At 64.3% G+C, this 57,671-nt stretch carries 48 protein-coding genes, 1 tRNA gene and 1 other RNA gene (1 of these 50 running past the window's edge); 38 read left to right on the top strand and 12 right to left on the bottom strand.

The window, feature by feature from the left end; translation table 11 throughout:
* From leuC to PCE31107_RS11335, 19 genes are all read left to right on the top strand, one after another.
* On the top strand, window positions 1–883 hold the 3' portion of the coding sequence (leuC, locus tag PCE31107_RS11425; RefSeq protein WP_150608548.1) for a 3-isopropylmalate dehydratase large subunit. 527 nt of this gene lie to the left of the window's left edge; only the last 883 of its 1,410 coding nucleotides appear in the window; its start codon lies off the left edge, out of view; its stop codon occupies window positions 881–883.
* Window positions 884–938: 55 nt separating this feature from the next.
* On the top strand, window positions 939–1,067 hold the full coding sequence (locus PCE31107_RS11420) for an entericidin A/B family lipoprotein (RefSeq protein ID WP_130025613.1): 129 nt from the start codon (window positions 939–941) through the stop codon (window positions 1,065–1,067).
* Window positions 1,068–1,188: 121 nt separating this feature from the next.
* Complete coding sequence (gene leuD / locus PCE31107_RS11415) at window positions 1,189–1,839, top strand: 3-isopropylmalate dehydratase small subunit (protein ID WP_130025614.1); 651 nt, start codon at window positions 1,189–1,191, stop codon at window positions 1,837–1,839.
* Between the two features lie 24 nt (window positions 1,840–1,863).
* On the top strand, window positions 1,864–2,931 hold the full coding sequence (gene leuB / locus PCE31107_RS11410; protein WP_017233063.1) for a 3-isopropylmalate dehydrogenase: 1,068 nt from the start codon (window positions 1,864–1,866) through the stop codon (window positions 2,929–2,931).
* A 60-nt stretch (window positions 2,932–2,991) separates the two neighbouring features.
* Entirely contained in the window at window positions 2,992–4,122 is a 1,131-nt protein-coding gene (asd, locus tag PCE31107_RS11405; RefSeq protein WP_150608546.1) for an aspartate-semialdehyde dehydrogenase, read from the top strand.
* Window positions 4,123–4,247: 125 nt separating this feature from the next.
* Window positions 4,248–7,283 (top strand): motility hub landmark protein FimV, encoded by a 3,036-nt coding sequence (locus tag PCE31107_RS11400; protein ID WP_150608544.1) that lies wholly within the window; start codon window positions 4,248–4,250, stop codon window positions 7,281–7,283.
* Window positions 7,284–7,380: 97 nt separating this feature from the next.
* Complete coding sequence (truA, locus tag PCE31107_RS11395; RefSeq protein ID WP_150608542.1) at window positions 7,381–8,181, top strand: tRNA pseudouridine(38-40) synthase TruA; 801 nt, start codon at window positions 7,381–7,383, stop codon at window positions 8,179–8,181.
* Window positions 8,178–8,834: a phosphoribosylanthranilate isomerase gene (locus tag PCE31107_RS11390; protein ID WP_130025617.1), complete on the top strand. Its 657-nt coding sequence runs from the start codon at window positions 8,178–8,180 to the stop codon at window positions 8,832–8,834. Before truA ends, PCE31107_RS11390 begins: the two co-directional genes overlap by 4 nt.
* Before the next feature lie 58 nt (window positions 8,835–8,892).
* Window positions 8,893–10,095 carry a tryptophan synthase subunit beta gene (gene trpB / locus PCE31107_RS11385; RefSeq protein WP_130025618.1) on the top strand — a complete coding sequence of 401 codons (1,203 nt, stop codon included), beginning with the start codon at window positions 8,893–8,895 and terminating at the stop codon, window positions 10,093–10,095.
* Between the two features lie 162 nt (window positions 10,096–10,257).
* Window positions 10,258–11,130, top strand: a complete 873-nt coding sequence (locus tag PCE31107_RS11380; protein WP_150551542.1) for a DNA-methyltransferase — start codon at window positions 10,258–10,260, stop codon at window positions 11,128–11,130.
* Window positions 11,084–11,908: a tryptophan synthase subunit alpha gene (gene trpA, locus PCE31107_RS11375; protein ID WP_150608540.1), complete on the top strand. Its 825-nt coding sequence runs from the start codon at window positions 11,084–11,086 to the stop codon at window positions 11,906–11,908. The genes PCE31107_RS11380 and trpA overlap by 47 nt, the downstream gene beginning before the upstream one ends.
* Before the next feature lie 129 nt (window positions 11,909–12,037).
* Window positions 12,038–12,913 (top strand): acetyl-CoA carboxylase, carboxyltransferase subunit beta, encoded by an 876-nt coding sequence (gene accD, locus PCE31107_RS11370; RefSeq protein ID WP_017234685.1) that lies wholly within the window; start codon window positions 12,038–12,040, stop codon window positions 12,911–12,913.
* A 189-nt stretch (window positions 12,914–13,102) separates the two neighbouring features.
* Window positions 13,103–14,401 (top strand): bifunctional tetrahydrofolate synthase/dihydrofolate synthase, encoded by a 1,299-nt coding sequence (gene folC, locus PCE31107_RS11365; RefSeq protein ID WP_130025620.1) that lies wholly within the window; start codon window positions 13,103–13,105, stop codon window positions 14,399–14,401.
* Window positions 14,402–14,446: 45 nt separating this feature from the next.
* Complete coding sequence (locus PCE31107_RS11360; protein WP_246181807.1) at window positions 14,447–15,460, top strand: SPOR domain-containing protein; 1,014 nt, start codon at window positions 14,447–14,449, stop codon at window positions 15,458–15,460.
* Window position 15,461: 1 nt separating this feature from the next.
* Window positions 15,462–16,364: a CvpA family protein gene (locus PCE31107_RS23515; RefSeq protein ID WP_240756231.1), complete on the top strand. Its 903-nt coding sequence runs from the start codon at window positions 15,462–15,464 to the stop codon at window positions 16,362–16,364.
* A gap of 55 nt (window positions 16,365–16,419) precedes the next feature.
* Window positions 16,420–17,940 (top strand): amidophosphoribosyltransferase, encoded by a 1,521-nt coding sequence (gene purF / locus PCE31107_RS11350; RefSeq protein ID WP_150608538.1) that lies wholly within the window; start codon window positions 16,420–16,422, stop codon window positions 17,938–17,940.
* A 226-nt stretch (window positions 17,941–18,166) separates the two neighbouring features.
* Window positions 18,167–19,354: an O-succinylhomoserine sulfhydrylase gene (locus tag PCE31107_RS11345; RefSeq protein ID WP_130025622.1), complete on the top strand. Its 1,188-nt coding sequence runs from the start codon at window positions 18,167–18,169 to the stop codon at window positions 19,352–19,354.
* 14 nt (window positions 19,355–19,368) lie between these two features.
* A complete protein-coding gene (hisC, locus tag PCE31107_RS11340) occupies window positions 19,369–20,439 on the top strand; it encodes a histidinol-phosphate transaminase (protein WP_130025623.1) in 1,071 nt (356 codons plus the stop codon).
* A gap of 237 nt (window positions 20,440–20,676) precedes the next feature.
* Complete coding sequence (locus PCE31107_RS11335) at window positions 20,677–22,110, top strand: NAD-dependent succinate-semialdehyde dehydrogenase (protein WP_150608536.1); 1,434 nt, start codon at window positions 20,677–20,679, stop codon at window positions 22,108–22,110.
* Between the two features lie 66 nt (window positions 22,111–22,176).
* Here the strand turns inward: PCE31107_RS11335 and PCE31107_RS11330 are convergent, their stop codons facing one another.
* The gene (locus PCE31107_RS11330) at window positions 22,177–23,841 is read right to left on the bottom strand and encodes a phosphoethanolamine transferase (protein WP_150608534.1); all 1,665 of its coding nucleotides are present in this window, start codon (window positions 23,839–23,841) and stop codon (window positions 22,177–22,179) included.
* Window positions 23,842–24,069: 228 nt separating this feature from the next.
* Window positions 24,070–24,846: an AraC family transcriptional regulator gene (locus tag PCE31107_RS11325; RefSeq protein WP_150608532.1), complete on the bottom strand. Its 777-nt coding sequence runs from the start codon at window positions 24,844–24,846 to the stop codon at window positions 24,070–24,072.
* A gap of 217 nt (window positions 24,847–25,063) precedes the next feature.
* Here PCE31107_RS11325 and gltX point away from each other — a divergent pair, with 217 nt between their 5' ends.
* The gene (gene gltX / locus PCE31107_RS11320) at window positions 25,064–26,458 is read left to right on the top strand and encodes a glutamate--tRNA ligase (RefSeq protein ID WP_130027792.1); all 1,395 of its coding nucleotides are present in this window, start codon (window positions 25,064–25,066) and stop codon (window positions 26,456–26,458) included.
* A gap of 125 nt (window positions 26,459–26,583) precedes the next feature.
* Here gltX and PCE31107_RS11315 read toward each other — a convergent pair whose 3' ends face one another.
* Window positions 26,584–27,450, bottom strand: coding sequence for an inositol monophosphatase family protein (locus PCE31107_RS11315; RefSeq protein ID WP_130025627.1), 867 nt, complete (start codon window positions 27,448–27,450; stop codon window positions 26,584–26,586).
* Between the two features lie 430 nt (window positions 27,451–27,880).
* Between PCE31107_RS11315 and PCE31107_RS11310 the strand changes: the two genes are divergently transcribed.
* Complete coding sequence (locus PCE31107_RS11310; protein WP_174966638.1) at window positions 27,881–28,699, top strand: RNA methyltransferase; 819 nt, start codon at window positions 27,881–27,883, stop codon at window positions 28,697–28,699.
* Between the two features lie 139 nt (window positions 28,700–28,838).
* Window positions 28,839–29,618 carry a serine O-acetyltransferase gene (gene cysE, locus PCE31107_RS11305; protein WP_150608530.1) on the top strand — a complete coding sequence of 260 codons (780 nt, stop codon included), beginning with the start codon at window positions 28,839–28,841 and terminating at the stop codon, window positions 29,616–29,618.
* Between the two features lie 102 nt (window positions 29,619–29,720).
* Here the strand turns inward: cysE and PCE31107_RS11300 are convergent, their stop codons facing one another.
* From PCE31107_RS11300 to PCE31107_RS11285, 4 genes are all read right to left on the bottom strand, one after another.
* Complete coding sequence (locus PCE31107_RS11300; RefSeq protein ID WP_246181805.1) at window positions 29,721–30,575, bottom strand: UDP-2,3-diacylglucosamine diphosphatase; 855 nt, start codon at window positions 30,573–30,575, stop codon at window positions 29,721–29,723.
* 28 nt (window positions 30,576–30,603) lie between these two features.
* Window positions 30,604–31,098 (bottom strand): peptidylprolyl isomerase, encoded by a 495-nt coding sequence (locus tag PCE31107_RS11295; protein ID WP_017234700.1) that lies wholly within the window; start codon window positions 31,096–31,098, stop codon window positions 30,604–30,606.
* A gap of 44 nt (window positions 31,099–31,142) precedes the next feature.
* A complete protein-coding gene (locus PCE31107_RS11290) occupies window positions 31,143–31,721 on the bottom strand; it encodes a peptidylprolyl isomerase (RefSeq protein WP_425494727.1) in 579 nt (192 codons plus the stop codon).
* A 71-nt stretch (window positions 31,722–31,792) separates the two neighbouring features.
* Window positions 31,793–32,497, bottom strand: coding sequence for a tetratricopeptide repeat protein (locus PCE31107_RS11285; RefSeq protein WP_240756234.1), 705 nt, complete (start codon window positions 32,495–32,497; stop codon window positions 31,793–31,795).
* Between the two features lie 270 nt (window positions 32,498–32,767).
* Here PCE31107_RS11285 and cysS point away from each other — a divergent pair, with 270 nt between their 5' ends.
* The 8 genes from cysS (at window position 32,768) to PCE31107_RS11245 (ending at window position 41,698) form a co-directional block, all read left to right on the top strand.
* Complete coding sequence (gene cysS, locus PCE31107_RS11280; RefSeq protein ID WP_150608526.1) at window positions 32,768–34,171, top strand: cysteine--tRNA ligase; 1,404 nt, start codon at window positions 32,768–32,770, stop codon at window positions 34,169–34,171.
* 156 nt (window positions 34,172–34,327) lie between these two features.
* Entirely contained in the window at window positions 34,328–35,389 is a 1,062-nt protein-coding gene (locus tag PCE31107_RS11275; protein WP_370363952.1) for a DNA-3-methyladenine glycosylase family protein, read from the top strand.
* A 155-nt stretch (window positions 35,390–35,544) separates the two neighbouring features.
* Window positions 35,545–36,513: an acetyl-CoA carboxylase carboxyltransferase subunit alpha gene (locus tag PCE31107_RS11270; RefSeq protein ID WP_130025633.1), complete on the top strand. Its 969-nt coding sequence runs from the start codon at window positions 35,545–35,547 to the stop codon at window positions 36,511–36,513.
* Window positions 36,482–38,104: a tRNA lysidine(34) synthetase TilS gene (gene tilS, locus PCE31107_RS11265; RefSeq protein WP_150608524.1), complete on the top strand. Its 1,623-nt coding sequence runs from the start codon at window positions 36,482–36,484 to the stop codon at window positions 38,102–38,104. The genes PCE31107_RS11270 and tilS overlap by 32 nt, the downstream gene beginning before the upstream one ends.
* Before the next feature lie 197 nt (window positions 38,105–38,301).
* Complete coding sequence (locus PCE31107_RS11260) at window positions 38,302–39,552, top strand: aspartate kinase (RefSeq protein ID WP_130025635.1); 1,251 nt, start codon at window positions 38,302–38,304, stop codon at window positions 39,550–39,552.
* A 223-nt stretch (window positions 39,553–39,775) separates the two neighbouring features.
* Window positions 39,776–39,869, top strand: a tRNA-Ser gene (locus PCE31107_RS11255).
* 121 nt (window positions 39,870–39,990) lie between these two features.
* Window positions 39,991–40,332 carry an FKBP-type peptidyl-prolyl cis-trans isomerase gene (locus PCE31107_RS11250; RefSeq protein ID WP_130025636.1) on the top strand — a complete coding sequence of 114 codons (342 nt, stop codon included), beginning with the start codon at window positions 39,991–39,993 and terminating at the stop codon, window positions 40,330–40,332.
* 148 nt (window positions 40,333–40,480) lie between these two features.
* Window positions 40,481–41,698, top strand: coding sequence for an MFS transporter (locus tag PCE31107_RS11245; RefSeq protein ID WP_130025637.1), 1,218 nt, complete (start codon window positions 40,481–40,483; stop codon window positions 41,696–41,698).
* A gap of 60 nt (window positions 41,699–41,758) precedes the next feature.
* Here the strand turns inward: PCE31107_RS11245 and PCE31107_RS11240 are convergent, their stop codons facing one another.
* On the bottom strand, window positions 41,759–42,649 hold the full coding sequence (locus tag PCE31107_RS11240) for an aspartyl/asparaginyl beta-hydroxylase domain-containing protein (protein ID WP_246181804.1): 891 nt from the start codon (window positions 42,647–42,649) through the stop codon (window positions 41,759–41,761).
* 275 nt (window positions 42,650–42,924) lie between these two features.
* Here PCE31107_RS11240 and PCE31107_RS11235 point away from each other — a divergent pair, with 275 nt between their 5' ends.
* The 5 genes from PCE31107_RS11235 (at window position 42,925) to PCE31107_RS11215 (ending at window position 49,696) form a co-directional block, all read left to right on the top strand.
* Window positions 42,925–44,892 (top strand): extracellular solute-binding protein, encoded by a 1,968-nt coding sequence (locus PCE31107_RS11235; protein ID WP_150608522.1) that lies wholly within the window; start codon window positions 42,925–42,927, stop codon window positions 44,890–44,892.
* 41 nt (window positions 44,893–44,933) lie between these two features.
* Window positions 44,934–45,989: a microcin C ABC transporter permease YejB gene (locus PCE31107_RS11230; RefSeq protein ID WP_130025638.1), complete on the top strand. Its 1,056-nt coding sequence runs from the start codon at window positions 44,934–44,936 to the stop codon at window positions 45,987–45,989.
* A gap of 1 nt (window position 45,990) precedes the next feature.
* Entirely contained in the window at window positions 45,991–47,085 is a 1,095-nt protein-coding gene (locus PCE31107_RS11225) for an ABC transporter permease (protein ID WP_130025639.1), read from the top strand.
* A complete protein-coding gene (locus PCE31107_RS11220; protein WP_150608520.1) occupies window positions 47,082–48,698 on the top strand; it encodes an ABC transporter ATP-binding protein in 1,617 nt (538 codons plus the stop codon). Before PCE31107_RS11225 ends, PCE31107_RS11220 begins: the two co-directional genes overlap by 4 nt.
* A gap of 290 nt (window positions 48,699–48,988) precedes the next feature.
* On the top strand, window positions 48,989–49,696 hold the full coding sequence (locus PCE31107_RS11215; protein ID WP_130025641.1) for a C40 family peptidase: 708 nt from the start codon (window positions 48,989–48,991) through the stop codon (window positions 49,694–49,696).
* A 139-nt stretch (window positions 49,697–49,835) separates the two neighbouring features.
* On the opposite strand, the gene PCE31107_RS11210 is transcribed toward PCE31107_RS11215, so the two are convergent.
* The gene (locus tag PCE31107_RS11210; protein WP_150608518.1) at window positions 49,836–50,786 is read right to left on the bottom strand and encodes a patatin-like phospholipase family protein; all 951 of its coding nucleotides are present in this window, start codon (window positions 50,784–50,786) and stop codon (window positions 49,836–49,838) included.
* A gap of 603 nt (window positions 50,787–51,389) precedes the next feature.
* On the opposite strand from PCE31107_RS11210, the gene PCE31107_RS11205 reads away from it, so the two are divergent.
* Window positions 51,390–52,445 (top strand): extracellular solute-binding protein, encoded by a 1,056-nt coding sequence (locus PCE31107_RS11205; protein WP_150608516.1) that lies wholly within the window; start codon window positions 51,390–51,392, stop codon window positions 52,443–52,445.
* A gap of 200 nt (window positions 52,446–52,645) precedes the next feature.
* On the opposite strand, the gene PCE31107_RS11200 is transcribed toward PCE31107_RS11205, so the two are convergent.
* From PCE31107_RS11200 to trxA, 3 genes are all read right to left on the bottom strand, one after another.
* On the bottom strand, window positions 52,646–53,647 hold the full coding sequence (locus PCE31107_RS11200) for a tetratricopeptide repeat protein (RefSeq protein WP_150608514.1): 1,002 nt from the start codon (window positions 53,645–53,647) through the stop codon (window positions 52,646–52,648).
* A 172-nt stretch (window positions 53,648–53,819) separates the two neighbouring features.
* Window positions 53,820–55,082, bottom strand: coding sequence for a transcription termination factor Rho (rho, locus tag PCE31107_RS11195; protein WP_026132103.1), 1,263 nt, complete (start codon window positions 55,080–55,082; stop codon window positions 53,820–53,822).
* A gap of 193 nt (window positions 55,083–55,275) precedes the next feature.
* On the bottom strand, window positions 55,276–55,602 hold the full coding sequence (gene trxA / locus PCE31107_RS11190; protein ID WP_010807316.1) for a thioredoxin TrxA: 327 nt from the start codon (window positions 55,600–55,602) through the stop codon (window positions 55,276–55,278).
* Between the two features lie 292 nt (window positions 55,603–55,894).
* Between trxA and ffs the strand changes: the two genes are divergently transcribed.
* Both ffs and dnaX read left to right on the top strand, forming a co-directional pair.
* Window positions 55,895–55,993, top strand: an RNA gene (gene ffs / locus PCE31107_RS11185) — signal recognition particle sRNA small type.
* Window positions 55,994–56,315: 322 nt separating this feature from the next.
* Window positions 56,316–57,671 (top strand): DNA polymerase III subunit gamma/tau (gene dnaX / locus PCE31107_RS11180; protein ID WP_150608512.1); only part of this gene is annotated, 1,356 nt, incomplete at its 3' end.

Below are 57,671 nucleotides of genomic sequence, written 5' to 3'. Positions count from 1 at the left end.
CGGTTGTTCCGCCAAGGACATCGTGCTGGCCGTCATCGGCAAGATCGGCACGGCCGGCGGCACGGGCTTCACGATCGAATTCGCCGGCTCGGCGATCCGCTCGCTCACGATGGAAGGCCGAATGACCGTGTGCAACATGGCCATCGAGGCCGGTGCGCGTGCCGGTCTGGTGGCGGTGGACGACACGACGATCCAGTACGTGAAGGGCCGTCCGTTTGCGCCCGCGGGCGTGGAATTCCAGCAGGCCGAAGCCTACTGGCGTACGTTCCACACCGATCCGGGCGCCGCGTTCGACCATGTGGTCGAGATCGACGCGAACACGTTGCGCCCGCAAGTGAGCTGGGGCACGTCGCCGGAGATGGTCGTGAGTATCGAAGACCGTGTGCCGGATCCCGAGAAGGAAAAGGACCCGGTCAAGCGCAGTGCCATGGAGCGCGCGCTCGAGTACATGGCGCTGACGCCGAACACGCCGATGGCCAGTGTCAACGTCGACAAGGTGTTCATTGGCTCGTGCACCAACTCGCGTATCGAAGATATCCGCGCGGCGGCTTACGTCGTGAAGAAGCTCGGCCGCCGTGTGGCGCCGAACGTGCGTCTGGCGATGGTCGTGCCGGGGTCGGGGCTGGTAAAGCATCAGGCCGAGCAGGAAGGGCTGGATCAGGTCTTCAAGGCCGCCGGCTTCGAATGGCGCGAGCCGGGCTGCTCGATGTGTCTGGCGATGAACGCCGACCGTCTGGAGCCGGGCGAGCGTTGCGCCTCGACCTCGAATCGTAACTTCGAAGGGCGTCAGGGCGCGGGCGGGCGTACGCACCTCGTGAGTCCGGCGATGGCCGCGGCCGCCGCCATCGAAGGCCATTTCGTCGACGTGCGTCGTCTGGTCTGACGCACTCGCATCGATATAACCGTCGTTTGACATCGACTTTGACAGAGAAAAAACCATGAAGAAACTGTGGATGCTGATCGGTGCGGTGCTGGTGCTGGGCGTGTCGGGCTGCAACACGATGGCGGGCCTTGGCAAGGATACGCAAGCCGCTGGCTCGGCCCTCGAAAACGCCGCGAAGAAGTGATGCGACGGTGCGCATCGCGCGGGCAATCGCCGCGCGTGCGCACCGATGAAATTTCCGGTTTTGACGGCCAGGGCGCTTCGCAACCGGCCGCAGCCGAACTGTTTTGATCAGGTGGTTCGTGATGGAAAAATTTACCGTCCATACGGGGTTGGTGGCGCCGCTGGATCGCGAAAACGTCGATACCGACGCGATCATCCCCAAGCAATTCCTGAAGTCGATCAAGCGCACGGGCTTCGGCCAGAACCTGTTCGACGAGTGGCGTTATCTCGATGTCGGCCAGCCGGGCCAGGATTGCAGCGGGCGTCCGCTCAACCCGAACTTCGTGCTCAACCAGCCGCGTTATCAGGGCGCCACGGTGCTGCTCGCACGCAAGAACTTCGGCTGCGGCAGCTCGCGTGAGCACGCCCCGTGGGCGTTGCAGCAGTTCGGCTTCCGCGCGGTCATCGCGCCGAGCTTCGCCGACATCTTCTTCAACAACTGCTACAAGAACGGGCTGTTGCCTATCGCGTTGTCGGAGATGCAGGTCGATCATCTGTTCAACGAGACTGCCGCGTTCAACGGCTTTCAGGTGACCATCGATCTGGACAAGCAAGCGGTGATGACGCCCGACGGTCGCGCTTACGAGTTCGACATCGCGCCGTTCCGCAAGTACTGCATGTTGAACGGTTTCGACGACATTGGCCTGACGCTGCGTCACGCCGACAAGATTCGCGCCTACGAGGCCGAGCGGCTCGCCAAGCAGCCGTGGCTCGCAACGCGCCTGCCGGGCTGAGGCCCGCGCACTCAAGGAGATCGCATGAAAATTGCAGTGTTGCCGGGTGACGGCATTGGTCCGGAAATCGTGACGGAAGCGGTCAATGTGCTTAACGCACTTGGCGAGACGTTTGAACTGGAAGAAGCGCCCGTGGGCGGCGCGGGCTACGAGGCGGCGGGTCATCCGCTGCCGGACGCCACGCTCAAGCTCGCCAAGGAAGCGGATGCCATTCTGTTCGGCGCCGTGGGCGACTGGAAATACGATTCGCTCGAGCGCGCACTGCGTCCCGAGCAGGCGATTCTGGGGCTGCGCAAGCATCTGCAGCTGTTCGCCAACTTCCGTCCGGCCATCCTGTACAAGGAACTGGCCGACGCATCGAGCCTGAAGCCGGAAATCGTGGCAGGGCTCGATATCCTGATCATTCGCGAGCTGAACGGCGACATCTACTTCGGCCAGCCGAAGGGCTTCCGCCAGTCGCCGGACGGCGCTTTCGAAGGCGCGCGCGAAGGTTTTGATACCATGCGGTATAGCGTGCCGGAAGTGGAGCGCATCGCGCACGTGGCGTTTCAGGCCGCGGCCAAGCGCGACAAGCGTTTGTGCTCGGTGGACAAGGCCAACGTGCTCGAGACGTCGCAACTGTGGCGCGACACCATGATCGAGGTCGCCAAGCAGTATCCGGAGGTCGAACTCTCGCATATGTACGTCGACAATGCCGCGATGCAACTGGTCAAGGCGCCGAAGAATTTCGACGTCGTGGTGACCGGCAACATGTTCGGCGATATTCTGTCGGACGAGGCCGCGATGCTCACGGGGTCGATCGGCATGCTGCCGTCGGCGTCGCTGGATGCCAATAACAAGGGGCTGTACGAGCCGTCGCACGGTTCGGCGCCCGATATCGCCGGCAAGGGTGTCGCCAATCCGTTGGCTACGATCCTGTCGGCGGCCATGATGCTGCGTTACACGCTGGGCCGCGCGGAACAGGCTGATCGCGTGGAAAATGCAGTGAAGAAGGTGCTGGCGCAAGGTCTGCGCACGCCGGACATCTGGCAGGAAGGCGCGACCAAGGTCGGTACGCGCGAGATGGGTGCGGCAGTGGTTGCCGCGCTATAACGTTGACGGGGCGTCGTGAGACGCCCCTCGGCGCAATTGCAACGATAAGAGAGTGGATAAATGAAAACCGTAGGTCTGGTAGGTTGGCGGGGCATGGTCGGTTCGGTTCTGATGCAGCGCATGCAACAGGAGAACGACTTCGCCTTGATCGAGCCGGTGTTTTTCAGCACCAGCAACGCGGGCGGAAAAGCCCCGTCGATGGCGAAGAACGAGACTTCGCTGAAAGACGCCAATGATGTCAACGAGCTGAAGAAGTGCGACATCATCATTACCTGCCAGGGCGGTGATTACACGACCGAGATCTTCCCGAAGCTGCGCGCGGCGGGCTGGAGCGGCTATTGGATCGACGCGGCCTCGACGCTGCGCATGAAGGACGATGCGATCATCGTTCTCGATCCGGTCAACCTCGACGTGATCAAGCACTCGCTCAGCAAGGGCACCAAGAACTTCGTTGGCGGCAACTGCACGGTGAGCTGCATGCTGATGGGGCTGGGCGGTCTGTTCCAGCACGGTCTGGTCGACTGGCTCACGTCGATGACGTATCAGGCGGCATCGGGCGGCGGCGCGCAGCACATGCGCGAGCTGCTCACGCAGTTCGGCAGCATCAACGCCGAAGTCAAGTCGCTGCTGGACGATCCGCACTCGGCCATTCTCGAAATCGACCGCAAGGTGCTCGCAAAGCAGCACGCGCTCACGGCCGACGAGACCCAGCAGTTTGGCGTGCCGCTGGGCGGCAACCTGATTCCCTGGATCGACAAGGATCTGGGCAACGGTCAGTCGAAGGAAGAATGGAAGGGCGGCGCCGAGACCAACAAGATCCTGGGGCTGGGCGACGGTTTCCCGAACACCCGCGCCATTCCGGTGGACGGTCTGTGCGTGCGCATCGGCGCGATGCGCTGCCACAGCCAGGCGCTGACCATCAAGTTGACCAAGGATGTGCCGTTAGACGAGCTGACGGACATCATCGGCCAGGCCAATGACTGGGTGAAGGTCGTGCCGAACACGCGCGAGGCGTCGATGACCGATTTGACGCCTGCGGCCGTGACCGGCACGATGACGATTCCGGTCGGTCGCCTGCGCAAGATGTCGATGGGGCCGGAGTATCTGTCGGCGTTTACCGTCGGCGATCAACTGTTGTGGGGCGCGGCGGAACCGTTGCGCCGCATGCTGCGAATCCTGCTCGACGCTTGAGCGTCGCAGCGCATCGGTAAGGCGTGAAGAACGGCGGCCCGCGAGGCCGCCGTCCGCGCTTTGGGAGGCACCCCTTGTAGCCGGGGCGGCCAGTGACAAACGACTGACAGGCCTGACAAGACACAGTGCGGAAATACTCGATCGGCAAGCGTGCAAACTCGTCCCGTAATGCGTTCCGCCTGAGCGCGGCAGCGGCCGTCTTGTGGAGCCTCGGGCTGCTCAACGCCGGTGCGGCGGAGTTCGGCCCGCAGCAGGTGCGCTCGGGCCCGGGCCAGCCGTTGCGTGCTGTCATCGTGCTGGGCAACGTGTCGCAGGCGGAAGCCGACGGATTGTCGGTGAAGCTCGCGCCGCGCGACGCGTTCAAGCAGGCCGGTCTGCGCTACGACCCCACGCTCGAGAAGCTTTCCGTCTCGGTCTCGCCAACGGCGGGGCGCGCGCCCGGTTACAGCGGCACGTATCTCGTGCATGTCGATTCGGCCGAGCCGATCAGTACGTCGTTCCTCGACCTGTTGCTGGTGCTCGAATGGCGCACCGGCCGTCAGTCCAATGCCGTGACGCTGTCCGCCATCCCGGAAGCGAGCGCGACCCAGGCCCAGGCCGTCGTGCCCGCAGCGGCGGCGAGTCAGGCCCCGCCCGCGGCGTCTCCCGCGTCCACCGCGCCCGCCTTGTCCACCTCCGCGTCCGCAACCTCTGCCCAGCCGGGCAAGGCGTCTGCCGTCGGCGTCGGGGGCGAGCGCAAGGTGGGGCATGGCGAATCGCTGTCGTCGATTGCCCGTGAATTCACGGGCGGCGAAGGCGGGGTGACGCTGGCGCAGATGATGAGCGCGCTGTTCGAGGCAAACCGCTCCGCGTTCATCGGCAACGATCCGAATCGACTGCGTCAGGGGGCGACGCTCACGCGTCCGTCCGACGCGCAGGTGCAAGGCATTCCTCCCGCGCAAGCCCGCAAGTTCGTGTCGGCGGCACGGGAACAGTTCGACGCGTATCGCGCGCGGCTGGCCGAATCGACGGCGCAGCAGGCAGCACCGGCCGGTGGCCGCAGTGCACAGGGCGCGATCGAAGCGGGCAAGGCACCGCAAGCTGCCACGCCCGCGACACGCGATGAATTGAAGCTGTCGCGACCCGGTAAGGGAGGGGCGGGCGGCACGGCCGGTCGAACCGGCGGCAGCGAAGAAGCACAAATCGCCCAGGGCAAGGCGCAGGCCGAGGCTCAGGGCAGGGTGAACGAGTTGCAGAAGAACGTTGCAGATCTCCAGAAGTTGTTGGCGATGAAGAATCAAGCCGTCGCCAACCTGGAGCAGCAGGCCGCCACCGCTTCGGGGGCGACTGCGCAGGAAAAGACGGCGAAACCGGCCGGCGGCACGACGACGGCTGCGGCGGCAGCGGCCAAGACGGCAACGAATTCCGCCAACGGCAATGGCACTAACGAAACCGACGCCGGTGTGCGCGCTGACAGTGCGGCTGCGACGGGCGTCGCTGCTTCGGGGGCTGCCGTGACCGAGGCCGCGGTGGCTGCCTCCGCCGCATCGGCGAGCACGGCGGCATCGGAGGCGGCGGCTGCGGTGGCGGTCCCCGCAAGCGACGTCGTCGCGACGACGTCGGCCAGTGCCGCGGTTGCGCCAGCGAAGCCGGCGCCGAATGGCGCGATGAATTGGCGTGCCGTGAGCCAGAATCCTTACGTGCTGCCGGGCGCTGGCGCGCTGGTGGTGCTGCTCGGCCTGTGGGCACTGTTGCGCCGCCGTCGCGCGGCGGCACCGGTGGGGCAGCCCGGGCCGTATGACGACGGGCGTGATATGCCTGACGACCACGAGGGCCACGATGTGCCGCATGACGGTGCACCTGGCGCCACGCAGGCGTCGGACGGCGTGGCGGTGGCGGCTGCGGGTGCCGCAGGCGCCGCGGCACTGTACGCGGCCAATCAAGCGCAAGCCGAAGCGCGGCAGCCAGCGGCCGACGATGCCTGGTCGGCATCGGACGAGGGCGTTGCCGCCGTCCACGCGATTCAGCACGAGTCTGCGGTGGACGAAGCCGGTGGACCCGATGCGTGGAACGCTGAGCCAGTGGCCCTGAACGACGAGTCCGTCGACGAGCATGACGAAGGTCGCGATGTGTTGCCGGTGTCGTCGGCCTCCGTGGCATCGTCTGAAGCGGTGGCTGAGCCGTTCGTGGGCGATGCGACGGCCCCTTCGCAGGAAACACCAGCCGAAGCCGCCAGCGAGCCGGAAATCGATTGGGGCGCTGCGTTTGCCGAGGAAGCCGGCAAGGCGGCCGGGGACTCCCACGAAGCGCCCGCCGCTCATGACGACTCGGCGGCTGCCACCTTGTCGGCGCTCGAAGCGCTGGGTGCCGCCGCCGCTGTCGGCGGTGCTGCCGCCACGTCGGTGTCTGCGCCTGAGTCAAACATTTCCGCGCCGGCCGAGCCCGTCGACGCTTCGCTCGACGGCAGCGTAGCCGGCATGCTGGGCGATCTGGATCTGGCGATCCCGGGACAGGCGGCGCATGTAGGCACGATTTCGAGCGATGCCTTGCCGTCGCTCTCGAAGGGAATGGGTTCGGTGCAGTTCAAGATGGCGCCGATGGACGATCCGCTGCGCTCGCATGCGAGCGCGGACGAGGAGGCATTCGACGAGCCGGATGGCGAACTGAGCGATGCAGACTTCGACGCCGCGATGCAGCAGGCCAGTCACTCGCCCGTCGCGTCGCGCAGCTATACGGACACCGCGCACGAGGCACCCTCGCTCAAGCCGTTGTCGTTCGATCTATCGGACTTTAGCCTCGATCTCAAGGGCGACGACGCGCAGGCGAGCCCGGCGTTCGTGAGCGCGCCGACGCTGGCAACCGATATCGGAACGGAAGCCCTGATCGAGCACGAGGTGCTGCATGCCCCGGCGCCGGAAACGCCGTATGCGGCCGAACCTGCGGCGCCGCAAGTGCCGCAATCGGTTGCGCCGGTGCCCGCCGTGCCGGCGTCACCCGTCGCCGCGGCGTCCGTCGAGCCGGGCGTCCCGGATGAATACCATACGAAGCTGGAGCTGGCCACTGCGTATCAGACCATCGGTGACGACGAAGGCGCACGCGAACTGCTCGAAGAGGTGATTGCCGGTGGCGACGCCGCGCAGCAGTCCGTCGCCCGCACACGGCTCGCCGAGCTTGGCAAGTGACGCCGGGAAGTTGACGCCACGACAGGCTGACGAACCCACCACAGATTGACCGTAGTTTGGGGCGCTCGTAGGTTGAGCGCCCATTTTTCTTTTTCATATGCGAATCGCACTGGGCATCCATTACGACGGCACGGCGTTCTCCGGCTGGCAATCGCAGCCGCATGGCAACACCGTGCAACAGACGCTCGAAGCCGCGTTGCGGGAATTCGGCGGCGTTGCGCTGCCCACGACCGTCGCGGGCCGCACCGATACCGGTGTGCACGGCATCGGTCAGGTGGCCCATTTCGACACCGACCTGGACCGCGCCATGTTCTCGTGGGTGCGCGGCGTCAACGCGTTTCTGCCCAAGTCGGTCGCGGTGCAATGGGCGCAGGCGATGCCGGACGATTTCCACGCCCGCTTTACCGCCTTCGAGCGCACGTATTTCTATGTGCTGTACGTGCATCCCGTGCGCTCACCCTTGCTCGACGGCCGATGCGGCTGGTTGCACACGCCGCTCGATCTCGAAGCGATGCGTGCCGCGAGCCAGGTGCTGGTCGGCGAGCACGACTTCTCGGCGTTCCGCTCGTCCGAGTGTCAGGCCAAGACGCCGGTGAAACATCTGTACGCCATCGACATCGAGCGGCATGGGCACTTCTTTGTGTTCCGCTTTCGGGCGAGCGCGTTCCTGCATCACATGGTGCGCAACATCATGGGCTGTCTGGTCGCCGTGGGCCGCGGGCGTCAGCCGGCCAGTTGGATGACGGATGTGCTCGCGAGTCTCGACCGTCGTCAGGCCGCCCCGACGTTCATGCCGGACGGGCTGTATCTGGCGCGGGTGGGGTATCCTGAGCGTTTCGCGGTCCCCGAGCCCAACTGGGCTGCGTGGCCGTTCCCGATGCCGTGGGCAAGTTCATGAAATCCCGTACTCGAATCAAGATCTGCGGCCTGTCGCAGCCGGCCGACATCGATCACGCGGTGGCGCTGGGCGTCGACGCCATCGGCCTCGTCTTCTACCCGCCGAGCCCGCGCTACGTGGATCTGGCGCGCGCGGCCGAGCTGGCCCGCCGGGTGCCGCCGTACGTGAGTCTGGTCGGCCTGTTCGTGAACGCGACGGCCGATGAGATCGCCCGGACGGTCGAGGCCGTGCCGCTCACCGCGCTGCAGTTCCATGGCGACGAAACGCCGGCGCAGTGCGCGGTGTTGGCGGCCGCGGCGGGCAACCGTCCGTACATGCGCGCCATGCGTATCGGCCCGGAAACGAAAGACAGCGGCGATTTGCTACAATTCGCCAATGCATACACCGCCGCGCAAGGCATCTTGCTCGATGCCCTGGTCGAGGGCTACGGCGGTGGGGGAAAGGTTTTCGATTGGTCACTTATTCCAAAAGACATCGCGCGTCGGGCCGTTTTGAGTGGTGGCTTGAGCGCACACAACGTTGCTGAAGCCATCGGCCGGGTGACGCCTTACGCCGTCGACGTGTCGAGCGGTGTGGAGGCGTCGCGTGGCGTGAAGGATCACGCCCGCATGACGGCGTTCGTGCACGCAGTGCGTGCCGCCGACGCCGAATGAGCAACCCGCCGGCGCGCCCCGCCTGGGCCGCGCACCGGTACTGCGAAGAGTGACAACCATGTACGATTTTCCTGACGCCCGCGGCCATTTCGGTCCGTACGGCGGTGTCTTTGTGGCCGAGACGCTGATTCACGCCCTCGACGAGTTGCGCGAGGCCTATGCGAAGTACCAGCACGATCCGGCCTTCCTCGAAGAATTCCATTACGAACTGAAGCACTACGTCGGCCGTCCGTCGCCGATCTATCACGCCAAGCGCTGGAGCCAGGAACTGGGCGGCGCGCAGGTGTACCTCAAGCGCGAAGACCTGAACCATACCGGCGCGCACAAGGTGAACAACGTGATCGGGCAGGCGTTGCTGGCGCGTCGCATGGGCAAGCGCCGCGTGATTGCGGAGACCGGCGCCGGCCAGCACGGCGTGGCGACGGCCACCATTGCCGCGCGCTTCGGCATGGAGTGTGTGGTCTACATGGGCTCGGAAGACGTCAAGCGTCAGGCGGCCAACGTCTACCGTATGCAACTGCTGGGCGCGACCGTGGTGCCGGTGGAATCGGGTTCGAAGACCCTCAAGGACGCGCTCAACGAAGCCATGCGCGACTGGGTGACCAATGTCGAGAGCACGTTCTACATCATCGGCACGGTGGCCGGGCCGCATCCGTACCCGATGCTCGTGCGCGATTTCCAGAGCGTGATCGGCGAAGAGTGCAAGGTGCAGATGCCCGAGCTGGCCGGCCGTCAGCCGGATTATGTGCTCGCCTGCGTCGGTGGCGGCTCGAACGCCATGGGTATTTTCTACCCGTATATCGACGTTCCGGACGTCAAGCTGGTGGGTGTGGAAGCGGCGGGCGACGGTATCGAGACCGGCCGCCATGCGGCGTCGATCATCGGTGGCACGCCCGGTGTGCTCCATGGCAACCGCACCTATCTGCTGCAGGACGCCAATGGTCAGATCACCGAGACGCATTCGATCTCGGCAGGGCTGGACTACCCGGGGGTGGGCCCGGAGCACGCGTGGCTGCATGACATCAAGCGTGCTGAGTACGTGGGCGTGACCGATACCGAGGCGCTGCGCGCGTTTCATGACTGCTGCCGGATCGAAGGCATCATTCCGGCGCTGGAGTCGAGTCACGCGCTGGCTTACGCGTGCAAGTTGGCGCCGACGCTGCCGAGCGATCAGATCGTGCTGGTCAATCTCTCGGGGCGCGGCGACAAGGACATGCACACCGTGATGGCACTGCCCAGGCCGGCGCCCAGCGGGGCATAAGCAGCATTCGCGACATTGGCGACATCGGCGGCGTCGCGAGACGCCATCGATGACAGATCCTAAAATCCTCAGATTCCAAGATCCATCAAGGACACCAGAACCAGCATGACCGATCTGACTGATCGCAAGGCGCCACTTGACGTTCTCGGGGCCGAGCGCCCCATGGACGCCACCGAAGCCGCCGCCGCGCGTCTCGAGGCCAGGGAAGCGGCCGGCGAGCTGCGTGCGCGTTGGGCGCCGGGCGACATCACCTTGCGTCATGCCGACTTCCTGGAGCACTTGCACGAACTCGACGACGGTAGTGTCGACCTGATCCTTGCCGATCCGCCTTACGGGCTCGGCAAGGATTATGGCAACGACTCCGACAAGCGCTCCGGCGAGGATTTCCTCGGCTGGACGTATGGCTGGCTCGAAGCGGCCATACCGAAGCTCGCGCCGCGCGGCTCGCTGTACCTGTTCTGTACGTGGCAGTATGCCCCCGAGCTGTTCGTGTTCCTGAAGCGGCGCATGCTGATGATCAACGAGATCATCTGGGATCGCCGCGTGCCCAGCATGGGCGGCAGCACCCGGCGGTTCTCGTCGGTGCACGACAACATCGGCTTTTTCGCGGTTTCGAAGGACTACTACTTCGATCTCGATGCGGTGCGGGTGCCGTACGACGCTGCGACGAAGAAGGCGCGCTCGCGCCGTATCTTCGAGGGCAGCAAGTGGCTGGAACTGGGTTACAACCCGAAGGATCTGTGGTCGATCTCGCGATTGCACCGGCAAGACCCCGAACGCGTCGATCATCCGACGCAGAAACCGCTGCATATCATCGAGCGCATGGTGCTGGCCAGTTGCCCGCCCGGCGGTCTCGTGCTCGACCCGTTCATGGGCAGCGGCACGACGGCCGTGGCATGCGCGTTGCACGGCCGGCGTTTCGTCGGCTTCGAGCTGAACGCGCATTACCACGCGCTCGCCCACCAAAGACTTCAGAGACTTTCCGATCATGTCCCGCATTCAAGCGACGTTCCAAGCCTTGCAAGCGCAGGGTAAAAAAGGCCTCATCCCGTTCATCACCGCCGGCGATCCCGAGCCGGGCTGGACGGTCAAGCTGATGCATGCGCTGGCCGACAACGGAGCCGACGTCATCGAACTCGGCGTGCCGTTCTCCGACCCGATGGCCGACGGCCCGGTGATTCAACGCGCCTCCGAGCGTGCGCTGGCCCGCGGCGTGAGCCTGGCGGAGGTGCTCGGCTACGTGGCAGTGTTCCGTCAGACCAACGACCGCACGCCGGTCGTGCTGATGGGCTATGCCAATCCGATCGAGGCGATGGGTCTCGACACCTTCGCCGAGCGGGCGGCCAAGGCCGGCGTCGACGGCGTGCTGGTCGTCGACTATCCGCCCGAGGAGGCCGAGACCTATGCCGGGGCGGTGCGTGCGCATGGCATCGATCCGATCTTCCTGCTCGCACCGACCTCGACCGAAGCGCGGATTGCCGCTGTGGCGCGGCAGGCCAGCGGTTATCTCTATTACGTCTCGCTCAAGGGCGTGACGGGGGCGGCGAGCCTGGATCTGGAAAGCGTGGCGGCGAAGATACCTGAAATCAAGGCCGTCGCACCCCTGCCCGTGGGGGTGGGCTTCGGTATTCGCGACGCCGCGACAGCGCGCGTCATCGCGAGCGTGGCCGACGCCGTGGTCATCGGCAGCGCCATCGTTCAGCGCCTGGAAAACACGCCGCGTGATCTGGAAGGCCATAACGCGGTAAAATCGCTCGCTGAATTCATCGGCGGTATTCGCCAGGCGCTCGACGAGGGCGCCAAATCGGCGTAGATTTGCGGCGTTTGTTCGCGGGGTCGATTCGTCGAACCGCCCGGTGAAACGCTGAATTGACACGGCCGTGTTGCACGGTCGCCAGAAACGCCCGCCCCGCCTGGCGCGGGCGTTTGCCAAGGAGAAACTATGAGCTGGCTCGATAAGCTGCTGCCCCCGAAGATCAAGCAAACCGATCCGACGCAGCGCAACAAGAGCATCCCGGAAGGGCTGTGGATCAAGTGCCCGTCGTGTGAGGCGGTGCTGTATCGCAACGACGTGGAAGCGAATCTGCACGTTTGCCCGAAGTGCGATCACCACATGCGTATCGGCGCCCGTGCGCGTCTCGACGCGCTGCTCGATCCGGAAGGCCGTTACGAACTGGGCCAGGAGATCGTGCCGGTCGACGCGCTGAAGTTCAAGGACAGCCGCAAGTATCCGGACCGCATCAAGGAAGCGATGGACGACACCGGCGAGACCGATGCAATGGTGGTCATGGGCGGCGCGATCCATACGCTGCCGGTCGTGGTCGCCTGCTTCGAGTTCGCATTCATGGGCGGCTCGATGGGGTCGGTGGTCGGCGAGCGCTTCGTGCGCGGCGCGCAGAACGCGCTGGAACAGGGCGTGCCGTTCGTCTGCGTGACCGCTTCGGGCGGTGCGCGCATGCAGGAAAGCCTGCTCTCGCTCATGCAGATGGCCAAGACCACGGCCATGCTCACCAAGCTGGCCAATGCCAAGCTGCCGTTCATTTCCGTGCTGACCGATCCGACGATGGGCGGTGTGTCGGCGAGTTTCGCCTTCCTCGGCGATGTGGTGATCGCAGAACCCAAGGCGCTGATCGGCTTTGCCGGTCCGCGTGTGATCGAGCAGACCGTGCGTGAAAAACTGCCGGAAGGCTTCCAGCGTTCGGAGTTCCTGCTGCAAAAGGGCGCGATCGACATGATCGTCGACCGTCGCAAGATGCGTGAGGAGATTGCTCGCCTGATCGCCCTGATGCAATGCCAGCCGGCGGACGCCGTCGCCTGAGCACGGAAAATTCACGAGCGCGACGGCGTCGCGCGCGCTGCTGCGGTGCCCCAAAGGGCGGTGCAACGGCGTAGAATGTCGCAACGCCACGCCGTGCCGCTCATGCGGCGCTTGAACGCATCACTCAGCAGGATAGAAAGCGCGGACGTTACGTGACGTCCGCGTTTTTGTTTTCCTGCCCGACCATCCATGCCGACCTACTCCACTCTCGACGCCTGGCTCGCCCATCTGGAAACCGCTCACCCTGTGGGCATCGATATGGGCCTCACGCGCATTGGTCGCGTGAAAGAGGCGCTCGGACTGCAATTCCCTTGCCCCGTCTTCACGGTGGGCGGGACCAACGGCAAGGGATCGACCTGCGCGATCATCGAAGCCATTCTGCTCTCGGCGGGTTATCGCGTGGGCTGTCACACGTCGCCGCATCTGATTTCGTTCAACGAACGCGCCCGCCTGAATGGCGAGAACGTCGACGACGCCACGCTGCTGAAGCATTTCGAGGCGGTCGAGTCCGCGCGCACGAGCTTCGAAACGCCGGTCTCGCTCACGTATTTCGAGTTCACCACGCTGGCGATCATGCACTTGTTCGCCACCGCCGGGCTCGATGCCGTGATTCTGGAAGTCGGCCTGGGCGGGCGTCTCGATGCGGTGAACATCATCGACCCCGACTGTGCGGTCGTTACCAGCATCGACATCGATCACGCCCAGTACCTCGGCGACACCCGCGAGGCGATTGCCATCGAGAAGGCGGGCATCTTCCGTGCGGGAAAACCGGCGATCTGTGGCGATCCCGTGCCGCCAGCCTCGCTGCTGGCCGAGGCGGAGCGCATCGGCGCGGACCTGTGGCTGTTCGGTCGCGATTTCAACTATCAGGGCGACAAGCAGCAGTGGAGCTATGGCGGACGCCAGATGCGCCGCCCGTCGCTTGCGTATCCAGCCTTGCGGGGCGCGAACCAGTTGCTCAACGCGTCGGCGGCGCTGGCCGCGCTCGAATCGATGCGCGACACGCTCCCGGTGTCGGCGCAGGACATTCGGCTGGGGCTCTCTTCGGTCGAGTTGCCGGGGCGGTTCCAGGTGCTGCCGGGGCGTCCGGCCGTGGTGCTCGATGTGGCGCACAACCCGCACGCCGCTGCCGCGCTTGGCCACAATCTCGACGGCATGGGCTACTTTCCATACACATACGCCGTGTTCGGGGCGATGGCCGACAAGGATATCGAGGGGGTGCTGCGGCATCTCGTCGACAAGGTCGATCACTGGCGTCTGTGCGCGCTGCCGACTGAACGTGCCGCGAGTCCACAGAAGCTGGAAGCGAGTCTGCGGGCGGTGGGGTTCGCGCCGGATGCCGATCATTCGGTCGAGACCTTTGAATCTCCCGAGAAAGCTTATGCCGCCGCGCTCGAGCAGTGCGGCGAGAATGATAGAATCGTGGTTTTTGGATCGTTCTTTACGGTGTCCGGCGTCATGTCGCACCGCAAATTACAGCGCCATTAAGGCATGACGGGACGTTGGCCGTGACAATTGCTTACGAGAAATGTCATGCGCTGTGCGCCCCCGATGCGCGATCATCATCCGTCCAACGACGCGAGTTACGACCAGAGCCAAGGGCCTATGGGATTGTTTTCCTTCCGCAAGAAAGACGCCGAAGCCGTTCCCCCCAAGCGCGGTAGCCGCCGGAGCGGCCGAACCGGCGCCCGTGCGGCGGGAGGGGGTGAATACGGCGAGCACGAGCAACTCGACCCGCTGCTGCCCGAGAAGCAACGCGCGCGCCGCCGTCTGGTGGGGGCATTGGCGCTGGTGCTCGCGGCCGTCATCATTCTGCCGATGGTGCTGGCCCCGGAGCCGAAACCGTCGGCTGACAACATCGCGATCCAGATCCCCGGAAAAGACACCAACTCGCCGCCCGTGCGTGTGAAGCCGAAGGCGGTCACGCCGCCGACCGACGCGTCGCTCGACAAGGGCGAAGTCGCGCTCGACAGCAACGCACTGGGAGGCGCGAGTGCCGCCAAGCCGGCGGTCTCGACGCCTGCCCCGGCACCGACGGCCGTGCCGCCGTCCGCCGCGATGGCTCCCTCGCCAAGCACGGTGCCGGAACCGGCCGTGGCGCAAGCGAAGCCCGACGTCAAGAAGCCCGAGCCGCACGCGGAGGTGAAGCCGGCCGCGAAGCCGGAGTCGCACGACACGGCCAAGGCGCAAGCCAAGGCGCCGCCGAACAACAACGTCGCCGATCCGATTGCGCAGTTCGCCCAGAACAACACGACGGCCAAATCCGCGAAATCGGCGGATAGTCACGACAGTGGACAGAAGCCGGCGGCATCGGGCGGCAAGTACCAGGTGCGCATTGGCGCATTTTCGACGCAGGACCGGGCGCAGGCCTGGCTCGTCAAACTGAAGCTCGTGAATGTGCCGAGCTACATGGTGAAGAGCAAGGTGGGTGGCCGTGAGCTTTACCTGCTGCGCGCAGGACCGTTCGCCGATCGCGCGAGTGCGGAGGCGGCGAGCAAGAAGATTCGCGACGCCGGACTGACGGCGCAGGTCGCCGAGGCAGGCTGAGTTGAGCGATCCGGTGCATGGCGGTCTGCTGACCGTGGTGGATTACGCGGCCATTGCCATCCTGCTCGGCTCGATGCTGTTGGGAATGTTGCGCGGCCTGGTGCGCGAGTTGTTCAATCTGGTGGGCTGGGTCGTGGCGTTCTTCGTGGCCCGCGCCTTCGGTCCGTCGGTCGCGCATTGGTTGCCCGCCGATCTGCCGGGCGGCGAGATGACGCAAGGTGCCATCGGCTTCCTGCTGGTGCTGGTCGCGGTAGTGTTCGGCGCCGGTATCGTCAGCGCGCTCGTCGGGCGCATGACCGATCTGATCGGGTTGCGTCCGGCCGATCGCGGATTGGGCATGGTGTTCGGCATCGTGCGCGGCATGTTGCTCTTGATGTTGTTGATGGTCGCCGCCAAGTTAACGTCATTGCCGCAACAACCGGTGTGGCAGCAGTCGCTGGTGCGTCCGTGGGTCGAGGTGGGGTTGTCGCGGCTCATGCCGTACCTGCCCGAGCCGGTGCAGCACTACCTGCACAATCCCGAGGCGGCGGTGCCGAGCGTCAATCCGCTGGGAACGCCGATTCCGTTGCCGCAGTTGGCGCCGTATCGTGGCACGCCGGATGCGGGCGGGCAGGGGGCGCAGGGTTCGACGCGCCATTCGGACGGTGAGCGAGCCAAGGGGACGTCCGGGGCTGCCGAGAGCTCGGGGACGTCAGCCCCAATGGGCGGTGGCGCCGTTCGCGGCGATAGCGGCGGTAGCAGCAGCGGTAGCCTCGGCACGGGGCTGACGGGCGATGGTCTGAGCGGCCAAGGCGCGCTCGGTCAATCGCAGGGGTGGGGCATGCGTGTCGGTGGGGCGGGTGGGGCAGGCGGGGCGGGCGGATCGGTCACGCCGTCGACCGGCCTGCACAAGGTTTCCGAATGACGGATAATACGGTCCGTTAGTTGCAGATTTCGATGTTTTTTGAAGGATTCATGCCATGTGTGGCATCGTCGGTGTAGTTTCCAAATCCCCGGTCAACCAGTTCATCTACGATAGTCTGCTGCTGCTGCAGCACCGCGGCCAGGATGCCGCCGGTATCGCGACGACGGATGGCCAGTCCTTCTACATGCACAAGGGCAACGGCATGGTGCGCGACGTGTTCCGCACGCGCAACATGCGCGACTTGCCGGGCAACGTCGGTATCGGCCAGGTGCGCTACCCGACGGCCGGTTCGTCGAGCGCCGCACAAGCCCAGCCGTTCTACGTGAATGCACCCTACGGCATCGTGCTCGCCCACAACGGCAACCTGACGAACTGGGAACAGCTCAAGGACGAGATGTTCCGTGTCGACCGCCGCCACATCAACACCACGTCCGATTCCGAAGTGCTGCTCAACGTGCTTGCGCACGAGCTGCAGGAAAGCTCGCGCGACGGCCTGAGCGTCGGGTCGCTGTTCGAGGCGGTGGGCAAGGTGCATGGTCGTCTGCGGGGCTCGTACGCCATCGTCTCCATCATCTCCGGTTTCGGTCTGCTCGCCTTCCGCGACCCGCACGGCATTCGTCCCCTTTGCATCGGCCGCTTCGATGGCCCGAACGGCACGGAGTGGATGGTGGCGTCGGAGTCCGTGGCGCTCGAGGGCATGGGCTTCGCGTTCGATCGCGACGTCAAGCCGGGCGAGGCGGTCTTCATCAGCAACGACGGTGAGCTGACGTCGCAGTTGTGCGCCGTCGCCGCATCGTTGCATCCGTGCATTTTCGAACTCGTGTATCTGGCGCGTCCGGATTCCGTGCTCGACGGCGTGCCGGTCTACGACGCGCGCCTGCGCATGGGCGACTACCTCGCCGAGAAGATCCGGCGCGAGATCGACTATCAGGACATCGACGTCGTCATGCCGATTCCGGACTCCAGCCGTCCGGCCGCGATGCAGGTCGCCAAGCGACTGGGCTTGAATTATCGCGAAGGCTTCTTCAAGAACCGCTACGTTGGCCGTACCTTCATCATGCCCGGCCAGGCGATGCGCAAGAAGTCGGTGCGCCAGAAGCTCAACGCCATGCGCGTCGAGTTCAAGGACAAGAACGTGCTGATCGTCGACGACTCGATCGTGCGCGGCACGACCAGTCAGGAAATCGTGCAGATGGCACGTGACGCCGGTGCGCGCAAGGTGATCTTCGCGTCGGCCGCGCCGCCCGTGAAGTTCCCGAACGTATACGGCATCGACATGCCCACGCGTAGCGAGCTGGTGGCGCATGACCGCAGCGACGAGGAAGTGGCGCGCATCATCGGCGCCGACGCCCTGATCTATCAGGACGTCGAAGACATGAAGGCGGCCGTGCGTGACATCAACCCGGCGCTGGCCGACTTCGACGCCTCGTGCTTCGACGGCAACTACATCACCGGTGACGTCACGCCGGCGTATCTGACGCGTCTGGAGCAGCAGCGCAAGGCGCCGAAGGCCCCGGTGGTGGAGTCGGGTGACGGCGACGACAACGAGCCGCGCGGGGCGCAGCTCGGCCTCTGAGCCGACCCAGGTGCCGCGGGCGGCGGGGATTTTCCCTCCCCGTCGGCAACGTGCTACACTCGTTTTCACGTCGATTTGAATTCAGCTTGCGGACGTGGGGGAACTTCCCCGAAACAGCTAAAGCGAGGCCTAGACAGATGGATTTCGAGCCCGTTTTGCTGATCAGCGAAACGGGCTTTTCTTTTTTTTGGCCGACGGGCGGGCCGCCCTAATGACGAGACACACGATGGACTCCTTCGACTTCGATACCCTTGCGGTGCGCGCTGGCACGCAGCGCTCCGAATTTGGTGAGCATTCCGAGGCGCTTTACCTGACCTCGAGCTTCGTATTCAAAAGCGCGGCCGAGGCCGCCGAACGCTTTGCGCATTCGGAGGAGGGCTTCACCTACTCGCGCTTTACCAATCCGACCGTGTCGATGTTTCAGGACCGTCTGGCCGCGCTCGAAGGCGGTGAGGCGTGCATGGCGACCGCGTCGGGCATGAGTGCCATCGTCTCGGTCGTGATGTCGGCGCTCTCGGGCGGCGACCACCTCGTCAGTTCGCAAAGCATTTTCGGCTCCACGCTCAACGTCTTCTCCACGATCTTCAATCGCTTCGGTGTCGAGACGACGTTCGTCGACCCGACGGATCTCGACGCCTGGCGCGCCGCGATCCGTCCGAACACGAAGATGTTCTTCCTCGAGACGCCGTCCAACCCGCTCACCGATATCGCCGACATTACCGCCATCGGCCAGATCGCTAAGGAAGCGGGTGCTTTGTTCGTCGTCGACAACTGCTTCTGTACGCCGGCGTTGCAAAGGCCCATCGAGTACGGCGCTGACGTCGTCGTGCATTCCGCGACAAAGTTCCTCGACGGTCAGGGCCGCGTGCTGGGCGGGGCGATTGTCGGCACGAAGGAATTCATCATGGGCAAGGTGTTTACGTACGTGCGCAGCGCCGGTCCGACGCTGTCCGCGTTCAACGCCTGGGTGTTGCTCAAGGGCTTGGAGACGTTGTCGCTGCGTGTCGAGAAGCAATCGGAGAACGCGCTGGCGATCGCGCAGTGGCTGGAGCAGCAGCCGCAGGTCGCCCGTGTGTATTACCCGGGACTGCCGTCACACCCGCAATACGAACTCGCCCAGCGCCAGCAGAAGGCAGGCGGCGCGATCGTCGCGTTCGAACTCAAGGGGGCAACCCCGGCCGAGCAGCGTGAGAACGCCTGGCGTGTGATCGACAACACGCGGGTGTGCTCGATCACCGGCAACCTCGGCGATACGCGAACGACGATTACGCATCCCGCGAGCACGACGCACGGTCGCATCACGCCGCAAGCGCGCGCGGCGGCGGGCATCACCGAAGGGCTGATCCGCCTGGCGGTCGGTCTGGAGTCGCCTGCGGATATTCGGGCCGATTTGGCTCGCGGTTTCGTGAGTTGAGCGGAGTGGCCGTCATGAGTCGATTCTGGAGCGCGGGCGTTGCGGATCTGACGCCCTATGTGCCCGGTGAGCAGCCGCAGATGCAGCGTCTCATCAAGCTCAATACCAACGAGAACCCGTACGGTCCGTCGCCACGCGTGCTCGCCGCAATTCGCGAGGCGCTCGGCGGCGACGCCGATGCGCTCAAGTTGTACCCCGATCCCGACGCGCGGCGCTTCAAGCAGGCCATCGCCACGCGGTTCGGTCTGGAAGTGGCCAACGTGCATGTGGGCAATGGGTCCGACGAAGTGCTGGCGAACGTGTTTCAGGGATTGTTGAAGCACGACAAGCCGATTCTGTTTCCGGACATCACCTACAGCTTCTACCCGGTGTACTGCGGGCTGTACGGCGTGGCGTTCGAGAACGTGCCGCTGACGGACACGTTCGAGATTCGCGTCGACGATTACCTCAAACCGAACGGCGGCATCATCTTCCCGAACCCGAATGCGCCGACAGGTCGCCTGCTGGCCGGTGGCGAGATCGAGCGTTTGCTGGCGGGAAATCCGGATTCGGTGGTCGTCATCGACGAGGCCTATATCGACTTCGGTGGCGAGAGCGCAGCGAAACTGATCGCGAAGTACCCGAACCTGCTCGTGGTTCAGACGCTTTCGAAATCGCGCTCGCTGGCGGGGTTGCGTCTGGGCTTCGCCATCGGGCATCCGGATCTGATCGAAGCGCTCGAGCGCGTGAAGAACAGCTTCAACTCGTACCCGCTCGACCGTCTTGCGCAGGCAGCCGGCGTGGCCGCCATCGAAGACGAGGCGTATTTCGACGAGACGCGCCGGGCGGTAATCGCAAGCCGTGAGGCCCTGGTGACGCGCTTGTCGGCGCTTGGTTTCGAGGTGCTGCCGTCGACGGCGAACTTCGTGTTCGCGCGTCACCCGTCGCACGATGCGGCCCAACTCGCGGCGGCGCTGCGGGAACGCTCGATCATCGTGCGTCACTTCAAGCAGGCGCGCGTGGCCCAGTTCCTTCGCATCACGGTCGGCACGGAGGCAGAGTGCGTCGCGTTCACGGACGCATTGAAGGAAATTCTGGCGGGTTGATATGTCTAGGGGCGTCTCGGCGTCCCGCAAGACGACAGGGACGGGATGACCGATCCCCTGAGGGCCGGCAGCGCGGGGACGTGGAACGTTTCCGGGGTTGTCGGCCCTTTTTGTTTCATGTGATGAGATGTCTCCGAAGGCCCCGGGAAACGCATCGGCTGGGTCTCGGTGGGCGGGCAACAGGAATTCGCCGCCTGCGTTATGCTGTTGGGCGTGTTGCCAACCGGAGACTTCAGCATGTCGCACAACGTAGAACTTTTTATTAACGGGCAGTGGAAGGCAGGCGCGGAAGGCCTCACGCTGCCGATCGAAAACCCGGCCACTGGCGAAACCATCGGAACCGTCGCCCGCGCGACCCAGCCGGATCTTGACGCTGCCCTCGCGGCGGCCGAAGCGGGCTTTGCCAAGTGGCGCGAAATCGCACCGTTCGAGCGCGCCAAGCTCATGCGCAAGGCCGCCGGTCTGCTGCGCGAGCGCGTCGGCGACATCGCACGTCAGATGACGATGGAGCAGGGCAAGCCGATCGGCGAAGCCAAGGGCGAACTGCTCTCGGCGGCCGACATCATCGACTTCTTCGCGGAAGAGGGCAAGCGCGCCTACGGCCGTCTGGTGCCGGCCCGTGTGCCGAATGTCTACCAGATGGTGATCCCGACGCCGGTCGGTCCGGTGGCGGCATTCACGCCGTGGAATTTCCCGGTCAATCAGGTGGTGCGCAAGGTCTCGGCCGCGCTGGCCGCGGGTTGCTCGGTGATCGTCAAGGCACCGGAAGAAACGCCCGCCTCGCCGGCCGGGCTGATTCGCGCCTTCGCCGACGCCGGACTGCCCGACGGTGTACTGAACCTCGTGTATGGCGTGCCGGCCGAAATTTCGTCGTATTTGATCCCGCATCCGACGATCCGCAAAGTGTCGTTCACGGGTTCCACGCCGGTGGGTAAGCAACTGGCGGCGATGGCCGGTCTGCACATGAAGCGTGTGACGATGGAACTCGGCGGGCATGCGCCGGTGCTGATTTTCAACGATGCCGATATCGCCGCCGCCGTGCGCAATCTTGCCGCCGGCAAGTTCCGCAACGCCGGTCAGGTGTGTATCGCGCCGACGCGCTTCCTCGTACAGCGCGGCGTCTACGATCAGTTCGTCGACGCCTTCGTGAAGGCCGCCGAAGCGGTGCGCGTGGGTAACGGGCTGGATCCGGAAACGACGATGGGGCCGCTGGTCAATGGCAAGCGTTTCGAGGCGATCAGCGCGATCGTCGACGATGCGGTGGCCCAAGGCGCTCAGCTCAAAACCGGCGGTAAGCGTGCGGCTGAAGGCGGTCACTTCTACGCGCCGACGGTGCTGTGCAACGTGCCGTTGAGCGCGAAAATCATGCACGAAGAGCCGTTCGGCCCGGTCGCGATCGTCAATCCGTTCGATACGGAAGAGGAAGCCATTGCCGAGGCGAACCGTCTGCCGTACGGCCTGGCCGCATATGCGTACACGACGTCGCAGGGCACGGCGCATCGCCTGTCGGCGCGCGTCGAGACCGGTATGCTGACGATCAACCATTCGGGGCTGGCCCTGCCGGAAGTGCCGTTCGGCGGTGTGAAGGACAGCGGCTACGGTTCGGAAGGCGGCCCGGAAGCGCTCGAAGCGTACCTGCAGCCGAAGTTCGTGTCGCGGCTGGAGGCCTGACGCGGGCTGGCCCGGGTTATCTGCGACAAGTCAGCAGATAACGGTCGGGTAGCAAGCCGATGCGAGCTATCGCATCGGCTTTTTTGTTGCCCCGTCGGCCGACGCCATATCCATGGATGCTCGATACGGGCGTGCGTTGATGCTGCGCGCTGCCGGGGCAAACGCGTCGCTCATCACGTCGTGCGATGCATTGTAGTAAGTCGTGTCGATGTCGAGCAGGCCGAGCATGGTGTGGTCGAGCTGGTCGGTTTGATAGGGCCGGGATTCCAGCGTTGCGCGTCGCTTCGCATCGATCCTGTCTCGCGTCCAGACGAGCATCGGGATCTCGTAGCCGGAGGCATCGGCGACAGACTGCCCTGTGTGATTGCGCGTGTGACCAACCTCCTGGGCGTGGTCTGAGCTGAACAGCAGGCTGGCGTCGGACGTCGCCGTGGCCGCCATGGTCTTGCGGATCAGACTGGCGACCACGTAATCGTTGTAGGCGATGGCGTTGTCATATTCGTTGCGCAGGCGACGCACCCAGAGCGAGCGACCTTGCGTCGCGAGTTGGCGCGCGATGGCATCGTCCGTGTTGTCGAATCGTGCAAAGGCCTCCGGGTAACGCATGTCGTAGGTCGGGTGCGCGCCGAGCAGATGCACGACGATAAGCTTGCGGGGGGCGTCGCTCGCGAGTGCGGCTTCGACCTCCGGCAACAGGTTGCCATCGTAATTGTTCTCGCCGCGCCCCAAGCCCTTGTTGATGAAGACCCGCTCGTCGGCGCGATTGGCCACGAGTCCCAGCCAGCCGTCGTTGGGCGCCTGATTCGAGATCCAGTAGGTGCGATATCCCGCTTCCTTGGCGAGCATGACGAGATCGGGCTGATGCGTCCAGGCGTCGGGATCGGCGAGGCTTGCGGGTGTAAGCATTTTGATGAGCGAGGCCATGGTCGCGGGCTCGGACGACACCACGTCACGGAAGACGGTGAGTTCGCGCCGCAATGTGTCGAGCATCGGCGTGGTGTTGCGCGCGTAGCCGTAGAGCGACATGTTGTTGCGGTTCAGGCTCTCGCCGATCACCCACACCACGGTCTTGCGCGCGGGCCCCCGATACTGCACGCGCCAGTCGCTGCGCTGCGCCATGTTGCGGTCGAGTTCGCGTTGAAGCGTGTCGGCATGCGCGAGTTGTCGCTGGTAGTCGAGATAGCGGATCGGCCAGTAGAGCAGCGGGTTTTCCTTGGCCATCGTCGGATTCAGATGCAGCGCGAGAAAGCCCAGGAGCAGGCTGGTTACGGCGATTTGGCTGCGGCGTCGCATTGGCGGCGGAGCGTTCGCGGCCTCCGCCCGCGACAGGCGGCGCTCCAGCATGACGACCACCGACATCAGCACGGCGAAGACACCGCTCGCCTCGGCGAGATCGCGCCAGTGGTGGCGGAAGAACTCGCCGGCTTCCGAAGGGTTCGTGTTGAACACCGCTTGCAGGACCAGCAGATGGTTCGGGCGCAGACCGAAATAGTCGCGCAGGAACCCTTTGGTTGCTGCGTCGAGAAAGAAGACGGCAACGATGCCCAGCGTTGTCGCGCTCAGCCATGCCGGGCGCGTGCGCAGCATCAGGCACAAGCCCGTGAGCCCGGGTAGGGCGGTTGCCATGAGTGCCGCGCTCTTGCCGTACTCTTTGGCGCTGAGCATGCCGAACGCCCAGAACAGGGCCAGGCCGCCCAGTCCGATGAGCAGGCGGTAGAGAAGTGGTTTCAAGGTGCGTGTCTCCCAATGCGTCGCGCACGTCGTTGCGTGCCTGTCGATGGCCGCTTGACCGGCGCCGGGCCAGTTCCGGTTGGCATGCGGCGTGGCGCCTGGCACCGGTCAGCGCCGCAATTCGACCAGAAATTGGGAGATTGGTGTCGTGGATGCGAATATTTTTGGGCGAATTCTATTCGATATTCAGCGCATTCCGACCAATGCGCCTGCACCCGACCGATCGACTTAGCCTGAAGGGCCGCGGGCGAGACGCTCGCGCCGCCACGCGGCGGGGGGCTGGCCGTAGTGCTGGCGAAACGCGTGGGACAAGGCGCTTTGGTCGTTGAAGCCGACTTCCAGGGCGATGTCGGCGAGCGTTGCGTCGCCCGTGCTCAGCAATGTGGCGGCGCGCGCGAGCCGCAGGCGCATCAGATGCTGGTGAGGCGTCTCGCCGGTGATCGCGACAAAGGCATCATGAAAACGGCGCACGCTCATGCCGGCTTCCCGTGCGAGCGTTCCCGTACCCGGTGGCGTTGCCAGCGCAGTGCGCAGTCGGGCGTCGATGCGCGCCAGGTCCAGCCGAACGGAGCGCTGTGCGGGGCGAGACGACGCCAGCCGCGCCGTGAGGGCGCCCAGCCAAGCGCGCACGACAGGGTCGTCCGCGCTCAGGGGACGCTCGCCGTCCATGCGCGCGCTCACGCGCCGAGCCATTGCCAGCAGGTTGGCGTCGAGCGTGAAAAAAGCCTCGTGCGCAAACGCGCGCTGCGAGCCGGTCGTCGCCACCAGACGCGACGGCACATCCAGCACGACTTGTCGGTTGGGACCGTCGCCCCGGTACTCATGCCGCACGCCGGCTGGAATCACCACGCCGTTGCGCGCGCCTACACGCCCGTATTGCCTTGCGTCGCCGTCCAGCGACATCGACATGCGCCCCGACAGTCCGATCACGACCTGATGAAAGTCGTGGGTGTCGGTGCGATCGGTCGGACAGTATTCGCGGAGCGCGAGGATCGGGTTGGACATGGCAGGAGGAGAATACGACCGTGAGCGAACGGCGAATTATTCGACGTTATCACCGATCGACGAAATACGGCGCACAAGGGGGGATGACCTCACGTTCTCGGTGAGTGCGCGCACGTGGCTGATATAATGCCAGCTTCCGAATGTTGGCGACCCGCCTGCGCGAGACCCTCCGCCGCGGGCGTTTTTGTTTGTCGCCGACGCGATGCATCCACGCCAAATCATGACCACTGTCCGCACCCGCTTTGCGCCTAGCCCGACCGGTTTCATCCATCTGGGCAACATCCGTTCCGCTCTCTATCCGTGGGCCTTCGCGCGTCACAATCACGGCGCGTTCGTGTTGCGCATCGAAGACACCGATCTCGAGCGTTCGACCCCGGAAGCCGTGCAGGTCATTCTCGAAGGCATGGAATGGCTCGGCCTCGATTACGACGAAGGTCCGTTCTACCAGATGCAGCGCATGGACCGCTATCGCGAAGTGCTTGAGCAACTTAAGGCCGCCGGTCACGTCTATCCGTGCTACATGAGCATGGAAGCCCTCGACGAACTGCGCGAGCAGCAGCGCGAGCGCGGCGAAAAGCCGCGTTACGACGGTCGCTGGCGTCCGGAGCCGGGCAAGGTGCTGCCCGAGCCGCCGGCCGGCGTGCAGCCGGTGCTGCGCTTCAAGAACCCGCTCGCCGGCAGCGTGGTGTGGGAAGACGCCGTCAAGGGCCGCATCGAAATCTCGAATGACGAGCTCGACGACCTTGTGATCGCGCGTCCGGACGGCACGCCGACCTACAACTTCTGTGTTGTTGTCGATGACATCGACATGGACATCACGCACGTGATTCGTGGCGACGACCACGTGAACAACACGCCGCGTCAGATCAACATCTTCGAGGCGCTCGGCAAGCAGCCGCCGATTTACGCCCACCTGCCCACGGTGCTCAACGACCAGGGCGAAAAGATGTCCAAGCGCAACGGCGCCATGAGCGTGGTCCAGTATCGGGACGAGGGCTTTCTGCCCGAGGCGGTGGTGAACTACCTGGCCCGTCTGGGCTGGGCGCATGGTGACGCCGAAGTGTTCTCGCGCGAGCAGTTCGTGACGTGGTTCGATCTCGATCATCTGGGCAAGTCGCCCGCACAGCACAATCCCGAAAAACTGCTGTGGATGAACAACCAGTACCTCAAGCAGGCGGATAACGAGCGCCTGGCCGGGCTGACCGAGCCGTTCCTGCAGAAGGCGGGCGTGTCGATCGAAGGCGGTCCGTCGCTCGCAGGTGTGGTCGGGCTGTTCAAGGACCGGGCGAACACGATCAAGGACATCGCGGCGAGCGCCGAAATGTTCTACCGCAAGCCCGCGCCGTCGGACGACGATCTGGCCCAGCACATGACGGATACCGCGCGCGCGGCGGTCAAGGATCTCGGCGCGGCGCTGGCGGCGCTGCCAGAGTGGACGAAGGCGGCCATCTCGCCGGCGTTCAAGGCCACGCTCGCCCAGCACGGCATGAAGATGCCGCAGCTCGCGATGCCGGTGCGTCTGCTCGTGGTCGGTACGACGCACACGCCGGCCATCGACGCCGTGCTCGAACTGCTCGGCCGCGATGCGGTACTGGCGCGTCTGGGCGCCTGAGGCACCACGCGTGAGATCTTTCCGGGCCGAGCGGCGGCGCCGGAAACACAAAACCCCGGGATGCGCGAGCATCGCCGGGGTTTTTTACGAGGGACGCCATCACATCCGGCGTCCCTGCACAGGCCTTACGACGGCAGGTTGCCTTCCGAGACAACAGCGCTCGCGGCGCTGGCCCTGGCCGGCGATGCCGGGCGCTTCGCACGCGAATAGCCTTCGAGCAGCTTGACCATTTGCGCGTAGATCTTCGGGTTGCCCGCCAGCACTTCACCTTCGAACAGGAAGTCCGATTCGCCGGTGTAGTTGCCGACCAGACCGCCGGCTTCGGTAATCAGCAGGCTGCCGGCGGCCATGTCCCACGCGTTCAGGCCCTGCTCGAAGAAGCCGTCCATGCGGCCGGCCGCGACGTTGGCCAGATCGAGTGCCGCCGCGCCCGGACGGCGGATGCCCGCGCAGTGCTCGGTCATCGTGCCGAACATCTTCAGATAGTTCTCAACGCCTTGCAGGTCGCGGAACGGGAAGCCGGTGCCGATCAGGCCATCGGCCAGACGATCGCGGCGCGACACGCGAATGCGCTTGCCGTCGAGAAAGGCGCCACGGCCACGCGATGCGGTAAACAGTTCGTTGCGGGTCGGATCGTAGATCACGGCTTGCGAGACGATACCCTTGTGGGCGAGTGCGACCGACGTGCAATAGTATTGCAGGCCGTGAATGAAGTTGGTGGTGCCGTCGAGCGGATCGATGATCCACTGGTATTCGGAACCCGACTTGCCATGTTCCTCACCCGATTCTTCGGCGAGGATGGCGTGGTCCGGATAGGCCTGCAGAAGGGTTTCGATGATCGCTTGCTCAGCCGCTTTGTCCACTTCCGTCACGAAGTCGTTGTGCTGCTTCTTGGTGACCTTGACAGTGTCGATGTCGAGAGAGGCGCGGCTGATGATGTTGCCGGCGCGGCGCGCGGCCTTCACCGCGATATTGAGCATGGGATGCTGCATGACAGATTCCTGTTAAGGCCATTGCCGACGGTACGCGCGACCCCCTCTGGGCCGGCCGTCAGGCATGGCAGACAAAGCGAACAAATTGAGCAAGAGCGATGCCCTGCAAGCGCCGCGCACCGGGTGGCGGCTCGTTTGCAAGGACGAAAACGCGTATTTTAGCAAAAACGCGGCGCGTGCGCTGTGGCGTCTTCGGGTTTCGGGCCTGCTTCTGACCCTTTTAAGGGTTCCAAGGTTTCGTGCCAGTGCCGGCGCGGTCCGGCGATCGGGCCGTCATGGACGCCCGCAGCGCACGCGATTCAGGGCAAAATAGCGATGTTCGCCGTTGAGCGGCCGTCCGATCTGAACGACAAGCGGGGACCGTTCCCGATCCCGGTGACGGCGCGTCGTGTTTCCGCATGCCTCTGTTTCCACTCCTCATCGCTGCCTCATGTCACAGTCTGTTGTTGACCATCCCGCGTCGTCGTTGTTCGATCAAGTGCGTTTCGTGCTCAACGAGACGAGCCATCCCGGCAACGTCGGGTCGGCCGCCCGTGCAATCAAGACGATGGGGTTTGGCCGGTTGGTCCTGGCCGCACCGCGCGCGGGGGCCGACGTGCTGCGCGATCCGGAAGCCGTGGCGCTCGCGAGCGGCGCCGACGACGTGCTGGCGAATGCGTGGGTCGTACCCGATCTCGATTCGGCCTTGCAGGGCGTGAGCTGGGCCGTCGCCTTGTCGGCGCGTTCGCGTGAATACGGGCCGCCCAATGCCGAGCCGCGCGAGAGCGCCGCAATCGCAGTGCAGCATGCGGGGCAGGGCGAGGCGGTGGCGTTCGTGTTTGGTAGCGAGCGCACGGGTTTGTCCAATGACGATGTCGAGCGCTGCAATGCGCTTGTCCATATCCCCGCCAACCCGGTGTACAGCTCGCTCAATCTCTCGCAGGCGGTGCAACTCATCGCTTACGAAGTGCGCATGGGCTGTCTGGCGCGCGAGCGCGGCGAGGGATCGCATGCCGCGACGGTGGCCGTGTGGCCCTCGGAACTCGATGCCACCGCGCATGCGTCGCTGGCGACACGCGATGACGTCGAAGGCATGCTCGTGCATCTGGAGCGCGCGCTCGTCGAACTCGATTTTCTTGACCCCGAGAATCCGAAAAAGCTCATGACGCGCCTGCGCAGACTTTTCGCGAAGAGCCATCTGGAGCGTGAGGAGGTCAACATCCTGCGCGGCATCGCGAAGCATATTCTGGAGCGCAAGCTCCGGCGCTAACGCGCCACCGCTCACCGCGCTTGAAGCGCCAACTGTATCCGCTGTGCCCAACCGTCACGACCGGCATGGCCCCCAGGTAACGCCGCGACGATCCGCGACAGAGCGGCCGGACGCGCACCACAGGATCGAATCCAGACTCATGTTCACCCGCCTTCGCGAAGATATCGCCGCCATTCGACAGAAAGACCCGGCTGCACGCAGCAACTGGGAAGTCTTCACGTGCTACCCGGGTCTGCATGCCGTGATGCTGCATCGCGTTGCCCACGGATGCTGGACGTCCGGCTTCAAATGGCTTGGCCGCTACGTGTCGCAATACGCGCGCTTTCTCACCGGCATCGAAATCCATCCGGGCGCGACACTTGGCCGCCGTGTCTTCATCGACCACGGCATGGGCGTGGTGATCGGCGAGACGGCCGTCATTGGCGACGACTGCACGATTTACCAGGGCGTCACCCTCGGGGGCACGTCGCTTGCGCGCGGCGCGAAGCGCCACCCGACGCTGGCGCCCGGGGTGATCGTTGGCGCGGGCGCCAAGATACTCGGCGGCTTTACGGTGGGTGAGGGCGCGAAGATCGGCTCGAACGCGGTGGTGGTGAAGGCGGTGCCCGCCGGCGGCACGGCGGTGGGCAATCCCGCGCGCATCATTCGTCCCGACGCGCCTCGCGAGGACGCGCAAGCCAAGCCGAACGACAACGCGCGCAAGCCGGAATTCTCCGCTTACGGCATTACGCCGAATGCCGATGATCCCGTCTCGCTCGCCATTCACGGGCTGATCGAGAACGCGACCGATCAGGCACACAAGATCGATGTGATGGTGGCCGCGCTCAATCAGCTTGGCGCGCATCTCGAAGCGCTTGGCGCGAGCAAGATCGATACCGCAGAACTGCGCAAGCTGGGCAAGGAAATCCAGGACATGTAACGCGCCATGGCGCGACGTCGCGCCTGGGCTTGCGTTTGAGCTTGTGCTTGCAAAGAAGGCCCGTCATCCACACCGACCGCCTTGCTTTGACGGGACGACGCCCTATGTGTTGTCCGGCGCGGAGCCCGCAAGATCGATCGCCCGTAAGCCGTGGCTGTCCCATTGCAGATAGCCGCCACGCGGCGTCGCCACATCGAACTCCCAGTCGGGCAATACCCAGCGCACGCGTCGAGCGTCGGCATGGCGTGCCGGACGATGCGTGTGCCCATGCACGAGGGTGCGCTCACCGGCGGCGTCGAGCAGAGCGGCGATGGCCTGGGCGCTTGCATCGGCATAGGCCATGCGATGGGCGCCCTTGGCGGCACTTCGCCGCCGGATGCGATTCGCGATGGCCATGCGCAAGCGCAGCGGCAGCGTCAGGAAAAACGCCTTGCCGAGCGGCGAATGGGCGACGCGGCGAAAACGCTGATAGCCCACGTCGTCGGTGCACAACTGATCGCCGTGACTGAGCACCAGCGCCTGCCCGAGAAACGAGAAGACACACGGATCGTCGAGCAGGATCGCGCCGGCCGCGCGCGCAAAGCGCTTGCCGAGGAGGAAGTCCCGATTGCCGCGCATCACGGCGATCGGCACGCCGCTCGCGGACAGTTCCGCCATGGCGGCCGTCATGCGACGTGCGAATGCGCCGAGGGGTTCGGGGTGGGGCGTGGAGGCTTCGGCGCGGGGGTCGGTCGGCGTGGCGGTGTCGAGCATGTCGTCGCCGATCCAGTATTCGAACAGATCGCCGAGAATGAACAGGACGGACGCTTCACGCGCGGGCCCGCGCAGGAAGTCCTCGAAGACTTGCACCGTGCGCGGCAGCGCCGGCGAGAGGTGAAGATCGGAAATGAAAAGCGCGGGCCCGTCGCCCCGTGGTGTCACGGGGCACGGCGAGCACCGCGCCGTCGATGCTGACATCGAGGGTCTGCGTTGGCGGTGGGCGCGCTTACGCGACGATCACGGCCTTCTCGATGACGACGTCGTCCACCGGCACGTCCTGGTGGAAGCCCTTCGAGCCGGTCTTCACGCCCTTGATCTGGTCGACGATGTCCTGGCCTTCGACGACCTTGCCAAACACGGCGTAGCCCCAGCCTTGCGGCGTCGGTGCGCTGTGGTTCAGGAAGTCGTTATCGCTGACGTTGATGAAGAACTGCGCCGTGGCCGAATGCGGATCGTTCGTGCGGGCCATGGCCAGCGTGTACTTGACGTTCTTCAGGCCATTGTTGGCTTCGTTCTCGATCGGCGCCTCGGTGGGCTTTTGCTTCATGCCCGGCTCGAAGCCGCCGCCCTGGATCATGAAGCCATTGATCACGCGGTGGAACACCGTGTTGTCGTAGAAGCCGTTCTTGACGTAGTTCAGGAAGTTCTCGACCGACTTCGGTGCCTTGTCGGCGTCCAGTTCGATGCGAATGACGCCGTGATTCGTGTGCAGTTCAACCATGATGCTTTCCTTCAGATGAAAGGGTCCCGTTGGGCCGGACAATGTCAGCGCTTGACGACGCTGACCGATTCGATCACGACGGGCGTGGCCGGCACGTCTTGGTACATGCCCTTGCGGGTCGTGGCAACGCCCTTGATTTTCTCGACGGTATCCATGCCGGATACCACCTTGCCGAAGACCGCGTAGCCGTAGCCGTCCGGGTTGGGGTAGTCCAGTGACGCATTATCCTTCACATTGATGAAGAATTGCGCGGTCGCGGAGTTCGGATTCGACGTTCGGGCCATCGCGATGGTGCCGGTCACGTTCTTCAGGCCGTTCTGCGATTCGATGGGGATCGGCGCGCGCGTGGGCTTTTCATTCATCTCCGGCGTGAAACCGCCGCCCTGAATCATGAAGTTGCCAATCACGCGATGGAAGATCGTGCCGTTATAGAAACCGCTGTTGACGTACTGAAGGAAGTTCTCGACCGTTTTCGGGGCGGCCTTCGGGTTGAGTTCGACGACGAAGTTGCCGGCCGACGTTTTGAACTGCACTTGCGGCTGGACGTCCTGCGCGAACGCGCTCAGGGTCGTCCCCGACAGGACGGCCGCAGCGAGTGCGCCGCCGAGCAGCGCTCGACGCAGGCGATTCGGAAAATTCATGCATGTCTCCGTAGGCAATGAGGAATCGATTCTTGGCAAGACGGGGGCGGGGTTCAGTTGCCCGACTTGCCGACGTTCTTGAGCGCGGCGTCGTCGCCGGTCTTGGGCGCTGACGGGGTCTGGCTCACGGGGGCGGCGCGCTGCGGGGCGAGCATGTTGGACAGGATTTTTTCGCGGTTCGACACGCGCGCGGTCGGCGCTAGCTTGAGCGATTTCTGATACGCCTGCTGCGCGAGCTTGGCGTAGATGTCGCCGAGATTCGCGTATGCCACGGCGAAACTCGGGTTATTGCGAATCGCGCTCTCGAGGGCGGCGCGTGCCTTGTCGTACTCACCGACCTGCGCGTAGAGCGCCGCGAGGTTGTTGAACGGCTCGGGCAGTTCCGGGAAGTCTTGCGTGAGCGCGGTGAAGGCGTCGATGGCCTCGGCGTTGCGGCCCATTTCCATGAGCACGCGCCCGCGTGTGAAGCGCACCTGCGCGTCGCGCGGATATTGCTTGAGGTGTTCGTCGGCCTTCGCGAGCGCGTCGTTGAACTTGCCGGCGGCGACCAGTTTGTCGATGGCCGACTCGCTGGCCTGCTGCGGTGTTTGCAGCGGCGCGGGCGGCGGCGGATCGGTGATGGCCTGTGCCCCGGCGGGTAGCGAGAACAACGTGCCCGCGAGGCCGAGGGTAACGCCGGCAAGCGCCAGCGCGCGGGCGCTGCGAGCGGCAGCGGCGAGCGGGCGGCGTGCATGGAGCAGGCGCGTTGCGGGGGACAAAAGTGACCGGCTTCGTTGCGTCATAGTGGGTGCTTGGGATACCTGAGAGGTGCGCAAGAGATGCTATACTCGGCCGCATTCTAACAAAACACCTGCGCCCGGCCCGCGCCATTTCTCGTTATGGCGGCGAATGCGGTTCGCAGGTTTGTTTTTTCTACCGCACGGCGCGCAGCCCGCCTCGCGATGTCGCCCCCGTCACGCCATGTGTGACGGCGCCGGAGCCATCGTCGCAGCGTCCGGCGCTGGTGCCGCCCGGTCAAGCGCTTATCTATGGATTCACTGCGTGTCTACAACTCGCTCGCGCGAGACAAACAGCCGTTCGTACCTCTCGTTCCCGGCGAAGTCCGCATGTATGTCTGCGGGATGACGGTGTACGACTACTGTCATATCGGCCATGCGCGCGTGATGGTGGTGTTCGATATCGTGCAACGTTGGCTGCGAACGCTCGGGTACCGCGTGACCTACGTGCGCAACATTACCGATATCGACGACAAGATCATCAAGCGCGCCGTCGAGAATGGTGAAACGATGCGCGAACTGACGACGCGTTTCATTGCCGCGATGCATGAAGATGCCGACGCGCTCGGTGTCCAGCGCCCAGATCACGAGCCGCGCGCCACCGACTTCATCCCGCAGATGGTCGACATGATCGGCACGCTGCAACGCAACGGTTACGCGTATCAAGCCGACGACGGCGACGTGAACTACGCCGTGCGCAAGTTCGCCAGCTACGGGCAACTCTCGGGCAAGTCCATCGAGGATCTGCGCTCCGGCGAGCGGGTTGCCGCCAATGCCGCGAAGCAGGATCCGCTCGATTTCGTGCTGTGGAAGCGCGCCAAGGAGACCGAGCCCGACGAGTCGAAATGGGCCTCGCCGTGGGGCGCCGGCCGTCCGGGCTGGCACATCGAGTGCTCGGCGATGAGCTGCCAGTTGCTCGGCAATCACTTCGATCTTCACGGCGGCGGGGCGGATCTGCAGTTCCCGCACCACGAGAACGAAATCGCCCAGAGCGAAGGCGCGACGGGCGAAACGTTCGTGAACTACTGGATGCACAACGGTTTCGTGCGTGTGGACAACGAGAAGATGTCCAAGTCGCTTGGCAACTTCTTCACGATTCGCGAAGTGCTTGCGAAGTTCGACGCGGAAGTCGTGCGCTTTTTCATTTTGCGAGCGCAATACCGCAGCCCGCTCAACTACAGCGATGCGCATCTCGACGACGCGCGCGGCGGTCTGACGCGACTGTACACGGCGCTCAAGGATGCGACGGGCGACGGCGCGCCACTCGATTGGAACGAGCCGTTCGCGCAGCGTTTCGCCGCGGCGATGAACGACGACTTCAATACGGCCGTGGCGATCGCCGTGCTGTTCGACCTCGCCGGAGAAATCAACAAGCAGCGCGATCCGGTGCTCGTGCGTCAGTTGCAGGGGCTCGCCGCTACGCTTGGCCTGCTTGGGCGCGATCCGCAATCGTTCCTGCAAGGGGCGGCGGGGAGCGACTCGGCGGGCGACGACGACGCCTTGCGTACGTGGGTCGAGGCGCGCATTGAAGCCCGTGCGCAAGCCAAGCGCGAACGCAATTTCGCCGAGGCCGATCGTATTCGCGCCGAACTGCTGGCCGAAGGTATCGTGCTGGAAGACCGTCCCGGAGGCGCCACCGAATGGCGTCGTGCCTGAGCGCGACGCATCGAGGCAAATTTCATGGTGACTCGTAACTCCGTGGCCGCTAAGGTGGCGACTAAAACTGCCGCAGCGAAGGGCGCGAAGGGGGCCGTGAAGGCCACCCGATCGGTCGCGCCGACCGACGATGGCGAACGCCGCGCGCCGGCCAAGGTGGCCGGCAAGCGCGCGACGACGAACGTCAAGTCGGGTCGCAAGACCGCGACGGGTAACGCGGCGGCGAAGGCAACGCAGGCCGGCGCCGCCCGCAAGGCCGCGCCGCCGCCGGCGCAAAAAGCCGCAAAGAAGGTTGCGCAAAAGGTCGCGAGAAAAGTCGCAGAGAAGGGCGTAGAAAAGCGCGTACAAAAAAGCGCGGAAAAGGCTGCAAAGCCGGTCACCGACAAGGTCGCAAAAAAGGCCGCACCGAAGGCGGGAACGAAGGTCGCGCGCAAGGCGCCGGTGAAGGCCGCGCCGTCGACGCCCGACGACGCGCGCCGGGTCATCGCCAAGCGCGATGGCGAGACGCGTATCGTGACGCCCGAGATCGAGCGCATCGACCACGATATCGTCGAGCAGGTCGTGACAGGCGTGGTGCCGCTGCCGGTCGCGGCCGGGGCGACGCGTCCGCTCTACTGGGATCAGGCCTGCGCCGATCTCATGAAGCGCGACCGTATTCTCAAGAAGTTGATCCCTCAATTTGGGCCGGCCCATCTGACCGGGCGCGGCGAGCCGTTCGTTACGCTGGCGCGCTCGATCGTCGGTCAGCAGATCTCGGTCAAGGCCGCGCAGGCCGTGTGGGATCGCGTGCAGGCCGCCTGTCCGAAGCTCACGCCAGCGCAGTTCATCAAGGTAGGGCACGATGCGCTCGCCGGTTGCGGGCTGTCGCGCCGCAAGGCCGAGTACATTCTCGACCTGGCAACGCACTTCAAATCGGGGGCGCTACACGTCGACGCCTGGGCCAGCATGGACGACGAGGCGGTCATTGCGGAGTTGACCGGCATTCGCGGCATCGGTCGCTGGACCGCCGAAATGTTCCTGATGTTCAACCTGCTGCGCCCCGACGTCCTGCCGCTCGACGATGTCGGGCTGATCAACGCCATCAGCGTCAATTATTTCAGCGGGGAGCCCGTCACGCGCAGCGAAGCGCGTGACGTGGCCGCCAATTGGGAGCCGTGGCGCTCCGTCGCCACCTGGTATATGTGGAGAAGCCTCGAACCGGTGCCCGTCGAATACTGAACGTTCAGTCAAAGACGTATAATCCGCGTCCATCCCATCGTATCCAGTCATTATTGACGTCTATTGTGGATTGAGTGGCAATGAAAGTTGTCTATCTCGACCGGGTAGACGTTGCCGGCGGTACAATACGCTGCCGCATTTCCGGGGGAAGCCTGATGAAGAACACCTTTTTGGATTTTGAACAGCCCATCGCCGAACTCGAAGCGAAGATTGAAGAGCTGCGCTTCGTGCAAGACGATTCAGCCGTCGACATTTCCGAAGAGATCGAGCGCCTCTCGAAGAAGAGCCAGCAGCTCACCAAGGACATCTATACGAACCTGTCGCCGTGGCAGGTTTCGCAAATTTCGCGTCATCCGCAGCGCCCCTACACGCTCGACTACGTTCGCGACATCTTTACCGATTTCCATGAACTGCATGGCGATCGCTCGTTCGCGGACGATCTGGCCATCGTGGGGGGCATGGCGCGTTTCAACGGCCAGGCCTGCATGGTGATCGGTCATCAGAAAGGGCGCGATACGAAGGAGCGTGCACTGCGCAACTTCGGCATGCCGCGTCCCGAGGGCTATCGCAAGGCCATGCGCCTGATGAAGCTCGCCGAGAAATTCGGTCTGCCGATCTTCACGTTCGTCGACACGCCGGGCGCCTACCCGGGCATCGACGCCGAAGAGCGTGGCCAGTCCGAAGCCATCGGTCACAACCTGTTCGTCATGGCCGAACTCAAGACGCCGATCATCACCACGATCATCGGTGAGGGCGGCTCGGGCGGCGCCCTCGCCGTGGCGGTTGCCGACACGGTCATGATGCTGCAGTTCTCGACGTATTCGGTGATTTCGCCGGAAGGTTGCGCGTCGATCCTGTGGAAGAGCGCGGCCAAGGCGCCCGAGGCGGCCGAGGCGCTGGGTCTGACGGCGCACCGCCTCAAGGCGCTGGGCCTGATCGACAAGATCGTCAACGAACCGCTGGGCGGCGCGCATCGCGACCCGCTCGGTATGGCCGGCATGCTCAAGCGTGCGTTGGCCGACTCGCTGCGCCAGTTCCAGGGCAACAGCCACAAGGAACTGCTCGAGCGCCGCTTCGAGCGCCTGATGAGCTATGGCAAGTACAAGGAAGCGGTCGCGAAGTAACGCGCCTGCCACGGCGTCGTCGCCCGTGGTGGCGATGACGCCGGATGCCATGCCTCGTCACGATGCTTCCGCTGCCGCGTGCGCTTCTGCCCGAAGCGACGCGGCAGTGGTCCATGTGGACGTCGCGCTGCGCCTCGCCCTGGCGATGCACGCGACGCCGCAAGTGACGCCGCAAGTGACGCCGCAAGTGACGCCGCACCTCGCGTCAGTCCCCCCCTCCCACGGCACCCCGCCTCTGGCCGTCGCGCTGAGCGGCGGACTCGACTCGATGGTGCTGCTCGATGCGCTGGCGCATTGGGTTCAGGCGCGTCGAGACGCGGGCGAGGCGATCGCACCGCCACTGGCCATCCACATCCATCACGGACTGTCCGCGCACGCCGACGCGTGGCTCGCCGCGTGCGAGCGCGAGGCGCGTCTGCGCGGTTTTGGGTTCGAGGCGCAACGGGTGAGCGTGCGGCGCGACGCCCGGCAGGGCATCGAGGGCGCGGCGCGTGCGGCGCGCTATCAAGCGCTGGCGGCGTGCTGCGACGCACATGGCGTGGGCTGGCTGTTGAGCGCTCACCACGCGAATGATCAGGCCGAGACCGTGCTGATGCAGATGCTGCGCGGTGCGGGGCTGCCCGGCGTGGCGGCAATGGGCGTGGAGGGCGTGTTGCCGGTCGCGGCCGGCGAGCCGAGTCGTGCACGGCTGCTGCGGCCGTTGCTCGACGTCTCGCGCGAGACGTTGCTGATGTATGCAAAGGCGCGCTCGCTGTCATGGGTCGACGATCCATCGAACGACGATCGCCACTACTTGCGCAACGCACTGCGTCACGATGTCATGCCCGCAATCGCGGCCCACGTGCCGGCGTATCGGGAAACGTTGGCGCGGTTTGCGCGTCATGCCGCGCAAGCGCAATCGCTGCTCGACCAGCTCGCGCAGACGGATTTCGACATGGCCCGCGTGATCCAGGCATCTGGCGACGAGTGTTTGCAGCGCAGTCGATTGCAAGCGCTGGACACGCCACGACTGGCGAACCTTCTGCGGTATTGGGCGTCGCGTCGCGGATTGGCGATGCCACCCGAAGCGCGGCTGGACGAATGGGTGCGACAGATTCGCGACGCGCACGACGACGCATCGCTCGAATTGCCGCATGGCGGCGCGGTCTTGCGTCTGTATCGCGACGCCTTGCAATGGACCGCGGTGTACGACGCGGCCCAGCAGGACGAAGGGGCCTCCGATGTCGTATTGCGATGGTCGGGTGAGCGCGAATGGTCGTTGCCGCAATGGCAGGGAAGCATTGTGTTCGTGCCGGTCGCCGAGGGCGAGGGGGGCGAGGCATCCATCGACGAGCGCGTGCTACGCGCACGGCCGCTCGTGGCGAGGGCGCGCGCGGGTGGAGAGCGATGGCGCGAACACGCGCAGGGTCATTCGCGTTCGCTGAAGCACTGGTATCAAAGCCGCGGCGTCGCGGCGTGGTTGCGTCATGTGCCGATCGTCTGGCAGGGAAACGACATCGTGTTCGTGCCCCGCTTGGGGATCGACGGGGCGGCACAAACCGGTGAGTTCCGCGGTGCGCGCTGGCGGATGATGTGGCGCGACGAAGCGTAAGCGACCGAAAACGGCACAATGTGCTGTCGAATGCGGCGCGTTGCGTCCTGGGCAGTGCAATCTGCGCCAGACTGGCTCAGGCGCGATACATTCGTGCGATAATCAAAAGTTCCGCGAATCGAAACGCTACCGATACCCTTCGGCGGGTCTCCGTGCGTGATTCATAAACGGTTTCAAATCAATGTGTTAGCAATGTTATGGCTCTGATCGTACACAAATACGGCGGCACGTCGATGGGCTCGGTGGAGCGCATCAAGAATGTCGCCAAGCGCGTGGCCAAGTGGCACAAGGCCGGTTACAAGATGGTGGTGGTGCCGTCGGCCATGTCTGGCGAGACCAATCGTCTGTTGGGGTTGGCCAAGGAGATTTCGGCCCATCCCGATCCGCGCGAACTCGACGCCATTGCCGCCACGGGCGAGCAAGTGAGCGTTGCCCTGCTGGCGATGGCGCTCAAGGAAGCGGGCGTCGATGCCGTGAGCTATGCCGGCTGGCAAGTACCGATCAAGACCGACAGCGCTTTCACCAAAGCCCGTATTTCGGAGATCGACGACACGCGCGTGATGGCCGATCTCAATGCCGGGCGCGTGGTCGTCATCACGGGTTTCCAGGGAATCGATCCGAACGGCAACGTGACCACGCTGGGTCGTGGTGGCTCGGACACGTCGGCGGTGGCGGTGGCCGCTGCGCTGAAGGCCGATGAGTGCCTGATCTACACCGACGTCGATGGCGTGTACACGACCGACCCGCGCGTGGTCGACGACGCGCGCCGCCTCGACAAGGTCACTTTCGAAGAGATGCTGGAAATGGCCAGTCTCGGCTCGAAGGTGCTGCAGATCCGCTCGGTGGAATTTGCCGGCAAGTACCAGGTCAAGACGCGCGTGCTCTCGAGCTTGACCGACCCGATGATCGCGCTCGACGAAGAAGCGCGCTCGGGCACGCTGATTACTTTTGAGGAAGACGAACAAATGGAAAAGGCCATCATCTCGGGTATCGCATTCCAGCGCGACGAGGCCAAGATCACTGTGCGCGGCGTGCCGGATCGTCCGGGCATCGCCTACCAGATCCTCGGTCCGATCGCCGACGCGAACATCGATGTCGACATGATCATCCAGAACCTGAGCATCGAGGGGAAGACCGACTTCACGTTCACCGTGCCGCGCGGCGACTACCAGCGCGCCATGACGCTGCTGCAAAAGGATGTGCAGGGCCACATCGGTGCCGCCGAAGTCGTGGGCGACCCGAAAGTCTCGAAGGTGTCGATCGTGGGCGTGGGCATGCGCTCGCACGTCGGTATCGCCAGCAAGGCGTTCCGCACGCTGTCGGAAGAGGGCATCAACATTCAGCTGATCTCGACGTCCGAAATCAAGATCTCCGTGCTGATCGACGAGAAGTACATGGAACTGGCCGTGCGCGCGCTGCACAAGGCGTTCGAACTCGACCAGGCCTGAGCGTCGTTGACGACACCGGGTGTGCCGCATGCGCGCAAGAGGCATGCGGCGCGACGCGCGATTTTCGCGCGGCAGTGCGGGGAATGTTCCCCAAGCGTGTCGAAGGCATGACACATGCGCAAATTTTGTTGGTTTTCGATGCGCATAATGTTTGACGACATCGCGAACAGTAGGTAATATCACGCCTTCGTTACATCACCTCCCTGATGTGACGGCAAGTTTGGGAGACGTGGCCGAGAGGTCGAAGGCACTCCCCTGCTAAGGGAGCATCTGGGCCAAAACCTGGATCGAGGGTTCGAATCCCTCCGTCTCCGCCAAGTCGCCTTGGCGGAACACCCCCGGCGCTTCGCGGAGCGCCGGGGGTTTTTTCTTTCCCGAGTTCGCGCGTTGGCGATACCTCGCGCGTCGATACTCTTTCTGTTTCGAGCGAGGACAACGATGTCGATCATCACTACCGATTCCGGCCTGCAATACGACGAGCTGCAAGTGGGCGATGGCGCCGAAGCCACGCCGGGCAAGACCGTCACCGTGCACTACACGGGCTGGCTGACCGACGGCAAGAAATTCGATTCCAGCAAGGACCGCAACGACCCGTTCGCCTTCGTGCTCGGCGGTGGCATGGTCATTCGCGGTTGGGATGAGGGGGTTGCCGGCATGAAGGTCGGCGGCAAGCGCAAGCTGGTCATTCCGCCCGAACTGGGCTATGGCGCACGCGGCGCCGGCGGCGTGATTCCGCCCAACGCCACGCTGGTCTTCGAGGTCGAACTTCTGGACGTCTGAGCGATCCAAAGCCGTCACCAAGCGGCATCATCGATGCAATAGACACCCCCGGTGCCTCGCAGGTACCGGGGGTGTTGTCTTTTTACGTGGGCCTTCGCCATGCGCGATGGCTGCACAAAGGAGCCTTCATTAGGTGTCTCACCCCGCCATGTCTGTTTCCCGATTCTGGTTTCCGTTCTCGCTCGTGCTCTTCGAGTTTGCCGTCTACATCTCGAATGACATGATCATGCCCGGCATGCCGATGGTCACGCGCGAATTCGGGGCGTCGGCGGACATGACCACGCTGGCGCTGACTGCGGCCATGCTCGGCAACGCCAGCCTGCAATGGCTGCTCGGACCGCTCGCAGATCGCTTCGGACGCCGTCGCGTGCTGCTCGGCGGTCTCGTGATGTTCATCGTCGCCTGTCTGGCCACGCACTACGTGCAGACGATGCCGCAGTTCATTGCACTGCGCTTCCTCCAGGGCATGGGGTGCTGCTTCGTGCTGACGGTGGGCTATCCGACCGTGCACGAAGCGTTCGACGAGAAGACGGCGGTGCGTGTAATGGCGCTCATGGCGAACGTCTCGCTGCTCTCGCCGTTGTTCGGTCCGCTCGCGGGCGCGGCCGTGGTGTCGTACTGGCCATGGCGCAGTATCTTCTGGCTCATCGCCATCGTGGCCGTGTTTTCGTTCGTGGGGCTGTATCGCACCATGCCGGAACTGTCGCGCCATGACCGCACGGCGCTGAACGCGAAGCAGCTCTGGACGGGCTACAAGCTGCCGCTCTCGAGCGCGCGGTTCTGGCGCGGTGCCGTGCTCACGGGGCTTGCCATCACGCCGCTGCTGACATGGATCGCCCTCGGCCCGGTGTTCCTGATCGAGCGCGCCGGTTTGTCGCAGATGCAATACGCGTTGCTGCAGGTGCCGGTCTTCGCGGCGCTGATTCTCGGCAATGTGTTGCTTGCGCGTCAGGTCGGGCGCTGGTCGAATGGCCGATTGCTCGCGATGGGCGTGGCGGCGATGCTGATTGGCGCGGCGGTGTCGCTCATCGGCACAGTGATTCTCGCGCCGGGCTATCCGGCCCTGCTGGTTGGCACGTCTTTGCATGCGTTCGGCATGGGCCTGTGTTACGGCGTCGTGTATCGCCAGTCGTTGTTCGCTGTCGAGAGTCCCAATCGCGCGACGGTGGCCGGCATGCTCAGCATGATCACCATCGTTGTGGCCGTGGCCGTGATCGAGACGATGAAGGTGGCGTACCTTCACTTCGGCGATGCCGCGCTCGGCATCGGTGCGATGATGGCAGCGGCGCTGGTCGCGGTGCTTGCGGCGAACTTTGTCCCTCCGCCCGCGCAGGACGCGCTCGCGCAGCCCGGCCGGCCTTCGTAAGTCCGACCGCCCCAATGAAACGCCAGCGAAAACGTCGCTGGCGTTTTTTTATGCGTCGCGTCAGCCGTGTGCGCGGTCGTCGGCCACGGTCTGCGTGGTCGGCGAGTCCGCTTTCTCAGGGGGCGTTGCCGGGTTGGCAGCCGGGGCATTGGGCACCGGCTTGCCCGTGACATTGTCTGCGGCCGGCGCGGGCGCCGCGTAATAATCGCGCTCCCACTGTTCGTGATTTGCCTTCGCCTGCTGCAACTCCGGCGTGAGCGGCGCGAAGGCCAGCAGCAACTTGTTGAGCCACGATACCGGGACTTTGCATGGGCGCTCGAAGTCGACGAACAGCACCACGCGTGTCTCGGGCGTATCGTTGTGCACCTGATGGGGATAGGCGTCGTCGAAGATCACGGCGCGGTTCGCTTGCCAGACATAACGCTGAGCGTCGACTTCGATCCAGCAGTGCTCCCGCTCGCGCGGCACCTTCAGTGCAAGGTGCAGGCGCAGCACCCCGTTGTAAGGACCGCGATGCAGCGGGATCTGCTTGCCCGGCGCGAGGATCGAGAAGAACGCGGTGCGCAACCCGGGAATGCCGTCGAGGGCGGCCGCGGTGGCCGGGCAGCGCGCGAGATTGCGCTCGGCGCGCATGCCGTAGCCAAGAAACACGAAGGTCTGCCACTGATGATCCTGCGTGATGGTGGCGACGTCGGGCGAGATTTCGTGAAACGCCGGCAAACGCCCGGGCGTGGCGAGGACGGCGTCGAGCTCCGCGGCGATGGCCGGCGCCTGCGCTTCGAGGGCTTCGACCCACGGGAACTGCGCGTTGTCGAAAATGGGTCGGTCGCCGACCAATGACCCACGCGCAATACGACGTTGCGCCGCTTCCACGCATTGAAAGAAAAATCGGGCGAGCCAGCGAGGCAGGGTACGGTTGGGGTTCTGCGCGGGCGATCGTGTAGCACTCAACGTCGGCCTCCAGGGCGGAAACAGGGGAACCGGGCCGGCGAGATTGTGTCTTTCAGTGCGGTAACCGCCGGGCTTTTGGGTACAATTGTCGCGCGGTCCGGCCATGTCGCCAAGCCTCGTGCGGGAATTGTGCGTGACGGCACAGGGATGCGCCATGACGAGATGTTACGCGCCGTTATGCCACGTCGCCAAACACGGTGGCGGGGCGAAGGGGAGGGGGCTGGATGCGTCCGGGCCCCGGCAGGCTGGCGCTGGCCGACCAACACAGGAGACGCATGAAAGCGCCCACTTCACGGCACTCATACACGGCACGCGGCTCGCTCAACCGCTTGGTGACTTCTCTGGTCCGCGTGCTGAGCGTCGTTCCCGCCCTCGTTCCGGCGCTCGCCGTCGCCCTGTTGCTGGCGCCGTCGGCGCAGGCGAAGTACGCCATCGCCCAATACGGCGAACCGAAGTATCCGCAAGGGTTCACACACTTCGACTACGTCAATCCCGATGCGCCTCGTGGCGGCACGCTGACGCTGGCCAACCCCGATCGCCGCACCAGCTTCGACAAGTTCAATCCATTCACGCTGCGCGGCACGTCGGCCCCGGGCGTGCTAGGCCTCATGTTCGAGACGCTCGGCATTGGCAGCGCCGACGAACCTGCCACCGTCTACGGCCTGCTCGCCGACGACATCGCGGTGGCTCCCGATGGCGCGTCGGTCACGTTTCACCTCAATCCGGCCGCACGCTTCAACAACGGCGACGCGGTGACGGCGCAAGACGTCAAGTATTCGTTCGATACGCTGATGAGCCCGCAGGCCTCGCCGGGCTTCAAGGTGATGTTCGCGGACGTGAAAGGTGTGAGCGTGCTCGACGCGCGTCGTGTGCGCTTCGACTTCCGTCGCGTGAGTCCCGACCTGCCGCTGCTCGTGGCAACGGTGCCGGTGTTTTCGCCCAAGTGGGGGGCCGGCGCGGATGGCAAGCGCAAGGCCTTCGATGCGCTGACGTTCGAGACGCCCATCGCCAGTGGTCCGTATCTCATCGAGTCGTATGACGGCGGAAGGCGCATCACCTTCCGGCGCAACCCGACGTACTGGGGCAACGCGCTGCCCGTGCGACGCGGCACCTATAACTTCGAGCGCATCGTCTACAAGCTGTACTCCGACGACATCGTGCGGCTCGAAGGCTTCAAGGCGGGCGAGTTCGACGCCATCACCGAATACCGCGCCAGAAGCTGGGTGCGCAGCTATGTGGGGAAGCGCTTTCGCGATGGCGAACTGATCAAGCGCGAGTTCGCGCATCACAACACGGCGGGCATGCAGGGCTTCATCCTGAACCTGCGACGCGACAAATTTCGCGATGTGCGCGTGCGCCGGGCGCTGGATCTTGCGCTCGATTATCAGTGGCTTAACCGTCAGCTGTTCTACAACCAGTATCAGCGCATCGACAGCTATTTCACCAACAGCGATCTCGCCGCGCGCGGCCTGCCGAGCGAGGCGGAACGCAAGCTGCTCGAACCGCTGCGCAAATCGCTCGATCCGGCCGTGTTCGGGCCGATGGTCGTGCAGCCGACGACGACCCCGCCCGCCAGTCTGCGTGAGAACCTGCGCCAGGCGCGCGAGCTGCTGGCGCAGGCCGGCTGGACCTATCGCGACGGCGCACTGCGTAACGCGAAAGGCGAACCGTTCGTCTTCGAGTTTCTCGATGATGGCGGTGCGATGGGGCCGGTCGCGTCGGCTTACGCACGCAACCTCGCCAAGCTGGGTATTACGCTGAACTTTCGCACGAGCGACTTCGCGTTGTATCAGAAGCGTCTGGAGGCGTTCGACTTCGACATGATTTCGCTGCGCTATCCCGACTCGCAGATTCCCGGCACCGAATTGCTCGACCGCTTTGGTAGCCACTCGGCCGACGTGGAAGGCTCCGATAACGCCATCGGTCTGAAGGATCCGGCCGTCGATGCGCTCCTGGGCGATCTCGTGCGTGCGCATACCTACGACGACCTCGTGGCCGCGGCGCGCGCGCTCGACCGCGTGCTGATGCATGGCTACTACATCGTGCCGCACTGGTTCTCTTCGACGCACCGCATGGCCTACAAGCAGTATCTGCACTTCCCGGACAAGTTGCCGAAGTACTACACCGCTGAAGGCTGGCTCGTGTCGACGTGGTGGGATTCGCGTGTGGGGCAGACGCAGGCGGCGACGCCAGGGGCGTCGATGCCCGCTGCGCCATCCCCGGCGTCTGCCGCGTCCCGATAGCACGTCACCGAGTCAGGAACCGACAGGAGCTGCCCCCAACCATGTGGTCCTACATTCTCAAACGCCTGCTGATCATGATCCCGACGCTGCTCGGTGTGATCACGCTGACCTTCGTGGTCATCCAATTTGTGCCCGGCGGTCCGGTCGAGCAGGTCATGCTCGAACTCAAGGGGCGCGGCGGCGGCGGGGAAGCGAGCGGCGGCGGCGCCGCGAGCGACTATCGCGGACGGCGCGGCATCGACCCGCAACAACTGGCCCAGATCAAGGCGTTGTACGGCTTCGACAAGACGCCGGCGGAGCGCTATTGGCTCATGCTCAAGCGCTTCGCGAAATTCGATCTCGGCCAAAGTTACTTCCATCACCAGAGCGTGTGGTCGCTGATCGTCTCGAAGTTGCCCGTGTCGATCTCCCTGGGCCTGTGGACGTTTTTCCTCACGTACCTGATATCGGTGCCGTTGGGTATCGCCAAGGCGGTGCGCAACGGTTCTCGATTCGACACGCTCACGAGTCTGGTGGTGCTCGTCGGCTACGCGATCCCGGGCTTCGTGCTCGGGGTGTTGCTGCTGGTGCTCTTCGGCGGCGGCACGTTCTGGCAGTTATTCCCGTTGCGCGAACTCGTCTCCGATAACTGGAGCGATTTATCGTGGCCGGCGAAGATCACCGACTACCTGTGGCACATCACGCTGCCGGTGACGGCGTCGGTCGTGGGGAGTTTCGCCGTCGTCACCATGCTCACGAAGAACGCGTTCCTCGACGAAATTCGCCGCCAGTATGTGCTCACCGCACGCGCCAAGGGACTCTCCGAGCGCAAGGTGCTGTTCAAGCACATCTTTCGCAACGCGTTGATTCCGCTGATCACCGGTTTCCCGTCGGCCTTCATTGGCGCGTTCTTCGCGGGCAGCCTGCTGATCGAGACGCTGTTCTCGCTCGATGGGCTGGGGCGTCTCTCGTACGAATCGGTGCAGCGGCGCGACTATCCGGTCGTGCTCGGCTCGTTGTATCTGTTCACGCTCATCGGCCTGGTGACCAAGCTCATCTCCGACCTGTGCTACGTCCTGGTCGACCCGCGTATTCAATTCGATCGACTGGAGCACTGACGTGACCCGATCCGCCACGCCAACGCCACGCCCGTCGTCGTTCGCCCCATCGCGGTCGCCGCGTTGGCGTGTCTGGCGGCGCTTTCGCAACCAGCGACTGGGGTATTGGAGTCTCGTCGTGTTCGTCGTGTTGTTCGGCATCAGTCTGTTTGCCGAGGTGATCGCCAACGACAAGCCGTGGGTCGTTCGCTACGAGGGGCACTGGTATTTCCCGCTCGTGGAGACCTATCCCGAGTTGACCTTCGGCGGCGATTTTCCGACGCCGACCGATTACCTCGACCCGTTCATCGAGAAGCGCATCCGCGCGGGCGATAACTTTGCGATCTATCCGCCGGTGCGCTACCACTACGACACCATCAACTATTTTTCGACCACACCCAATCCTGCGCCGCCGTCGTCGGAGAACTGGCTGGGCACGGACGATCGCGGCAGAGACGTGTTCTCACGGTTGCTCTATGGGTTCCGGTTGTCGGTGATCTTCGCGCTGGCGCTGACGGTCTCCGGCACGCTGCTCGGGGTGCTGGCCGGCGCCGTGCAGGGTTTCTACGGCGGGCGCATCGATCTGACGCTGCAGCGCCTGATCGAAATATGGGGTTCGCTGCCGGAGCTGTACCTGCTCATCATTTTTGCGTCGATCTTCGAGCCTCATCTGTGGCTGCTTTTCGTGCTGCTCTCGCTGTTCGGCTGGATCGGCTTGTCCGACTACGTGCGCGCCGAGTTCCTGCGCAATCGTCAGCTCGATTACGTTCGCGCTGCGCGGGCGATGGGACTTTCGAACTGGCAGATCATCCGGCGTCACGTGCTGCCCAACAGCATGACGCCGGTCATCACGTTCCTGCCGTTCCGCATGAGCGGTGCGATTCTTGCGCTGACGAGTCTCGACTTCCTGGGCCTTGGCGTGCCGCCGCCGACGCCCAGCCTGGGCGAGTTGCTCAATCAAGGCAAGGCGAATCTCGATGCATGGTGGATTTCGCTGGCCACGTTCGTGGTGCTCGTGCTCACGCTGTTGCTGCTCACGTTCATGGGCGACGCCTTGCGCAATGCGCTCGACACGCGTGTAGCGGACAAGCAGGCCGCCGCCGGGGGGGCAATGTGAGCGCGCCCTTACTCAGTATCGAAAACCTGTCGGTGTACTTTGGCGACACCGAAGCCGTGAAGGACGTGAGTCTTGCCATTGGGCGGGGCGAGCGGGTCGCGCTGGTCGGCGAGTCGGGCTCGGGCAAGAGCGTGACGGCGTTGGCCATCCTGCGCCTGTTGCAGGACGCGCAGGTACAGGGACGGATCATGCTCGACGGCGTCGACCTGGCCGGCATGAGCGAGCGCGAAATGCGAGGCATCCGCGGCAACGACGTCGCCATGATCTTTCAGGAGCCGATGACCGCGCTCAATCCGCTCTATTCGATCGGCGACCAGATTGCCGAGGCGCTTGAGCTGCACGAAGGGCTTTTTGCCAAGGAGGCGAAGGCGCGCGCGGTGGAGCTGCTGCGCCGCACGGGCATTCCCGAGCCGGAGCGCCGTGTGGCGCACTTCCCGCACGAGCTGTCAGGCGGGCAACGCCAGCGTGCCATGATCGCCATGGCGCTCGCGTGCCGGCCCAAGTTGCTGCTGGCCGACGAGCCGACCACGGCGCTCGACGTCACCATTCGTGCCCAGATCGTTGAACTGTTGCTGGCGCTGCAACGCGAAGCCGCCGAGACGCGTGGCATGGCGGTGCTGCTCATCACGCACGATCTGAATCTGGTGCGGCGATTCGCGCAACGCGTCGCGGTGATGGAGAAGGGCGTTCTCGTCGAATGTGCGGACACCGAGACGCTCTTCACCGATCCGCAACATCCGTACACGCGCAAGCTGCTCGATAGCCGTCCGCAGCGGGAGATTCATCCGGTGTTGCCCATTGCGCCGGTGTTGCTCGAGGCGCGCGGGGTCGCGGTCGACTACCCGACCTCGCAGCCCGGCATGCGCGGCTGGTTTCAACGCGGACGATTCCGCGCGGTGCATCCGGTCGATCTGGCATTGCGCCAGGGCGAGACGTTGGGCGTGGTGGGCGAGTCGGGCTCCGGCAAGTCGACGCTCGCGATGGCGTTGCTGGGACTTCAGCGCACGAGTGCCGGGCAGGTCGAATTCCAGGGCGAGCCGCTCGCCGCCTATCGTGGCAAGGCGCAGCGCACGCTGCGCTCGCGCATGCAGATCGTGTTCCAGGACCCGTTCGGCTCGTTGTCGCCGCGCATGACGATCGACGAGATCGTGGGCGAGGGGCTCGCGCTGCATCGGCCGCAACAGACGGAAGACGAGCGGCGAGCCCGTGTCGCGGACGTGTTGCGCGAGGTGGGAATCGATGCGCGTGCCATGTCGCGCTATCCGCACGAGTTCTCGGGCGGTCAACGCCAGCGCATTGCGATTGCGCGCGCGCTCGTGGTCGATCCGCAGGTGATCGTGCTCGACGAACCGACCAGCGCGCTCGACGTGTCCATTCAACAGCAAGTGCTCCATTTGCTCGCGCAGTTGCAGATCAAGTACAACCTGAGCTACCTCTTCATCAGTCACGATCTGGCCGTCATGCGTGCGATGGCACATCGTATTCTGGTCTTCAAGGACGGGCGACTGGTCGAGCAGGGGGACACGGAGTCGATATTTTTCGATCCGCAAAACGATTACACGAGGACGCTGATCGCGGCGGCCATGGGGGAGGACCCCATGACGCCCCGGTGAAATATCACGCAACGTCGCGGAACATCGGCTAAATCGCAAGGGCTTGATTGCTAATGAAAATTTTCCGATTGCACTGATTGTTTTTTTCTATTACCTTTTGACATCATGTGACGTTCACATTACTATCGCGTACCAATTAAGTTGAATATTCAACGAGTTAACAGTCAGTCAAGACGACAGGTTCGGCGGTGGGTCAGCCGGGCGTAACTCGAAGGCGTTCGACACGGCAGCATCCTGTTGCACCTGAAGAGCTACTCATCGGCCATCCGACACACTCAACCCGGCGACTAATGCAGACGATCCCTCCGCGCATCCGCAAGACACTCCTTCTCGCGTTCACTGCCGCCGGCCTCGTTACCGCCTCGTTGTCGGCGCAGGCTGACGACTACAACAACGGCCCGACCGCCGCCGCCCGAGCGGCCGCTGCCACCCTCCAGGCCGGCGGTAGTTTCAGCGCTGCCCAGAGCGCGGCGACCGCCGTCGCGGCATCCGATGCGCCGCAAGCGCCTGTCGAAGAATCGCGTGTGCAACGTGCACAGAAGCTGCTCTCGAACGTGACGGACAAGGCCTCGGACGTGGTGCTGGGCGCGTTGAACTACATCGGCGTGCGCTACAAGTACGGTGGCAATACGCCGGACAGCGGTCTGGATTGCAGCGGCTTCGTGCGTTACGTGTTCCAGGACACGCTCAACTTCATGCTGCCGCGCCGCGCGGAAGAAATGAGTCAGGTGGGCGAGCGTATCGCCAAGACCGATCTGAAGCCGGGCGATCTGGTGTTCTTCAATACGATGCGTAGAAGCTTCTCGCACGTCGGCATCTATATTGGCGGCGACAAGTTCGTGCATGCCCCGGCCACCGGCGGCAAGATTCGTGTGGAAGACCTGCGTGAGTCATACTGGTCGGCCCGCTACAACGGCGCCCGCCGTGTCGAAACGCTCAAGGCCAGCGCCGAACTGACGCGCGTCGAGCAGCTCTTCAAGAACGACCACCCGATGTAAGCGTTTGATGTCCGCGGCGTTGGCGGATATCCAGACGGGACAACAAAACGAAATGCCGCCCAGTGGGCGGCATTTCTCATTTCAGGCGCCGGCTTTCTGCGCTTGGCCGGGTGCCTGGCGCGGCCCGGCGTTGCTTCGCTCAGCGCGAGGCTTGCGGCAGGCCGCGCGTGGCTTCCGTCTGTGCTTCGGCGAGTTTGCGCTGGATCTGCGGCCACATCGCGGCAACCGCTTCTTCGCCAGCCAGGATGGCGCGATTGCGGCCCTGGAAGTCCGAGGCCCCCATCTTTGCCAGCGACGGACGAATCACCACGTCCGCATTCTTCTCCAACTCGTACTGCTTGATCGACTGCCCCATGATCGTGAACGTCTGCATGAGGATGTCGAACTGGCCTTGCGTGGCCTGTGCGGTCGGGTTGGCCGAAATGTCGACGGCAATCACGAAGTCGGCCCCCATCTGGCGGGCGTATTCGGCGGGCACCGGCGCGACCAGACCGCCATCGACGTAATCGCGCGTGCCGATATGCACGGGTTCGAACACACCCGGCACGCTGCTCGACGCGCGTACGGCCTGTCCGGTATTGCCGCGGCGGAACAGGATCGGTGCACCGCTCTGCAAGTCGGTGGCCACGATGCCCAACTGGCGCGGCATCTGTTCGATCGGGCGATCCTTGAGGATCTTGTTGACGTAGGACTGCAGGGCTTCGCCGCGCAGCATGCCGCGAGAGCGGAATGGCATCGTCCAGTCGCTGATCGATGCCTCATCCATCGTCGACGCCAGGCGGTTGAGCTGGAAGCCGTTCAGACCGGAGGCGTACATTGCGCCGACGACGCTCCCCGCACTGGTGCCGACCACGATGTCCGCGTGTATGCCACGGGCCTCCAGCGCCTTGATGACGCCCACATGCGCGAACCCGCGCGCTGCGCCGCCGCCGAGCGCAAGACCGATCTTCAGCGGCCGGACGACCTTCGGCGGCGCCGCCGGGGTGGCGGGGGCCGTCGGTGTCTGCGCGCTCGACGACATGCTGTCGGCATAGGTCACGGGCGCATTGCCCCCCGGCGCGCTCGCGCACCCGGCCAACACGGCGGTCATGGCGAGTGCGCTCAAGGCCGTGCGGGGTGAGGCGGCAAGCGGGACGCGCGCGCTGGCGAGGAAGGGCAAGAGGGGGCGCAAAAGAGGGAGCAAGAGCGAGTGCGAGTGAGGCCGCGCGGGGGCGGGGGCGCCGTGGACTGTCGGTGTGACAGGGCGACGTAGTTTTCGAATCGACGACAACAAGGGGAAACTCCGGCAGGGCAGGACAAACGCGCGTGGCGCCTTCGATCCGGGGGATGGCGGGCGACTGGCGCGCGTCGACGCGCAATTTTACGGCGGTTGGAGCCGCCCGGGCGCAATTCGGTTCACTTTTCGAGGAGATCGTCGAGAGGCGCGCACCTGACCGGAACCTTTGACGGGGTGCCTCGTCTTATCAGCCGCAACCGACGGAGCGCGCCAGGTTCGGGTGCCTTCTGTCCCCAGGGGCGGCGGCCTTGAGGATTTGCCGGCCGCACCCCGCGCGCCATCGCCCCACCTAGCCGCGCCCTGCACGTTTCCCATAATGAAGATGCGAACTAACGATAATGGGAATCATTTGCAATATTGACCATGATTCATTATCCTGTTCCTCTCTACGAAACCACGACAGCGGGGGAATGGCCCATGAAGGCGAAGACGATTGGCAAACTGGCGCGACTGACGGTACTCGGCACGTTGATGGGCGCGACACTCGGCGCGCAGGCCGACACCGGTGGCGTGCTGAACCTGTATTCGGCGCGTCATTACCAGACCGACGAACAGCTTTTCGGTGCGTTCACGCGACAGACCGGCATCAAGATCAATCGGATCGAAGCGGACGACGCGGCGCTACTGGAGCGGTTGAAGAGCGAGGGGGCGAAGAGTCCGGCGGACGTCATTCTGATGGTCGACGCGGCGCGTCTGGCGAAGGCGGACGAGGCAGGGCTGTTCCAGCCGACCCGGTCGACGACGCTCGATGCGCGTATTCCAGCCAAGCTGCATGCCGCGGGCACGACGGCCGGCACTGACTGGTACGGCTTTTCGACGCGGGCGCGTGTGATCGTCTACAACAAGGACAAGATCGACCCGAAGACGGTGCGGACCTACGCCTCGCTGGCCGATCCGTCGCACAAGGGGCAAGTCTGCACCCGGTCTGGCTCGCATCCGTACATGCTCTCATTGGTGGGCGCGCTGATCGCGCGTGAAGGCGCGCCGGCGACGCAAAAATGGGCCGAAGGCATGGTGGCGAACTTTGCGCGCGCACCGCGCGGGGGAGATACCGACCAGATCAAGGCGGTGGCGACAGGGGAGTGCAGCGTGGCGCTCGCGAACTCTTACTATTACGTGCGCATGGCGCGTTCGGAGAAACCTGAGGACAAGGCGCTGATGGCCAAGGTGGGTTTGATCTGGCCGGATCAGGCGGGCAAGGGCACTCACGTGAATGTCGCGGGGGCGGGCATTGCCAAGCATGCACCGAACCATGCCAATGCCGTGAAGTTCCTGGAATATCTCGCGAGCGACGACGCGCAGCGGTACTTCGCGAACGGCAACAACGAGTGGCCCGCCGTGCCGACGACTCGCGTCGACAACCCGGCACTCGCCGCGCTGGGCCCATTCAAGGCAGAAGACGTGCCCATCGGCACCATCGCGAAAAGCCTGCCGGAAGCGCAGCGTATCCTCGATCGAGCGGGCTATAAATAAGCTGATGCGTGATCGTGGGGGCGCGACGCCCCCGCGATCATCGGCGTGCATGCAGTCAATCGACAAAGGGCACCGGGTGAATTCCGGTGCCCTTTGTCGCTAACGGTCGCTGATGACCTGTGCGATGCCGGACAATCAGGTCGATTCAGTGGATCGACCCGCGGGATCCGTGTGCTCAGGCGATGCGCTTGGCAGTGCGCTCAGTCGATATCATCGCCCGGCTGATACATATGGTAGTCGCCCGTGGCATAGACCCCCTTGTAGGGCATAGGCGACTCCTCGTCGTGCTCGACCGGGTGCGTCTCGGCGATACGCAGTGAGTCGCGCACTTGCGGCGGCTCGCATTCCGCGACCAGACGCAGCGCTTCGGCTTCATCTTCGGCCACCACGTCGTAGGTGGTGACAAACGCGGGCGGCGGGCCATCGGGATCCTCATCCTCCAGCGGCTCATACCATTGCCCTTCCACAATCAGATGCATCACGTGGGCCACATCCGATTGCGCGTCGCGTGCGGCACGCAGGGCCCACAGGGCAGTGTCGCTCCACTTGTAGAGCTGCACGGCCTCCAGCGCCGACGCGAGCGCTTTATCGTTATCGCCCGACTGCTTGTACGCGAGCGATAGTTCGGCGAGCACGTCGGCCATTGCCACGTTGCTACCTTCGTCGTCACGCTCGTGCTGGTGCAGCGATTCGTAGGTGGCAATGGCGGCCTTCGGCTCACCTTGGGCGTTGAACAGGTGCATGCGCAGTGCAATGGCGTTTTCGATGAAGGCACGTCCGGCCTGTGCGAGGTGCGGGCTCTCAAGCACACGGTCGAGACGCGTTTGTGCCGACGTGAAATCGCCGTGGCGGGTGAGGGCGTTGGCGTGGTTGAAGTCGACGATGACGACGTCTTCGTCCGGCGCGCAATTGCCAGCGGCCTCGTATGCCTCGATGGCGGCAGGGAAGCGCCCCAGATCGGAGCGGTAGTTGCCGAGCAGTTGCCAGAGCAGCCAGACGCCCGGCGCATGGGCGACACCGGCTTCCAGAACGCTCACGGCCTGTTCCATGTCGTCCATATCGGCGTAGGCCATTGCCTGCACCTCATAGGCGCCCGAGTACTGCATCGACTCGAGCCGTTTGCCGATCTCCAGCGCCGACTCGGGGTCGCCGGCTTCGAGGTGGGCAAAGGCTTCCGCCATCAAATCGTCTTGCTCGGACATTGCAATCTCTCCTTCGGGAACCGCGTTGGGGAACGCGTGTTGGCGGCCAGTGCGCGGTGCCGTTCCATCATATAACAGTCATCGTGACAGCCCGCGCAGCGGCGGGGTGGCGCAAAGAAAAAGCCGCGACACGCGGGTCGCGGCTTTCTCTCATGACGCGCAGGGGGCGAAATCAGCCGCCGCGGCGCATCAGGTCGAAGAACTCGGCGTTGTTCTTCGTCTGCTTGATCTTGCCAAGCAGGAATTCCATGGCTTCAGCCTCATCCATATCGTAGATGAGCTTGCGCAGCACCCAGATCTTTTGCAGGATTTCCGGCTTGATGAGCAACTCTTCGCGACGCGTGCCCGACTTGTTCAGGTTGATGGCCGGGTAGACGCGCTTCTCCGCGAGACGACGCTCAAGGTGCACTTCCATGTTGCCCGTGCCCTTGAATTCTTCGTAGATCACGTCGTCCATGCGGCTGCCGGTTTCGATCAGCGCGGTGGCGATAATCGTGAGCGAGCCGCCTTCTTCGACGTTACGCGCGGCGCCGAAGAAACGCTTCGGGCGCTGCAGCGCGTTGGCATCCACACCGCCGGTGAGCACCTTGCCCGAGGCGGGGATCACGGTGTTGTAAGCGCGGGCCAGACGGGTGATCGAGTCGAGCAGAATGATCACGTCCTGTTTCATTTCGATCAGGCGCTTGGCCTTCTCGATCACCATTTCGGCGACCTGCACGTGACGCGTGGCCGGCTCATCGAATGTCGAAGCGACCACTTCGCCTTTCACCGAGCGCTGCATTTCCGTCACTTCTTCCGGGCGCTCATCGATGAGCAGCACGAAGAGCTTGGCTTCCGGATGGTTGGTGGCAATCGCGTGAGCGATGTGCTGCAGCATCACGGTCTTGCCCGACTTCGGCGAGGCCACGAGCAGACCGCGCTGGCCCTTGCCGATCGGCGCAATCATGTCGATGATGCGGCCCGTCACGTTCTCTTCACCGCGAATGTCGCGCTCGAGCAGCAGCGGCTTGTTCGGGTGCAGCGGCGTGAGGTTCTCGAACATGATCTTATGTTTCGAGGCCTCGGGCGGATGGTCGTTGACCTTGTCGACCTTCACCAGCGCGAAGTAGCGCTCGCCGTCCTTCGGCGTACGCACTTCCCCTTCGATCGTGTCGCCGGTATGCAGGTTGAAGCGGCGGATCTGCGACGGGCTGATATAGATATCGTCCGTGCTGGCCAGATACGACGTCTCGGGCGAGCGCAGGAAACCGAAGCCATCCGGCAGCACCTCGAGCGTACCGTCGCCGTAGATGGTCTCGCCGGTCTTTGCGCGCTTCTTCAGAATGGCGAACATCAGCTCCTGCTTGCGAAGGCGGTTTGCGTTCTCGATATCGAGACCGTTCGCCATTTCAAGCAGTTCGGAGACGTGCTGGGACTTTAGTTCGGATAAATGCATACGGGGGTGCCGTCCGACGGACGACAAGTGAAGGATCAGGGAAAAGTGAGCGAACGCTCGAAGAACTTTGAGATGCTTGTTGCCGGATTATATAGCAAGCAGCGCCGCGCGCAAGCACTGCGCCGCTTGTCCGGCGCCGGGCTGTCGCACTGCGGCGACAAAGGCCCCGGCACCTGCCGTCATTGGCTGGGGATTACAGATGCTGGTCGAGGAAGGCGGTCAGTTGACCCTTCGCAAGGGCGCCGACCTTCTGGCCAGCGACGGCGCCGTTCTTGAACAGGATCAGGGTGGGGATGCCGCGGATGCCGAACTTGGCCGGCGTGGCCTGGTTGTCGTCCACGTTCATCTTGGCGATTTGCACCTTGTCGCCGTATTCCTTGGCCACGTCTTCCAGGATCGGGGCGATCATCTTGCACGGACCGCACCATTCCGCCCAGAAGTCGAGAAGCACCGGCTTGTCGGAATTCAAAACGTCCGCGTCGAAGCTGGCGTCGGAAATGTGCTTGATTTGTTCGCTCATGAGTATTGTTGCCTCGTCTGACTATTCGGAAACGTCCGGTGAAAACAGCGCGCTTTCACCGACGCCGGAGATGTCACCCGGCTTTCCCGGGCGTGCATTCTCCATATGGAGGCTGCAATCGCGTGCTTCAATAGCGTTCGCCAATGCAGTTTGTACTCATCTTAGCGGAAATCGCAAACGCTTGCGCGTCGTGCCTGAGCGCGCCGCGAGGTTGCCGTTGGGAGCGCCCGCGCCCCACATTCTCGCGCGTCGGGCTTCTGTTGGCACGCCGACTCTGGTAGAATCTGTTCCTGACGGGCCTCCTCGCATGGTGGCGCGGCCAATCTGGTCAGGTCGGGAACGAAGCAGCCACAACCGTTTTCTGCCAGTGCCGAGGGTCAGGCTCGTCACCTACCCCCTTGTTTTATCAATGTTCTCAGCGCATTCGCGCACATTCCGCCTCCGCTTTCACATGCCGCGTGACGTTGCGATCGGCCGTTTCCATGGTGAATGGACAGGGCGCCGCCGTGGTTCGCCGACGCCCGCTGACGGCCACCGTGCGTGTCCCGTCGGTGCTATTTCAACGCGTATCGCGGGGGCCAGGGCCGCTTGGTAGAATCGCGCAACATTTTTTTCTATCGCACCGATAGCCTGACGGATTTCCCGGGCTGACAACGCCCGATTGGGCGTTGACATCGGTGCGGACGCTCAACGCCGAACTGTTACAATTTGGCATGACCTATCAAGTACTCGCGCGCAAATGGCGCCCCAAAGGCTTCTCGACCCTGGTGGGCCAGGAGCATGTCGTGCGTGCGTTGACGCACGCGCTCGAGCAACAGCGTTTGCATCACGCCTACTTGTTTACCGGCACGCGTGGCGTTGGCAAGACGACGCTCTCGCGCATTCTGGCCAAGGCGCTCAATTGCGAGACGGGCATCACGGCCGAGCCGTGCGGCGTGTGCAAGGCCTGCCGGGCGATCGACGAAGGGCGCTTCGTCGACTACGTGGAAATGGACGCGGCATCGAATCGCGGCGTCGACGAAATGACGTCGCTGCTGGAAAAGGCCGTCTACGCGCCAGCGGATGCGCGCTTCAAGGTCTACATGATCGACGAAGTGCACATGCTGACGGGGCACGCGTTCAACGCGATGCTCAAGACGCTGGAAGAGCCGCCCGCGCACGTCAAATTCATCCTGGCGACGACCGATTCGCAGAAGATTCCGGTCACTGTGCTCTCGCGCTGCCTGCAATTCAATCTCAAGCAGATGCCGGCCGGGCACATCGTGTCGCACCTCACGACCATTCTCGGCGAGGAAGGCATCGAGAACGAGACGCAGGCATTGCGTCTGCTCGCCAAGGCGGCGGGCGGCAGCATGCGCGACGCCTTGTCGCTCACCGATCAGGCCATCGCCTATGCTGCGGGACCGCTGACCGAGACGGCCGTACGCGGCATGCTCGGGGCCATCGATCAGAGCGTGCTCGTGCGTCTGCTCGACGCCCTCAAAGACGAATCGCGCACCGACCTGCTGGCCGTTGCCGACGAAATGGCCGAGCGCAGTTTCTCGTTTGCGGCGGGATTGCAGGATCTCGGCAGCTTGCTGCACAAGATTGCCCTGGCGCAATACGCCCCCCAGGCCGTGTCGGACGAATGGCCGGAAGCGGCGGACGTGCGACGTCTGGCGCAGGCGTTGTCGCCTGAAGCCGTCCAGCTGTATTACCAGATCGCCACGCGTGCGCGCGGCGATCTTGGACTTGCGCCGGACGAATACACCGGTTTTTCGATGGCGCTGCTGCGAATGGCGGCATTCACGCCGTTGCTCGCGGGCGGCACGCTGGCGGAACCGCCAACGCCGCAGATGGCGGGTGTCGCGCGGGCTGCGGCCCCAGCGGCCGCACCGTCGCGGGCCCCAATGGCGGAAACGGGGCGTGCGTCCCCATCGTCTGCGGCATCGACGTCATCGCGTTCGCCCACGTCAGCCGCTTCCGGTGCATCGTCGGCGGATTCGCCGCCTGCCGCCCCGGCCGCCCAACCCGAGGCACGCCGTGCCCCGTCGGCGCGAAGCAGTGCGCCGGCCGATGGCGCCCCGATG

The organism is Pandoraea cepalis (assembly GCF_902459625.1).
In the GTDB taxonomy this organism is placed as follows: domain Bacteria; phylum Pseudomonadota; class Gammaproteobacteria; order Burkholderiales; family Burkholderiaceae; genus Pandoraea; species Pandoraea cepalis.
The sequence above is the reverse complement of the archived record's forward strand: the minus strand, read 5'-3'. Positions and strand labels throughout refer to the sequence as shown.

Coding starts and splice junctions, on each gene's coding strand:
- PCE31107_RS11300 (WP_246181805.1), bottom strand. CDS start 30,575: ATGTCAGCATCGACGGCGCGGTGCTCGCCGTGCCCCGTGACACCACGG.
- PCE31107_RS11245 (WP_130025637.1), top strand. CDS start 40,481: ATGTCTGTTTCCCGATTCTGGTTTCCGTTCTCGCTCGTGCTCTTCGAG.
- rho (WP_026132103.1), bottom strand. CDS start 55,082: ATGCATTTATCCGAACTAAAGTCCCAGCACGTCTCCGAACTGCTTGAA.
- PCE31107_RS11250 (WP_130025636.1), top strand. CDS start 39,991: ATGTCGATCATCACTACCGATTCCGGCCTGCAATACGACGAGCTGCAA.
- PCE31107_RS11360 (WP_246181807.1), top strand. CDS start 14,447: ATGCGCTGTGCGCCCCCGATGCGCGATCATCATCCGTCCAACGACGCG.
- PCE31107_RS11325 (WP_150608532.1), bottom strand. CDS start 24,846: ATGTCCAACCCGATCCTCGCGCTCCGCGAATACTGTCCGACCGATCGC.
- leuD (WP_130025614.1), top strand. CDS start 1,189: ATGGAAAAATTTACCGTCCATACGGGGTTGGTGGCGCCGCTGGATCGC.
- PCE31107_RS11230 (WP_130025638.1), top strand. CDS start 44,934: ATGTGGTCCTACATTCTCAAACGCCTGCTGATCATGATCCCGACGCTG.
- asd (WP_150608546.1), top strand. CDS start 2,992: ATGAAAACCGTAGGTCTGGTAGGTTGGCGGGGCATGGTCGGTTCGGTT.
- PCE31107_RS11315 (WP_130025627.1), bottom strand. CDS start 27,450: ATGCAGCATCCCATGCTCAATATCGCGGTGAAGGCCGCGCGCCGCGCC.
- purF (WP_150608538.1), top strand. CDS start 16,420: ATGTGTGGCATCGTCGGTGTAGTTTCCAAATCCCCGGTCAACCAGTTC.
- PCE31107_RS11390 (WP_130025617.1), top strand. CDS start 8,178: ATGAAATCCCGTACTCGAATCAAGATCTGCGGCCTGTCGCAGCCGGCC.
- PCE31107_RS11380 (WP_150551542.1), top strand. CDS start 10,258: ATGGACGCCACCGAAGCCGCCGCCGCGCGTCTCGAGGCCAGGGAAGCG.
- PCE31107_RS11205 (WP_150608516.1), top strand. CDS start 51,390: ATGAAGGCGAAGACGATTGGCAAACTGGCGCGACTGACGGTACTCGGC.
- PCE31107_RS11310 (WP_174966638.1), top strand. CDS start 27,881: ATGTCACAGTCTGTTGTTGACCATCCCGCGTCGTCGTTGTTCGATCAA.
- tilS (WP_150608524.1), top strand. CDS start 36,482: ATGGCAAGTACAAGGAAGCGGTCGCGAAGTAACGCGCCTGCCACGGCG.
- PCE31107_RS11260 (WP_130025635.1), top strand. CDS start 38,302: ATGGCTCTGATCGTACACAAATACGGCGGCACGTCGATGGGCTCGGTG.
- PCE31107_RS11215 (WP_130025641.1), top strand. CDS start 48,989: ATGCAGACGATCCCTCCGCGCATCCGCAAGACACTCCTTCTCGCGTTC.
- PCE31107_RS11210 (WP_150608518.1), bottom strand. CDS start 50,786: ATGACCGCCGTGTTGGCCGGGTGCGCGAGCGCGCCGGGGGGCAATGCG.
- truA (WP_150608542.1), top strand. CDS start 7,381: ATGCGAATCGCACTGGGCATCCATTACGACGGCACGGCGTTCTCCGGC.
- trpB (WP_130025618.1), top strand. CDS start 8,893: ATGTACGATTTTCCTGACGCCCGCGGCCATTTCGGTCCGTACGGCGGT.
- PCE31107_RS11235 (WP_150608522.1), top strand. CDS start 42,925: ATGAAAGCGCCCACTTCACGGCACTCATACACGGCACGCGGCTCGCTC.
- cysE (WP_150608530.1), top strand. CDS start 28,839: ATGTTCACCCGCCTTCGCGAAGATATCGCCGCCATTCGACAGAAAGAC.
- trpA (WP_150608540.1), top strand. CDS start 11,084: ATGTCCCGCATTCAAGCGACGTTCCAAGCCTTGCAAGCGCAGGGTAAA.
- PCE31107_RS11420 (WP_130025613.1), top strand. CDS start 939: ATGAAGAAACTGTGGATGCTGATCGGTGCGGTGCTGGTGCTGGGCGTG.
- PCE31107_RS11345 (WP_130025622.1), top strand. CDS start 18,167: ATGGACTCCTTCGACTTCGATACCCTTGCGGTGCGCGCTGGCACGCAG.
- PCE31107_RS11335 (WP_150608536.1), top strand. CDS start 20,677: ATGTCGCACAACGTAGAACTTTTTATTAACGGGCAGTGGAAGGCAGGC.
- PCE31107_RS11270 (WP_130025633.1), top strand. CDS start 35,545: ATGAAGAACACCTTTTTGGATTTTGAACAGCCCATCGCCGAACTCGAA.
- trxA (WP_010807316.1), bottom strand. CDS start 55,602: ATGAGCGAACAAATCAAGCACATTTCCGACGCCAGCTTCGACGCGGAC.
- leuB (WP_017233063.1), top strand. CDS start 1,864: ATGAAAATTGCAGTGTTGCCGGGTGACGGCATTGGTCCGGAAATCGTG.
- PCE31107_RS11200 (WP_150608514.1), bottom strand. CDS start 53,647: ATGTCCGAGCAAGACGATTTGATGGCGGAAGCCTTTGCCCACCTCGAA.
- hisC (WP_130025623.1), top strand. CDS start 19,369: ATGAGTCGATTCTGGAGCGCGGGCGTTGCGGATCTGACGCCCTATGTG.
- cysS (WP_150608526.1), top strand. CDS start 32,768: ATGGATTCACTGCGTGTCTACAACTCGCTCGCGCGAGACAAACAGCCG.
- folC (WP_130025620.1), top strand. CDS start 13,103: ATGCCGACCTACTCCACTCTCGACGCCTGGCTCGCCCATCTGGAAACC.
- PCE31107_RS11295 (WP_017234700.1), bottom strand. CDS start 31,098: ATGGTTGAACTGCACACGAATCACGGCGTCATTCGCATCGAACTGGAC.
- accD (WP_017234685.1), top strand. CDS start 12,038: ATGAGCTGGCTCGATAAGCTGCTGCCCCCGAAGATCAAGCAAACCGAT.